This is a genomic window from Bradyrhizobium sp. HKCCYLRH3097, assembly GCF_051167875.1.
Classification (GTDB): Bacteria; Pseudomonadota; Alphaproteobacteria; order Rhizobiales; family Xanthobacteraceae; genus Bradyrhizobium.
Genome location: NZ_JBNPTX010000011.1, coordinates 168380 through 225296, shown reverse-complemented (window position 1 = coordinate 225296; position 56917 = coordinate 168380). Strand labels below are relative to the sequence as shown.

Sequence of the window (56917 nt, the reverse complement as noted above, 5' to 3'; positions counted from 1 at the left end):
CGCCTTTGCTGCGGAGAGCACCACCACCACAACCAACACCACGATCAAGAGCGACACCACCGTCGCGTCCTATCAGGGCGACTGGCGCAGCTCCAAGCTCGTCGGCGTGAAGGTCTACAACAACAACAACGAGAATGTCGGCTCGATCGACGATCTGCTGATCGACAAGAGCGGCGCAGTCAAGGGCGTCGTGATCGGCGTCGGCGGCTTCCTCGGCATGGGTGAGCACCTCGTCGCTGTCTCGTTCGATCAGGTCAAGTTCTCGGACCAGCCGGTTCAGGCCAACACCGCCTCCAACGCTCCGGCCTCGGGCAAGGCGACCACGCCGCCGGCCACGACGACCGGCGCCGCCACCGGCACTTCGTCATCCTCGTCGATGAGCTCCTCGAAGAATCGCTGGTATCCCGACCATGCGATGATCAACGCCACCAAGGACCAGCTGAAGTCGATGCCCGAGTTCAAGTACTCGGAGTAAACGGCGTCACTGACGTCTAGCTGACTGCCCAAGCGGCGCGCCCGGATCCGTCCGGGCGCGTTCGCGCGTCATGCTGCGGGGCGCAAGGTGGTCTGGCCGAGCGGCAGCTCGATGCGGGCGATCAGTCCGCTTGGCTTGCGATCGTGCAATGACAGCTCGCCGCCATGCGCCTGGACGATCGCCTTCGCGATCGAGAGGCCCAGGCCGAACCCGGTGGCCTCGTCCATGTTGCGGGCATCGTCGCCGCGCACGAAGGGCTCCAGCATGTCGGGCTTGCGCGCATCGGCGATCCCGGGTCCATCATCCTCCACGTCGATCGTCAGGCACTTCCCCGACGCCACCAGTCTGATGACGGTTTCCTTGCCGTACTTCACGGCGTTCTCGACCAGGTTGGTGACCGAACGCATCAGGTCGTCGGGACGCACCGTCGCCATCGCGTGCGCCGGGCCGATATAGGTGACGCTGTGGCCGACATCGGCGAATTGGTCGGCGACGAGCTGAAGGATGCTCGCGATATCGACCAGCGTCATCGGCTCGAGCTTGCGGCCGTTGCGCAGGAATGACAGCACCGAGCCCAGCATCGCATGCATCTGATCGAGATCGGCCAGCATGCGATTGCGCTGCAGCTCGTCCTCGACGAACTCACAGCGCAGCCGCATGCGGGTCAGCGGTGTCCGCAGATCGTGGCTGATGGCCGCCAGCATCTTGGTCCGGTCGTTCATCAGCGCCGTGATGCGTTGGCGCATACGGTTCAGGGCGCGCGCCAGCGACCGGATCTCTTCCGGTCCGCGCTCGGGCAGGGCAGTGGCATCGCCATCGAGGCTGAAGCTCTCGGCAGCCTTGGCGAAGCTCGACAGCGGTGAGGTCAGCGCGCGGGCCGCCCACAGGCCGAGCAGTGTCGTGCTGATCAGCGCGAACATGATCGTCGTCAGCCATGGGGCGCCCCAGAACGGTGGCCGGTGCGGCCGGTCGGCCATTCGAGCCGAAACCATGTTGCCATCGGGCAGAGCGAAGATGACGGTGCGCGTCTGGGAGCCGGGCGGCGGCATGAAGACGCGATAGCCTGGGCCAAGGCCACGAAAGCCGCCTGGACCGTGAGGCCGTCCGTCGGCGAGCTCCGGAGGGGCCGGCCGTCGCTCGTCGCCACCGGTCCCGGCCTCGACGTCGGGGCCGGCCGGCTCGCGCCGGCGGCCGGAAGCACCCGGCAGAGGCCCCACGTGAGGCTTGAGCTCGAACTCAGGATAGGCGCGGGCAATGTCGGAGATCAGTCGAGGCCGTTCGGCAGCGGGCGCGCGTCCAAGAATGCGGATGGCGGTCGCGAGCTGAAGTGGCCCGACTTCGTTTTCGGGGTCGGGCTGCTCGGCGCGATAGATCAGGAACGTCGCCGTGATGATGGCATGGAGCGCCACGATCGAAATGGCGACCAGCGCCGTGATCTGGCCGCGGATTCCCTTGAGGTTGAGAAAGCCGAACGACATCATGACATCGCCATTCGATCGGGCCGGTCAATGGCTTTGCGGGCCAGTCACCACCTCGACGACGGGTGTGAACATGTAGCCGCCGGAGCGCACGGTCTTGATCATGGTGGCCTCCTGCGGGTCCGGCTCGATCTTGCGGCGGATGCGGCTGACCAGCACGTCGATCGAGCGCTCGAACGAGCCGGCGCTGCGGCCCTGCGTCAGGTCGAGCAGGCTGTCGCGCGACAGCACGCGGCCCGGCCGCTCGCAGAAGGTGCGGAGCAGATCGAACTCGGCGCTCGTCATCGCGACGCGTGCGCCTTCGGGATTGCGTAGTTCGCGCAGCCGGAAGTCGATCGTCCAGCCGAGGAAGCTCAGCGCCGTCGCGCCTTCGGTTGCGCTCGCCGTCATCGCGGCCGCCTGCCGGCGCAGCACCGCGTTGATGCGGGCGAGCAGCTCGCGCGGATTGAACGGCTTTGGCAGATAGTCGTCGGCGCCCATCTCCAGTCCGAGGATGCGGTCGACGTCCTCGCCGCGCGCGGTGAGCATGATGATCGGCACCTGCGATTCCGCGCGCAGCTTGCGGCACAAGGTCAGGCCGTCCTCGCCGGGCAGCATGACGTCGAGGATCAGGAGATCGACACGGTGGTCGCCCATGATGCGGGTCATCTCGCGGCCGTCGGTCGCGGTGGTCACGTTGCAGGCATTGTTGCGCAGATATTTCGCGATCAGCGTCCGCGTCTCGCGGTCGTCCTCGACGACAAGAATGTGTGGTTGTGTCTGGGCCATACCGACAAGTGACCTAGAATCGCGGCGTTTTGCGAAGAATTTTGTTACGGAATATTTCCTGCGACGGGCGCGCGGAAAGGGCCCGACAACGTCTCTCTGCGCCGTGTTGCGGAATTCGTGAGGGCGCGTCAAGCCTCGCGAAACGTATGGCCTCGGGGCCGCCGCACGCTCGCGCGATACGGCTGCATCGGGTTACCGGAAACGGCGCGGACATTCGTAAGTGTCGCCAGACCAGGGCAGGTCCGATTGAATCATTGCCGGTCGTTGCACGGTCCGCAAACGCGTGCAGCGACGGGATGCGACGTTCCGAAACGGCCCGTCACAGTCCTGGCAATGTATTGACTCGAACCGACATCGTGCCCTCCGCCGAGGCGATCACGCGCAGCACGGTGGCGTCGAAGGCGATGTCGGTCAAAGCGAGGTTGTTGATGTCGGTGTCGACGCGGATGCCGTTCTCGTTCTTCTGCAACTCGGAAATCGCGGTCGCGATCTTGTCGCGGACATTGTCGGCGAACGGCTTGAGATCGACCACCGACCGCTCTAGCAGCGCGCGTTGCAGATGTGGCACCACGGCGCGCGCGGCGGCGCCGAGCAGGCCGAACGCCGCGTCGGATTCGACGGCGAGCTGCAGGTCGGACAGCCGCAGGATCTGCTGCGCCTGATCGACCATCGGCCGTCCCCAGATGTGCACCGTCGCGTCGGCGCCGAGGCCGAAGAAGCTCTCCTTCTCTTTTCCCTTCACCTGCAGCGAGATCAGCAGCCGGTTGCCCGAGGGCACGACGGTCGCATGCTTCACCGTGACCGTGACCGGGCCGGAGCCGTCCTCGGGGAACGTCCGCCCGGCGAGCTGCGAGTCGACGAGCTTGCTGAGCTCGGTGAATGGGACATCGATCGGAACCGCGACGTTGACGGTGCCCGCGGTGGGCGGAACGATCGTGATCTTGTCCGGGAACGGGCACTCCGGCTTGGTCTCGGCTGCCGTGACCCGGGTCTCCGCCTCGATCCCCATGGTGACGCTGACGACGTTCGCATCGATCGCGGGCTGCGCGGCCAGCGCCCGTGTCGGCTTGATCTCGAGCCAGACGGCGGGCAGTCCCGGCGTGGTGCCCTGAAGCGGCACCGAGCGGCAGGCGCGGGCCCACTGCGCCTGCGCCACGCGCCGCATGGTCGGGTCCTTGCGCAGCCTGTCGCTGAGCGCGCTGAGCTGGTCGTTGACGGTCTTGTCTATGACCGGCTTCATCTGCGCGGGCACGTTGACGCGGGCGCCGGCGACGGTCAGCGCGGTGTCGCCGAGATTGACCTGGGCGGTGAAGTTCGGCTCGACATACCAGGAGGCGGCCAGCCGTGGCCGCATCGCGATCAGGACGTTGCCCTTGATGTCGGCGGTGGCGTTCAGGTTCTTGATGTTGATGCCGCCAATCTGCTTGGCGGCATCCGCGCCGAGCAGGCCGCCGATGGCGTCGCCGAGCGCGCCGGTCGCTTTGGCGGACAGCGATCCGGTGACGTTCAGCCGGCCCGAGAGCGGCGTCGCCAGCGACAAAGTGTCCTGGGTGCCGGTGGCGGCGATGGCGCCGCGGGTGACCGTCCAGCCGATGTCGGCATTCTGCAGGATCTGGTTGACGGGGTTGTCGGCCTTGCCGGAGAAATTGCGCGGCGTGGCCTTTTCGGCGGCGTCACGAATCGCGCCGAGCGAGATCGATACCGGCGTCATGATGATCGAGTTGCGCGTGGCCGGCGGCAGCGGCGGCAGTTGGGTCAGCTGCGGCGCCGGCGTGCTGCCCGAGAACAGAAACACCTCCACGATGATGATGCCGATCAGCACGACGGCGGCAAGGCCGGCGGCGCCGATCAGGATCAGCCGCAGCCGAGGCGGCGAGCGCCGCGGCGGCCGCTGCGTTTTCGGGGCGAGCGGATGCGGCCTGCTCTGCCAATCCGGTCGCGGTGTCGGAAGGTTCATGTCGGATCCACGGACTCCAACTGCCGCGCCGGCCCATGCCGGAAGCGGCGAGATCGCGGTTAATACAAGATTGCCGAGCTTACAGGGCCGGACGGAGGCGCGCCAGGGCAGCCCGTGACGCGGACCATCATCAATCGGCCGTGATGGTGAACGGCGGCATGCGCGCAAAGAAATGACCGCCGCGGCTTTCGGGCCTCGGCGGTCCAGTCAGGGAGGATCCGGGAGAAGGAACGAGCGGTGCGGCCCGCGCAGGTCAGCGGGTCATGCGGCCGAGATCGGCGCGGCGCTCCATCGGCAGCACGATCACCTTGGCGCCGACGCTGACGCGGGCATAGAGGTCGATCACGTCCTGATTGGTCAGACGGATGCAGCCCGACGACACATGCGTGCCGATCGTCTCGGGCGCGTTGGTGCCGTGAATGCGGTAGACGGTGCCGCCGAGATACATCGCGCGGGCGCCGAGCGGATTGCCGGGACCGCCGGCCATGTGACGCGGCAGATAAGGCTGGCGCGCGATCATCTCCGGCGGCGGCGTCCAGTCCGGCCATTCCGCCTTCCTGGTCACCGACTGCACGCCGGACCAGGTAAAGCCGTCGCGGCCCACGCCGATGCCGTAGCGCATCGCCTGGCCGCTGCCGAGCACGTAGTACAAATACTTGTTTGGTGTGTCGATGATGATCGTGCCGGGTGCCTCGCGGGTGGCGTAGCTCACGACCTGGCGGCGCAGGCGCGCGGGCATCTCATAAGCGGTCGCCTCATCCTCGCGCGGCGTGATCAGTTGCGGCGTCGTTGCCGGCGGCTCGTAGGTCGCCATCGGCGGCGGCAGCAGGAAAGGGAACGGGAGCGGGGCCGGAGGCGCGGCTTGCGTCGGCGTTGCCGCAGCGAACGTACCGACGATCAGCGCAGCGAACAGGATGCGGGATCGCGAACCGACTGTGCCTGACGTGAACATGGACGTCCCCTCGTTTGATCGCTTGGTGCGCGCCGTGCTTGTCTCGACCGGCGTCGTCAAAATCAGTTGCCTGCCATCATTCTCTGCGGCGCATTGACCCGCGCCCGATGTTGCAACTCATAGGGGAGAAAAGTTTCGTTGCGTTTGCGCGCTGCGCGCAAAAAGGTTTCGTCGGCTTAACCGTTTGTTTCATGACGGTTTCACGACAGCAGCCGCGCGGGACAGCCACAGATCGCGGGGAAAACAGCAGTTGGCGGGCAAAAAGACCCTTCGACAGTTCGATGACGTCACACGCCTGAAATAACAATGTCGGAATTTGCGGCTGTTCAGAATCGCTGCAACTTTCCGGATCGCCTTATGCGGATCTTAATCGCAACCGACGCCTGGCACCCGCAGGTCAACGGCGTGGTGCGCACGCTCACCTCGCTGGCTCGCGCGGCCGCCGGCCTCGGCGCCGACATCACCTTCCTCACGCCGGAAGGCTTTCCGTCGTTCGGCGTGCCGACCTATCCGGGCCTGCGGCTCGCCGTGACCAACGGCCGCGAGATCGCCCGGCGCATCGAGGCGGCGGCGCCGGATGCGATCCACATCGCCACCGAAGGCACGATCGGCTGGGCGGTGCGCCGCTACTGCCTGCGCCATGGCCTGCCGTTCACGACGTCCTACACGACGCGCTTTCCGGAGTACGTCGCTGTGCGCACCGGCATTCCCGATGCCGTCGGCTATTGGGTGATGCGCCGCTTCCACGACGCCGCCGCGATGACCATGGTCGCGACCAATTCGCTGAAGCAGGACCTCGCGTCGCGCGGCTTCAAGCGGCTCGGCTTCTGGACCCGGGGCGTCGATACGAAGCTGTTCAATCCGGACGCGCCGGTCGCGCTGGATCTGCCGCGTCCGGTGTTCATGACCGTCGGCCGCGTCGCGGTCGAGAAGAACCTGGAAGCCTTCCTTGCGCTCGACCTGCCGGGCTCGAAGGTGGTGATCGGTAACGGCCCGCAAAAGGCGGAGCTGGAGCGTCGCTTCCCGGCGGCGCATTTCCTCGGCGAGAAGACCGGCAACGATCTGACCGCGCACATGGCGGCCGCCGACGTCTTCGTGTTTCCGAGCCTGACCGATACATTCGGCGTCGTGCAGCTGGAGTCGCTGGCCTGCGGCACGCCTGTCGCGGCCTTCCCCGTCACCGGTCCGCTCGACGTCATCGCCGATCATCCGATCGGGGCGATCGACAGGGACCTGCGCGCCGCCTGCCTGAAGGCGCTGACGATGTCGCGCGAGACCTGTCGGGCATTTGCGCTCGACCGCTCCTGGGAGAACAGCGCGCGCCAGTTCATCGGCAATCTCGCCGTGCTGCAGCCGTCCCGCGTCGTGCGTCCGACACCGGTGCTGGCCGGTCAGAGCGCCGTGCGCGGCTGACGGCGAACTTTGCGTCACTCCATCAATTCCAAACCCAAGTGAGATGTAACGATGGCAGAAACCATGAAGCTCGGCGGCGCGCGGGAGCTCGACTTCGATCGCGAACAGGTCGAGCAGGCCTATGACCGCTGGGCACCGATCTACGACCTCGTGTTCGGCGGCGTGTTCGAGAAGGGCCGCAAGGCCGCGATATCAGCCACGAACAAGCTCGGCGGGCGCGTGCTCGAGGTCGGCGTCGGCACCGGCATCTCGCTGCCGCTCTATGCGCCGCATGTCCGCGTCTTCGGCACCGACATCTCCGAGGCGATGCTCGGCAAGGCGATGCGGCGCGTCGCCGACCAGCGGCTGAAGAACGTCGAGGGTCTCGCGGTGATGGACGCCGAGCAGCTCGACTTTCCCGACGATTCGTTCGACGTCGTTATGGCGCAATATGTCGTCACCGCGGTGCCGAACCCGGAGGTCGCGCTGGACGAGTTCGCGCGCGTGCTGCGCCCGGGCGGCGAACTGATCATCCTGACCCGCGTCAGCGCCGATGACGGCCTGCGCCGGGTGATCGAGCAGGCGCTGCAGCCGGTGGTGCGCCGGCTCGGTTTCCGTACCGCCGAGTTCGGCTGGTCGCGCTACCTGCGCTGGCTCGCCGGCGCCGAGCGCATGGAGCTGGTCGAGCGCCGCCTGATCCCGCCGCTCGGCCATTTCTCGCTGGTCCGCTTCCGCAAGCTGGAGCGTGCCGCCGCGGCCTGAAGCCGCGGCCGCCCTCTATCGCCCTGCGACGTTCTACGTCGTCCGAAACGTTTCGCTGCGTCCGATCGCATGACATCTTGATGATGTCATGCGATCTACACCGAATCCCTGTAAACGACCTGCAACTCATTCTTCGGAGCAACCATGATCAAGCATTTCCTGGAGCAGCTGCGGATCCAGCGCTGGGACGACCATCGCTACTATCATCACAGCCGTATCAACCAGAGCCTCCACTTCGTCAGCGCGCTCAGCTTCATGATCGCCTACGTGATGATGGTGTTCGACCCGCTGGTCTCGGCGCTGATCGGCTGGCTGGTGTCGATGACCTCGCGCCAGGCGGGCCACTTCTTCTTCGAGCCGAAGGGCTACGACCACGTCAACCAGGCGACCCACGAGCACAAGGAAGAGATCAAGGTCGGCTACAACCTGCAGCGCAAGGTCGTGCTGATGTCGATCTGGGCCGCGGCCCCGGTGGTGCTCTATCTGCAGCCGACCCTGTTCGGCCTGCTGCCGCCCTGGACCTCGGCGATGGAATTCGTGCGCGAGACCGCCAAGCTGTGGCTCGTGATCGGCATCGGCGGCCTGCTGTTCCGCACCATTCATTTGTTCTTCATCCGTGACGTCGAGACCGGTCTCGTCTGGATGACCAAGATCATCACCGACCCGTTCAACGATTTCATGCAGTACCGTGCGGCTCCGCTGGCGCTGCTGCGTGGCGAGCTGATCGACCCCGGCCTGCACCTGATGAACGAAGGCCTCGAAGAGCAGCACGCCTGAGCCGGCCGCTGCGTCAGAGTTGCGCGATGCCCGGGCCGGTCCCGGGCATCGGTGTTTGTGGGGAGCTGTGAGGTGAAATCGAGCGAGCTTGCAGCCATGCGGCACGTGCCACCCTCCCCTGGAGGGGGAGGGTCGACGCGTGCGAAGCGCGCGTCGGGGTGGGGTGATCTCTCCACTTGCTCACCCGCACCTCATGTGCGGACAGGCCGTCACCCCACCCCGGCGCGCATTTCGCTTCGCTCATGCGCGCCGACCCTCCCCCTTCAGGGGAGGGTGGTTGCGCCGTCAGCGCCCGACCACGGCGCCGAGCATCTCTTTCAGAATCTGCCGCTTGATCGCCTTGTTGGTGAGCGTGCCGTCGTTCCACCACCAGCCGTCCTGCTTCATCTTCTCGGCCGCCGAGACGAAGCGCTTCGTCACCTCGGCAAAATCGGCGTCGGTGTAGTTCAGGCTGAAGATCAAGCGGCCGGTGCCGACCCAGCTCAGCGCCAGGCCCTCGGCACGCAGGTAGTATTGCAGCATCCAATTGTAGCGCGACGGCACGGTGTATTCGACCAGCCAGATCGAATGCATATTGGAGACGCGCACCGGCAGGTCGTGCTCGGCCAGCGCGGTGTTGAGCTGCGCGGCGCGGCCGTTCCAGGTTTCATCCAGGCCGTCGTAGATGGCGCGGAAGTTCGGGCTGTCGAGCCGGCTCAGGAATTCGTCCATCGCCGCCATCACATAAGGATGGGAGTTGAAGGTGCCACGGGCGAAGCAGATGTCGGCCGGGCGGTCGTCGCGGAAGCGGCGCATCAGCTCGCGCTTGCCGCAGACAACGCCGATCGGCAGGCCGCCGCCGAGGCTCTTGCCGTAGGTCACCATGTCGGCCTTGACGCCGAAATACTCCTGCGCGCCGCCCGGCGCGAGCCGGAAGCCGAGGAACACCTCGTCGAACAGCAGCACGATGCCGCGCTCGCTGCACACCTCGCGCAGCTGCTTCAGCCAGGCGGTGTAGGCTTCGCGGTCGTAGCGACCCTTGCGCGAGGAATCGACCAGCGCCGAGTCGCCGGGCGCATTGCCGTTCGGATGCAGCGCCTGCAGCGGATTGACCAGCACGCAGGCGATGTCGCGCCGCGTGCGCAGGACGTGCAGCGTGCGCTCGGACATCTCGGCCAAGGTGTAGGTCTCGTGCGGCGCGATCGGGTTGCCGACGCCGGGCTGTACGTCGCCCCACCAGCCGTGATAGGCGCCGGCGAACCGGACCAGATGCGTGCGGCCGGTGTGGTAGCGGGCGAGCCGCACCGCCTGCATCACCGCCTCGGTGCCGGACATGTGGAACGAGACCTCGTCCATGCCGGACAGCTCGGTCAGGCGCTTCACATTGTCGGCGACGACCGGGTGATAGAGCCCGAGCACCGGGCCGAGCGCGCTCGCGCGCCGCTCGGCGGCCGCGATGCACTCCTTGTAGAAGTCGTAGCCGAAGATGTTGACGCCGTAGGAGCCGGTGAGATCGTAGAACCGGTTGCCGTCGAGATCGGTCAGGGTCACGCCGGAGGAAGCCTGCATGAACGAGCCGGCGCCGAGCTGCTCCTTGACCAGACGGCTGTACTGGAACGGGACCCGGTAGCTCTGGGTGAACTGCAGGTCGGAGATGCGGCTTGCGGCTTCCGCCGTCAGCGCGCGGCTCTTGGTGAACTTCTCCTGGAACAGCGCGCCGAGTCGGAAGAAGCCGTCCTGGCGCTTCGTGGCGACCGCCCGCGGTGCGCCGTCGGAGCGGAAGAAGTCGTCGATCTCGAACTCATAGCGCGGGATCAGCCTGGAGATCCGGCGCGACATCTTGGAATGGCCGGCCAGCGAGCGGTGCTTGGCGCGCGACAGCTCGATGCGGGCCTTGACCTTCGGGACCATGGCGGCCGTCACGGCAGCGCCAACGGCGAGCGATACATAAGGAATCGAGTTTTCCATCATGTCCAAAAGCGCTAACCCCTCCTGCTGACAGATTCATGACAGTCAAAAGCCTGATCGCCTCCGTCACCCAACAGGAAGACCTCAACTTCCTGCTCACCAACCGCGTGCCGCGCGCCGCGCTGACCCGCTTCATGGGCTGGTTCTCCAAGATCGAGAACCCGCTCGTCCGGGACGCGTCGATCGCGCTGTGGAAGCTGTTCTCCGACCTCGATCTCTCCGAGGCCAAGGAGAGCCGCTTCAAGAGCCTGCACGCCTGCTTCACGCGCGAGCTGAAGCCCGGCCTGCGGCCGTTCGATCCCGATCCCGCCATCGTGACCAGCCCGTCCGACGGCATCATCGGCGCCCACGGCCTGATCCGCGACGGCGAGCTCTACCAGATCAAGGGCGCGCCTTATTCGCTGCGCGAACTCGTCGCCGGTCCCACCGTGGTCGAGACCCATCGCAACGGCTGCTTCGTCACCTTGCGTCTGACCTCGAGCATGTATCACCGCTTCCACGCTCCGGCCGACATGACGATCGAGCATGTCAGCCTGATCCATGGCGATGTCTGGAACGTCAATCCGATCGCGCTGAAGCGGGTCGAGCGGCTGTTCTGCAAGAACGAGCGCGCGGTGATCCGCACGCATCTTGCCTCCGGCGAGCCGTTCACGATCGTGCCGGTGGCGGCGATCCTGGTGGCGAGCATCCGCCTGCATGCGCTCGACCGCGTATTGAACGCGCAGACCGAGCGGCCGCTCGCCTACGCCTGTAACAACAATGTGCGCAAGGGCGACGAGCTCGGCTGGTTCGAGCACGGCTCGACCATCATCCTGCTCGCGCCCGGCAACTTCACGTTCTGTCCCAATGTCACGGAGGGTGCTCACATCCGCGCCGGCCAGCCACTGTGGCGCAGGCGCGTCGCCGCCGGATGAATGTCAGGTCCACGCTTGCGGAATCTCGATTTCGGCGTTGCGCAGTCCTATATCGGAGCGTTCAACTGGCGAATCGGACCGCGGGAGTTGCGGTCGTTGCGGCTCGGGAGAGGCGATGGCGAGAGCGCCGATCATGGCGGCAGGTGGCATCGTGCTGCGGCGGGAACAGCCGCCGCGCATCGCGGTCGTGCGCCTGCGCAAGCGCGACGAATGGGTGCTGCCGAAGGGCAAGCTCGACGACGGCGAGACGCCGCGCGACGCCGCCAGGCGCGAGGTGCTGGAGGAGACCGGCCACAAGGTCACCGTGCATGAATTCCTCGGCACCCTGGTTTACGATACCGGCACGCGTGCCAAGGTCGTGCACTATTGGCGCATGGAAGCGGCCGGCGAGCCGTCGCAGCCGCTGATGGACGATGTCCGCGCCGTCGACTGGCTGCCGCTCGATGCGGCGGTGGGGCGGCTGTCGCGCGATCATGAGAAGACGTTCCTGGAGACCGTCGGGCCGTACGCGCTCGCAGGTCTGATCCGCAAGACCAAGGCGAAGTCCGCGCCCGAGGTGGTGGCGAAGACCGCCGCTGACAAGAAGCCGGTCGAGAAGGTCGCAGCGGAGACGGCGGCGGTCGCGGCAAAGCCTGCAACCGCCAGGAAGCGCCGCAGCCGGGTCGTGGAGCAGCCCGCCCCAGCGCCGGCTCCGGAGATCGCCGACCTCGCGATCGCAGTGCCGGGCGAGCAGCCCGCCGAAGCCGTGCTTGCGGCTGCGGCGCCCGACCTCGGTCAATCCGAACCGACTGCTTCGGATCCGGCGGCAGTGCCGGTGGAGGCCCACCCGGTCCCGATGGCGGCCGAACCCGCTGCAAGCGCGCGTGAGCCGGCGGACCTCGAGCGTATCGAGGCCGTGGCCGCAGCGATCAAGTCGCTCGTGCCGAGCAAGGCCGCGCCGGATGCCGAAAGCAGCCCGAGTAAGGACAGGCCGTCGGACGTGCCGAATGCCGGCGCAGAAGCCGCTGCGCCGCGCGAAGACGTGGCCGCCGCGGATGCGGAGGCGCTGGATGGTGCGCCACGCCGCAGCCTGGCACAGAAGATGCGGGCGTGGCTCGGCCGCGCCGCCTGAGTCTGGTTGACGAAACGATTGATCGGCAAGCGGTTCTGCCGTGCACATTCTGCGCGTGCCGGCTGAGCAATTCCTGCTGTCCGCTGTTCGAAAATTGCCAAGAACCATTCGCGCCATCGCGGGTTGATGCGGGTCCGTCAACGGAGACCCCGCATGAGCCCGCCGCCACCGCGCCAGAGCGCCGCGTCCACCGCAAAGCCTGCCCCTCTGTCCGTCACGCTTCAGATCAATGGCCAGTCGCACACGCTGTCGGTGGCGCCCTGGACCACGCTGCTCGATCTCCTGCGCAATCATCTCGACCTCACCGGCACCAAGAAGGGCTGCGATCACGGCCAATGCGGCGCTTGCACCGTGCTGATCGACGGCCGCCGCGTGCTCTCCTGCCTGACGCTCGCGGTCATGAAAGACGGCGCCGAGATCACGACCATCGAGGGACTCGCCAAGGGTGATGAGCTGCACCCGCTGCAGCGGGCCTTCATCGATCACGACGCCTTCCAATGCGGCTATTGCACGCCGGGCCAGATCTGCTCGGCCGCCGGCCTGATCGCCGAGGGCAGGGCGAAGACGAAGGACGAGATCCGCGAGCTGATGAGCGGCAACATCTGCCGTTGCGGCGCCTATCCGAACATCGTCAGCGCCATCGAGCAGGCGATGGGAGGCAGCCGATGAACAATTTCGACTACGTGCGCGCCAGCGATGTCGCCGAGGCCGTCAGGCTGAAGGCGGCGACGCCGGAGGCCAAGTTCATCGCCGGCGGCACCAACCTGCTCGACCTGATGAAGTATCACGTCGAGCAGCCGCGTCAGCTGATCGACATCAGCCACCTGCCGCTGACGAATGTGGAGGAGACGAGCGCCGGCGGCGTCAGGATCGGCGCGCTGGTGCCAAACAGCACGCTCGCCTATCACCCCCTCATCGAGAGCCGCTATCCGCTGCTGGCGAGCGCGATCCTCGCCGGCGCCTCGGCGCAGCTGCGCAACATGGCCTCGACCGGCGGCAATCTGCTGCAGCGGACGCGCTGCGCCTACTTCTATGACGTCGCCACGCCCTGCAACAAGCGCACGCCCGGCGCCGGCTGCTCGGCGGTCGACGGTCTCAACCGCGGCCATGCCATCCTTGGCACCAGCGCCGATTGCATCGCGACCCACCCCTCCGACATGTGCGTGGCGCTCGCCGCGCTCGACGCCAAGGTGCAGGTCGCGGGCTCCTCGGGCGAGCGGGTCATCGCCCTTGCCGACTTCCATCGGCTGCCCGGCGACCGGCCGGATCTCGACAACACGCTGCGCGTCGACGAGATCATCACCGCGATCGAGCTGCCCCCGCAGGGCTTCGCCGCGAATCACAGCTATCTGAAGATCCGCGATCGCCTGTCCTACGCATTCGCGCTGGTCTCGGTCGCCGCTGCGCTCGAGCTCGACGGCGGCCGCATCGGCGAGGCGCGCCTGGCGCTCGGCGGCGTCGCCCACAAGCCGTGGCGCAATGAGGCCGCCGAAGCCGCGCTGCGCGGGCAGGCGCCGGATCCCCAGGCATTCGGCCGCGCTGCGAACATCCTGCTGAGCGATGCGAAAGCCGCCACGCACAATGCCTTCAAGATCCCGCTGGCGCGCCGCGCCGTCGTCCGCACCCTGACCCAGGCCGCGAACGCAACGCCCCAGATTCAAGCCATCAAGACCATCCGGTGATGTCATGACAGCTCGCATCGGCACAGCCACCTCCCGCATCGACGGCCGCGCCAAGGTCACCGGTGTCGCCAAATATGCCGCCGAGTTCACCGCGCCCGATCTCGCCTTCGGCGTCGTGGTCAATTCCACCATTCCGAAGGGGCGGATCGTGCGCATCGATACCGGCCGCGCCCTGGCCGTCGACGGCGTCCTCGACGTGCTGACCCACGCCAACCGGGTCAGGATGGCGGACAACGATGACGCATTTCGCGACGAGGTCGCGCCGGAGGACGGCTCGCCCTATCGTCCGCTCTATGACGACCGGGTGCATTTCAACTACCAGCCGGTGGCGCTGGTCGTCGCCGAGGACGAGGACACCGCGCGTTTCGCGGCGACGCTGGTCGCGGTAGAGTATCTGGCCGAGAGCTTCGCGACCGACCTCCATGCGCGGCGCGAGCAGGCTTTCAAGGTCGACAAGCCGCTCAAGCCGCGCGGCGACGCGACAAAGGCGCTTGCCGGCGCAGCCGTGCGTCACGATGCCGACTATGGCGTCCCGATCGAATATCACAACCCGATGGAGCTCTACGCGTCGACAGTGCTCTGGCGCGAGGGCGGCAAGCTCGTGGTCTACGACAAGACCCAGGGCGTGCAGAATGTGCAGCGCTACGTCTGCAGCGTGTTCCAGCTGAAGGAGGACGACGTCCAGGTGATGTCGCCGTTCGTCGGCGGCGCGTTCGGCTCCGGCCTGCGGCCGCAATACCAGGTGGTGCTCGCCGCCATGGCCGCGCTGAAGCTGAAGCGCGCGGTGCGCGTCGTGCTCAGCCGCGCCCAGATGTATGGCCTGTGCTATCGCCCTGCGACGATCGAGCGGCTGGCGCTCGGCGCCCGTGAGGACGGTACGCTGGCGGCGCTGACGCACGAGGCCGTTGCGATGACCTCGCAGCACGAGGCGTTCTCGCGCAACGACATCGGCTGGGGCGATGTGCTCTACACCTCCGCTACTTCGCGCGCGACGCACCGCCTCGCCAAGCTCGACGTGCCGACGCCCGGCGACATGCGCGCGCCCGGCGCCGCCAGTGGCGTCTACGGGCTGGAATGCGCGATGGACGAGCTCGCCGTCGCGCTGAAGATGGATCCTCTCGAATTGCGCCTGCGCTGCTATTCTGATCGGGATCAGGACAAGGATCTGCCGTTCTCCAGCAAGCGGCTGAAGGAGTGCTATCAGCAGGGCGCCGAGGCGTTCGGCTGGTCGAAGCGCAATCCCGAGCCGCGGTCGATGCGTGACGGCCGAGAACTCGTCGGCTGGGGCATGGCGAGTGGTGCCTGGGAGGCATTGCAGATGCCGTTCGCGACGCGGATCGTGATGACGGCGAATGGACATGTCGAGGTGGCGAGCGCGACCTCCGATATCGGCACCGGCACCTACACGATCATGGCGCAGGTCGCCGCCGACATGCTCGGCGTGCCGCTCGACAGCATCAATGTGAAGCTGGGCGACTCCACGCTGCCCAAGGCGCCGGTGGAGGGAGGTTCGTGGACCGCAGCCTCGATCTCGCATGCGATCGTCAACGCGGCCGATGATATCCGGGCGGAGCTGCTGAAGATCGCGCACACCATCCCGGGCTCGCCGTTGCAGGGGCTCACCGCCGACGAAGTGACGCTCGCCGATGGCGCCATCGTCGCCATTTCCGATCGCAGCCGGTCGTTGGCGATGTCGGACGTGATGCGTCACGGTGGCAAGGACCGCATCGAGAAGGAGCGCGGCTCGGATTTCGAGGACGACGACAAGCACGCCCACAACACCCACTCGGCGGTTTTCGCCGAAGCGAAGGTTGATGAGGAGCTCGGTGTGATCAGGGTGACGCGTATCGTCAATGCCGTCGCCGCCGGGCGCATCCTCAACACCAAGACGGCTTTGAGCCAGATCATGGGCGGGGTCGTCATGGGCATCGGCATGGCGTTGCACGAAGAAGCCCAAATCGACCAGCGGTTCGGGCGCATCATGAACGCCAACATCGCCGAGTATCACATGCCGGTGAATGCCGACGTTCACGATATCAAGGTGATCTTCGTCGACGAGGAGGATCGCATCATCAACAAGATGGGCATCAAGGGCGTCGGCGAGATCGGCATCGTCGGCGTCGCCGCGGCGATCGCCAACGCGGTCTATCACGCCACCGGAAGGCGCATACGGGATTTGCCGATCACGTTGGACAAGCTGGTGGGGTGAACCGTCTTCTCTCGGCCATAATGGCCCCGGAGCGAGCGGCGCTCGCCACACCGTCTCCCTTGTTGGTGCCGTTTCGAAACATCTCTCCATGCTTCCGCCCCACGCCGTCCGAAATCTCGGAGAAGGATGCGCCGCCCGCGAGAGGGCGATCATCGTGGGCGTGAGGCGGGAGAAGCATGGTCGAGATCGACGTCGCGGCTTTCGTGAGATCCTGTACCCCCACCACCATCCGCCTGATGATGCTGTGCGCGGCGCTCGGCCTGTCGGGCTGCGCCACGGCGCAGATGACGCAGAGCGGCGCGCTCGCATCCTACCAGTCGCTGGCGGAATCGAACGGCCTGCTCGCCAAGTCGCAGCTCAACGTCGACAAGGACAATGTGCTCGCGGCCCAGACCGTGCGTATCATGCCGACATCCTTCTCGGGCCAGGCCGGCGCGGTGCTGACGGACCAGCAGCGGCAGCTCGTCGCCAATGCCGTCGACCGCGCGCTGTGTCTCAACCTGAGCGAACGCTTCACAGTCGTGGCGCCCAATCAGAGGGCCGATCTGACGACGCGCACCTTCATCACCCAGGCGACGCCGACCGATCCGGTCGCCGCCGGTGCGTCGAAGGTCGTGTCGGCGGTGCCGGGCGCGCTCGGCGTTCCCGTTCCGGTGCCGCGGCTGCCGATCGGGCTCGGCAGTCTCACGATCGAGGCTGAGGCGCTCGACCGCAAGGGCCGGCAGCAGGCCGCAATGGTATGGGCGCGCGGCGCCAATTCGTTCACCAACTCGCCGGTGCTGTCGCAGGCCGGCGATGCCTATGATTTGGCAGGTTCGTTCAGCGCCGATTTCGGCCAGATGCTGGTGACCGGCGAGACCCCGTTCGGCAAGGTGCCGAAGCTGCCGTCGATCGAACGGATCGGCGCGGCCCTTGGCGGCAAGCCGAAGAACGCGGCGTGCGAGGCGTTCGGCAGGGATCCCGGGGTCATCGGCATGGTCGCCAACCGTCTGGGCGCACCGCCGGAATGGGTCGACAAGGGCGCTGTGCCAAGAGACGCACAGGCGAGCACGCAGATCGCGAAACAGTAGCGGCCGTATGCATCCACATGCCGCCATGGGAATGCGAGACGTGGCCGCGTCGGAAAGCATAAACGCGCTGCTGGTGCTGGCACACCTCGGATCAGGGCGGCGGCCGGTGTGCGCTACTCCGCCGCCTCGCTCTTGCCCTCGATCAGCAGCACGTCGAGGCTCTCGATCTCCTGCATCGCGCGGCCAGCGATGCCCTGCAGGTCGCCATACAGGCCCGCCGTCGAATCCAGCACGCTGCGCAGTTGCTCCTCGCGCTTGGCCCACAGCCGCATCATGGTCTTGCGCTCGCGGTCGAGATCCGACTGCATCTCGGTGAAGCGCTCGACGATGGCGTCGATGCGGTGGCGGAAGCGGGGCCCCGTGAGATAGGCGTAGACCATCTCCATCTTGGTCTGCTGGCCCTCCTGCGCGAGCTTGCTGCAGGCGACGTCGATCAGCGACTGCCGCAGTGCCAGCGACAGTGGCAGCGCGAAGCGCGGCTCGGCGACCCAGACGCCGTCGATCAGGTCGAAGCCGTCGACCCCCTTGGGCAGCGCGCTCGAGACGATCAGCGCGATGTCGGCCTTGGCGGCGCGTAGGTCGTCGCGCAGTTTCACCAGCCAGCCATCGCTCCAGTTCTTGGTGCGCTTGGATTCCCACAGGATCGCGCCGCAGGCCTGGCCACCGGGGCCGACCACGCGATGGATCACGTCGCCGCCGAACTCGCCCTTCGGAACCGGCTCGACCAGGTCGCGGGGAAAGCGCGCGCGCAGTTGTGACTCCAGCTCGATCTCCAGTGCCTCGCCCTGCAGCTGCTGCGAGCCCTGCTCGGCCTTGCGGCGAAGCTCCTCGATCTGGCGCTGCATGCCTGCGATCTGGGTCTCCTTCTCGGCGACCTTGGCCTTCAGAGACTCCTCCGCCTCGAGCCGCGCCTTGTCGCGCACCGCGACGAGATTTTCCTGCACCTTGGTCTCGATGGTGAGATCGAGCTCGCGGCGGGCCTCGTCGAGCTCACGCTGCTTGCGCATCATCTCCGCCTGCGCCTTCTGCGCATCCGCCAGCTTGGCGTCCTTGCTGACGATGGCCTCGTGCAGCTCCGCGAGCTGGCGATCGCGGTTGCCCATCTCGTCGGCCACCGCCTGTCGTGCCTTCTCGGCCTCGGCCTGCGCGATCGCAGCGCGTTCGGCCTTCAGCTTGGTGGCGATCTGCTGGTCGATCGCAGCCTTGGCCTGCGCGATCTGCTCCTGCGCGGCCTTGAGCTGCGCCTCGCGGCGGCCGAAATCGGCTTCTTTCGCCTGGAGCTGCCTCTCGAACTGCCGGCGCGTCTCCGCGATCAGGGGCGCTGCGAGCTGCTCGGTCAGCTTGATCTCGGTGCGGCAGGAGGGGCAGACGATCTGAGGATCGGTCATGATTCGCTTCCTTCCATGAAAGCCGAATCTAACCGGCCGCCGCGTGGCGTTTAACCCACGCGAACGGCTTATCCCACGCAATTATCCGCGATTCACGCCCCGTGCGGCGTGGCCGCGGACGCCGCCGTCGCGTCCGGCGCCTTGATGCGGAACCAGGCGACGTACAGCGCCGGCAGGAACAGCAAGGTCAGCACGGTGCCGACGATGATGCCGCCCATCATCGCATAGGCCATCGGACCCCAGAACACTTCGCGCGCGATCGGGATCAGCGCCAGCGAGGCCGCGGCCGCCGTCAGCATGATCGGCCGCATGCGGTGCTCGGTCGCCTCCATCACGGCCTCCCACGGCGGCCGTCCTTCTTCGCGCAGATGCTCGATCTGCACGATCAGGATCACCGAGTTTCTGATCAGGATGCCGATCAGCGCGAGCACGCCGAGGATGGCGACGAAGCCGAGCGGCGCGCCGCTCGGCAGCAGTGCTGCGACGACGCCGATCAAGGCCAGCGGGGCCACCGCGAACACCAGGAACAGCCGCTGGAAGCTCTGCAGTTGCAGCATCAGGATGGTGGCCATGGTGAACAGCATGATCGGGACGACCGCGATGATCGGCGCCTGGCTCTTGGCGCTCTCCTCGACGCTGCCGCCGGTGACGACCTTGTAGCCGGCCGGAAGTCTGGCGTCGAAGGCCGTGATCGCCGGCTTGAGCTGATCGACCACCGTGTTCGGCTGCACCTGATCGATCACGCTGGCCTTCAAGGTCAGCGTCGGCTGGCGCGAGCGGCGCCAGATCTCCGGCTGCTCGATCTGGTAGCGCAAGGTCGCGAGCGCCGCGAGCGGGATCGACTGGCCGTTGGATCCGGAGAGCTGCAGGTCGCGCAAGGTCTCCAGCGACTGCCGTTCCTTGGCCTGGGCGCGGCCGCGTACGTCGATCAGATAGATGTCGTCGCGCACCTGGGTGATCGAGGTGCCGTCGAGCACGCTGTTCAGCGCATTCGCGATGTCCTCCGAGGTGACGCCGAGCTGGCGCGCCTTGTCCTGCAGCACGTCGACCTTCACGACGCGCGCCGGCTCCATCCAGTCGAAGATGACCGCCCCGAGATGGCTGTTGCCGCGCAGGACGCCGGCCAATTCCTGCGCGATCTCGCGCACTTTGGCGACATCGGGCCCGCTGACGCGATACTGCACCGGGCGGCCGACCGGCGGGCCGATGTCGAGCAGATGCACATAGGCGTCGGTGCCGGGGAACGTCTTGGTCAGATAGGCCTGCAGCTTGGCGCGGGCACGGTCGCGCGCCTCGAGGCTCTTGGTCACGATGATGATCTGGCCGAACGACACGTCGGCCGGCTGCACGTCGAACGACAGCACGAAGCGCTGGGCGCCGGAGCCGACATAGGTCGACCAATGGTCGATGTCGGGATCGCCCTTCAGCGCCTCCTTCTCGAACTGCGCCATCTGCGTGTTGGTCTCGGCGATCGAGGAGTTCTGCGGCAGGTTGAAGTCGATGACGAGCTCATTGCGGTCAGAGGAGGGGAAGAACTGCTGTTGCACGAAGCGCATGCCGAACACCGACAGCCCGAAGATCAGGACCGTGGCGACGATCGTGGTCCAGCGGTTCCGCATGCAGGCATTGAGCATGGCGCGGAAGATCCGGGTCAGCCGGCCGCCCTCGGCATGGTGACTCGGCAAGGTCGCGGGCAGGATGGTGACGCCGAGCAGCGGCGCGAACAGCACGGCCACGATCCAGGACACGACCAGCGACACCGCGATCACGACGAACAGCGTGAAGGTGAACTCGCCGGCGGCGCTGTTGTTGAGGCCGATCGGGATGAAGCCGGCGACCGTGACCAGCGTGCCCGTCAGCATGGGGAAGGCGGTCGAGGTGTAGACGTAGGTTGCGGCCTTGCGCAAGGAGTCGCCGACCTCGAGCCGCGCCACCATCATCTCGACCGCGATCATGGCGTCGTCGACCAAGAGGCCGAGCGCGATGATCAGCGCGCCCAGCGAGATGCGCTGCAGCGAGATGCCGGTGTAGGCCATGAACAGGAAGGTGATGGCGAGCACCAGCGGGATCGAGATCGCGACCACGAGGCCGGCGCGGACGCCGAGGCTGACGAAGCTGATCGCGAGCACGATGATCACGGCCTCATACAGCGCCTTGGTGAAGCCGCCGACGGCTTCCTCGACGATCTTGGGCTGGTCCGAGACGAGATGCACGCCGACGCCGACCGGCAGGTCGGCGATGACCTTGGTCATCTCCTCCTTCAGCGCCTCGCCGAAGTCGAGCAGATTGGCGCCGGCCTTCATGCCGATGGCAAGTCCGATCGCCGGCTGGCCGTTGAAGCGGAACAGCGACGTCGGCGGGTCCTCATAGCCGCGGGTGATGGTGGCGACGTCGGTGAGCGGGAAGAAGCGGTCGTTGATGCGCAGGTTGATCGCCTTGAGGCTCTCCTCGGAGGTGAACTGGCCGGAGACGCGTACGGCGACGCGCTCGGGGCCGGCCTGCAGCACGCCGGACGGCGACACCGCATTCTGCGCCTGGAGCGCCGTCAGAATGGTGCGCTGGTCGATGCCGAGCGCGGCCACCTTGCGCGGCGAGAATTCGAGATAGATCACCTCGTTCTGCGCGCCGACGATGTCGACGCGGCCGACATTGGGCACGGTCAGCACGTTGGCGCGAACCTCCTCGACGCGGTCGCGCAGCTGACGCTGGCTGAGGCCGTCGCTGGTGAAGGCGTAGATGTTGCCGAACACGTCACCGAAGCGGTCGTTGAATCCCGGCCCGACGACGCCGGACGGGAAGTCGCCCCTGATGTCGTTGATCAGGTTGCGCACCTGCAGCCAGGTCGGGACGACGTCGCGTGCCTTGGTGGTGTCGCGCAGATTGACGAATACGGTGGTCTGGCCGGGCACCGTCAGGCTCTTGGTGTAGTCGAGCGCCGGCAGCTCCTCCAGCTTCTTCTCGATGCGGTCGGTGACCTGGCGCGTCATCTCCTCGGCGGAGGCGCCGGGCCATTTGGCCTGGATCAGCATCGTCTTGATCGTGAAGGACGGATCCTCCTCGCGTCCCAGATGCACGTAGGAGAAGAGGCCCGCAGCCATGAAGGCGATCATGAAATACCAGACGAGCGAGCGGTGCTCGAGCGCCCAGTCGGAGAGGTTGAAGGACTTCACGGCTGAGATTCCTGATCGATGCGGACGGACTGGCCATCCTTGAGACTGTGCACGCCGGCGGTGACGACGCGCTGCCCGGCTTCGAGGCCGCCGGTGACGCGGACGCTGCCGTCCTCGTTGCGGGCGATCGTGATTTCCTGTCGCTTCACCGTCTTGCTGGTAGCGTCGACCAGCCAGACGAAGCTCTTGTCGTTCTGCTCGAGCACAGCCGAGCGCGGCAGCCGGATGACGGTCTTCTGCTCGATATCGAGCGAGGCGGTCACCGTGGTGCCGAGCCGCATGATCTCGGGCGGATTGTCGAGCGTGATGCGGATGCGGCGCGTGCGCGTGGTGGCGTCGGCGCGCGGCGCGATCTCGCGCACCTTGCCGGCGGCGCTGACGCTGGGATCGACCTGTAGCCGCACGGTGAACGGCGTGCCGGCCTGCAAGGCCCCGGCGATGTCGTCGCCGACATCGATGACGGCTTCGCGGATGTCGGGCCGCGCGACGGTGACGACGCTCACGCCCGGCGAGACGACCTGTCCGACTTCCGCGCCGACCGCGGTGACGATGCCGGCGAAATCCGCCTTGAGCTGGGCGTAGCCGAGCTGCTCACGCGCCTTGGCGAGATTGGACTGCGCCTTGACGACGGAGGCCTGAGCGGCTGCGCGCGACTGCTCGGCGCTCTCCAAGGTCGCCTTGGTGGTGGCGTCGGTTTCCAGCAAGGTCCGCTGCCGGCCCTCGGTGCCGGTCGCATTGGTCAGTTGTGCCTGGCTGCGCGAGACCTCGGCGGCCGAGGCACGCACGGCGAGCTCGAGCGCGGCGGGATCGATCGCCGCGACGACCTGGTCCTGCTTGACCATGTCGCCGATATAGACGGGCCGTGCGATCAGCCGTCCGAGCACGCGGAAACTGAGATCGGCCTTGTAGCGCGGCTCGATCGTGCCGGTGACGGCCGCCCCGTTGCCCGCCTGCGGCTCGATCTTCATCGACAGCACCGGCCGGACCGGCTCGGGAGCGGCGGCCTTTTCGTTGCAGCCGGCGAGCAGAGCGAGCGCGCCGAGCGGAAGAACACAACGCATGGGCGTCATCACGACCGCTTCTCCTCGTTGAATACGATCTGTTGGCCGACGCTGAGCAGCTTGCCGCCATCGGTCACGACGCGGTCACCCGGTTGCAGCCCGGCCGACACCACGATCGCGCCGGTCTCGTAGTCCTCGATCGTGATCGGCTTCAGCGACACGGTCTTGTCGGCGGCATCGACCAGCCACACCGCCGGTTTCTTGCCGGCCGCGGTGAGCGCGCTCCAGGGCAGCACAATGCGTTGCTCCGGCTTGATGAAGCCGGTGACGCTGACGGCGCTGCCGAGGATCATCTCGGGCGGCGGATTTTCGATTGCCATCTTGACACGGACGGTCCCGGATTTGGGATCGATGGTCGGCGAGACTTCGCGCACTTGACCCTTGGCCGTCACCGAGGGATCCGAGAGCAGCGCAATCGCGGCCTTGGTGCCGTCGAACTTCAACGACAGCGCCGCCTCGTAGACGTCGACCACGGCATCGCGATCGCCGTCACGCGCGAGCGTGAACACGGACTGCGCCGCCTGTGCCACCTGGCCGACCTCGATATTGCGCGCGGTGATCGTGCCGTCGGCGTCGGCGCGCAACTCGGTGAAGGTCAGCGCGTCCTTGGCGGTGTCGCGCTGGGCCTTGGCGGATTCCAGCGAGCCTTCCGCCGTCCGCAGCGTCTCCTGGGCCTGGTCGAAGGTCGCGCGCGTCGTGAAGCCGCTGGAGAGCAGCGTCTGCTGCCGATTGAAGTTGGAGGTCGCGACCTTCACCTGCGACTCCGCGGCGGTCACGGCGGCCTCGGCGGAATCCAGGTCGGCCTGCTGCTCGGCCGGATCGATCCTGGCGAGCAACTGTCCGGCCTTGACGTGCGCGCCGACCTCGACGAGCCGCTCCGTGACGCGGCCGCTGACCCTGAACGACAGGTCGGCGAGCACGCGCGCCTGGACGTCGCCGGTCAGCGTGATCGATTGCCGGCGCTCCGACAGCTTGACGACCTCGGTTCGCACCAGCCGGGACGGCGGTGCGGTTGCGGCCGTTTTCTGCTCGCAGCCGGCCAGCAGCAGGCCGACGGCAGCACAGCCGGCCGCGGCCAGCAGGCGTGAGCCCGGCGCCCGAAGGAAGGGGAATCCTGTGATTGGAGACATGGTCGTATCTTCGGCCCGGTTGGGTGGTGGCGATCATTCCCGTCCTGCCGCGCAAGCACGCAAGGACAGGAAAGCGCCTGTTGGTCGTCAGCAGCGCCGCAGAATCCGCGCAGCCGCCCGCCGTTGCAGGCAAGGTTCACGCGAAAGTTGAACACCATCCTCTTGACAGTACGTGAATTAGACAATCAAATCTAGAATATTTCGTCTAGTAACATTCTCGTGGCGGTTTCGAATTCCCCCCGTGTGGGTTGCCGGGCGCTCCCGTTGGGACATCGGCCATCGCTGCCGCCGCGGTGAGCCAAGGCATGACGCGAACGTGCGACGCAAAGCTGCGACTGACCTGAATGACCCCGCGCGCACGACATCACGTGCGCCGCGCCAGGCGCGGGGCCGTGAGCGGCGCGAGCAGCTGCTCGACGCCGCAGCCGCCATCATCGCCGAGTCCGGGATTGGTGCCGTCAGCATGCATGCCGCGGCCCAGCGCGCCGGCGCCTCGATCGGCTCGGTCTATCATTTCTTCCGTGACAAGGATCAGATGCTGGATGCGCTCGCCGAACGTCACGATGCCGAGCTGCAGCCGGCATTCGATCGCGTGCTGCAGCGGAGCGATGCGGAATGGGCAGCGTTGGCGCCCGCCGAGGTCATCGAGCAACTGATCGGCTGGGCGATCCGCTACTTCGTCCGCAATCCCGATGCGCTGGCGACGCTCGATCTGCACGACCAGACCGTGCATGCCGAGTTCAGGGCCGTCATCGACCGCGTCATGCGCGCCAGGCTTGGCGACGAACTGGGCAAACAGGCGGCCACTACGCTCGATGCCGTCGTGCTCGGCACCCTGCTGTTCACGCGCGAGCAGGATCCGCGCAGTCGCGACATCGTGGTCGCCGCGTTGCCGGAGATGATGGCTACCTATCTGAACGCTCTCGAGGCGAAGCGGAAGCGGACGAAGGCATGAGGTACAGGCGGCGTATCGATGCGATCAGGGCAGCTATTTGAACGGCCACGCGCTGCTCTTCCGATGCATCGCCACTGTGCGCGGCGTCGCCGTGTCCGCGATCGGCTGGGCCGGAAGGACGATCTGGTCGTCGACGTTCCAACGGTCGAGCTCGTAGCGCCATTTGCCATTCTCCGATGTGCGATAATCGCAGTCCTTCAGCGCGCGATCGCGAGACGGTGGATCGATGACCGTAGACGTCGTTCGGCGCTGGCGACGATGCTGACGATCAGGCGGAACGACGAGGCCGGCGCGGACGTACGCATCCCGCTCATCGCACGGGGCCCGCCGGCGACGGCGTGTCGACATGATCCATCGTCGTCATCGACACCGGCTGCGGCTCGTCGATGAGAGCGGAGCGATCGCGACGACGTGCCAGACGCCGCTCGCTGCTCCGGTCGCGCCTGATGGCGATCCCTTCGACCAGCCGGGCCACGACGCCGACCACGGCAAAGCTCAAGAGCAGCGAGATGCACAGCAGCCCCAGATAGAGCTTCAGCACCGAGCTTGCGAAGCAGGCAAGCGCGATGAGCGCGACAATGGCCAGCCGGCCTTTGACGGAGATCGACATGATGGGGCGTTTCGCTGGTAGCTGATTGTGGGCGCCACTCTAACGCCATGTTTTCTGCCGCCAAGCCGCGTCCCAATGGGTGGTAAATTTTGCCGCAAGGTCATGACGACAATCGGATGTGCTCCAGCTCAATCGTCGTCGCACGCGTCGCAGTTCAACTCCGCGTTGCGAAGATCCGGTTGTCCTTGTGCCGGCTTCTCGCATTCGTCGTGGGGAACCGAAGCGAGCATCCATCGTCGCCGGGGTCCGGTCTTCCCTGCGCCCTCTCGTTACGATGAGGGCCGAGATATCGCACGATCCGGGCGCATCGCGTCGCGGCAACGCGAAGCCGCGTCATCTCTCCGAGTAACGGATCAAATGCGTTTCTGCGCATCAGTACCCGACGAGACCGGCTGTTTGAGATGGCCAGCAAGACGATCGGCAGACGTGCTGCTACTGCGCGCTGGCCCACGCCGCAAGCACGGCGCGCTCCTCGCCGGTGATCTCGGTGATGTTGCCGGGCGGCATCGCGTTGGACCAGGCGGCGTTGCGCGCGATCAGCCGCGCATTGCGCTGGATGTGCTCGGCGGTGTCGAGCCGCACGCCCCGGGGCGCGCTGACGATGCCGTCCCACACCGGCTCGGCGGCATGGCACATGCTGCAGCGGGAGGTCACGATCTCCTCGACCTGCGCGAAACTCGGCGGGGCGCTCAGGGCCGTCTTGGCGTCGCGGGGACCCGCTGCGGACAGCAGCAGGATGCCGATCATGCCCGCGGCTGCGACGCCCCACACCCACCATGGCGATGGATTGCCCTTGTGACGCTCGTTGAAGAAGTGGCGGATGACCGGCCCGAGCGCGAGCACGATGGCGACGATCACCCAATTGTAGCGGGTGCCGAACAAGAGCGGATAGTGATTGCTGATCATCAGCACCACCACCGGCAGGGTCAGATAGTTGTTGTGGACCGAGCGCTCCTTGCCGGCCTTGCCAAGCTTGGGATCCGGCGCCTCGCCGGCGAGCAGCGCGGCGACGATCTTCTTCTGGTTGGGGATGATCACCGCGAACACGTTGGCGACCATGATGGTGCCGATGATGGCGCCGATCTGGTTGAAGGCGCCGCGGCCGCTCAGCACGTGGGTGAAGGCGTAGGTGAGCGCGACGAGGAAGATGTAGCCGCCGATCGCGAATGGCAGCTCGTGCCGGGCAAGGCCGCTGCGGCAGGCGGCCTCGTAGAGCAGCCACGCCAGCGCCAGCGAGCCGAAGCTGAACAGGCCGGCCTGAAGGGGCGTGAGATCGAGGATCGACTTGTCCACCAGGAACAGGTCGGCGTTGAGATAGTACACCACGATCATCAGCACGAAGCCGGACAGCCAAGTGGTGTAGGCCTCCCATTTGAACCAGGTCAGCTCGCTCGGCATCTGCGCCGGGGCCACCAGATATTTAACGATGTGGTAGAAGCCGCCGCCATGCACCTGCCAGGCCTCGCCCATCACGCCGGTCGGCAGGCCCTCGCGCGGCCTCAGGCCGAGGTCGAGCGCAATGAAGTAGAACGAGCTGCCGATCCAGGCGACGGCGGCGATCACGTGCAGCCAGCGGAAGATCAGGCTCAGCCATTCCGATATGATCGAAGCCCACATCGTGCGCTCATCTCCTTCGACAGGGCAAGTCCAGAGCCGAGTGCCGGCGTCTCATCTGTGGCATCGATCGCATCTGATTTCCAGCGCGTCGCTGTGGCAGTCAGTGCACAACAGATTAGCTGTCATGCGCGCGTGATGCGGTGGACTCCGGCGGCGCGATTGCGTTCAATGTGGCGGTCTGACAAGCGGGACGGGCGGAATGACGAGACTGGTTCTGATCATGCTGGTGCTGGGACAGTTCGCTAGTGTGCCTCTGGCGGCGGCGCAGACCGCACCCAAGCAGAGCACGGCCAAGCGCGCCGATGCCTGCGCGCCGATCGGACGAACCGAGGACGGCAAGCTGGTCTATGCGATGAAATGCGAGAGCATCCCCAAGCCGGTCGCTCCCGCCGCCCCGCCACAGGCGGCCGCCCAGCGGTCGGAGCCGGCTGCGGAAGCGGAGCCCGAGACCCAGCGGAGCGGCGTGTTCGGTTGGTCGTACGATCGCCGGCCCAAGCCATAGCGCAGCCGTTTCCCCAGACCGGCTCATTCGCCGAATTTCTCCTGCAACTGCGGAAGCAGCCGGTCCGGCTTGAACGGCACGGCCGCGAAGCGGATGCCGGTCGCAGCGCGCAGCGCGTTGCCGAGCGCGGCGGCGACCGGATTATAGGGGCTCTCGCTCATCGACTTCGCCCCCAATGGGCCGATCGTGTCGTGGGTGTCGGCAAACAGCACCTCGGTGCGCGGCACGTCGGCATAGGACGGCAGGTGATAGTCGCGGAAGCGCGGATTGATCACGCGGCCCATGTCGTCGATCACGATCTCCTCGTACAGCGCGGCACCGAGCGCTTGGGCCACGCCGCCCTCGACCTGGCCCCGGCACTGCATCGGATTGGCGACCCGGCCGGCATCCGCGGCCTGCACGCTCTTGAGGATCCTGATCTCGCCGGTCCCCTTGTTCACAGCGACGCGAAAGCCCTGGACGTTGAACGCGACCGAGCGCGGCGTGCCCTGCGAACTGCCGCTCGCGGTGAGCGGCGATCCGCTGGCGTTCGCGAGCTCGGCGAAAGCGAGACGGTGTGCGCCGCAGGTGATTGCATCATCGGCGATCACGCAGGCGCCGGGAGCGACGTTCCACCTGTCGGCAGCGAACCGCTTGATCGTCTCGGCCAGCGCCTCGGCCGCAGCCTGGGTCGCGCGTCCCGCGACGAAGGTGCCTGTCGAGCCATAGGCGCCGGTGTCGTGGCCGCCATGCGCCGTGTCGGACTGCTTCAGCGTGATGCGATCGACGGTGGTGCCGAGCACGGTCGCGGCGATCTGGCGATGGACGGTGCTGGTGCCGTTGCCGAATTCGGCGGTGCCGACGGTGAGCACGAAGCCGCCGTCGTCGCGCAGGCTGACGGTGGCATCGGCGATATGTCCATCGGGCGGCACGGTGTCGATCATCGTCAGCGCGATGCCATCGCCCTTCAGCCACTCGGCCGCCAGCTCCGGCGTCGGCGTGGCCTCGGCCATCGCGCGCTCGACCAGATCGAGGCACTGGTCGAGCCCGTAGGAGCCGTACAGCACGTCGCTGTGCCCGGATGCCGGCGGCGCCAGCATGGCATCGCCCGGCCTGACGATGTTGCGGCGTCGCATCTCGAAAGCGTCGATGCCGAGCTGCCGCGCGAGCTCGTCGATCGCGGCTTCGACCGCGAACGTGGTTTGCGGCAGGCCGTAGCCCCGATAGGCGCCGGCCGGCACCGTGTTGGTGTAGACGGCGAGGCCGTCGACCTTCTTGTTGGGACAATTGTAGACCGAGATCGACTCGGCGCAGGCATGGAACAGCACGGGCCCGGCATGATTGCCGTAGGCGCCGGTGTTGGAAAGAACATCGAGCTGCAGCGCGGTCAGCTTGCCATCCTTGTCGGCGCCGGCCTTGACCGTGACGCGCATCGGATGCCGCGTCGAGGTCGCGATGAACTGCTCCTCTCTGGTGAATTCGAGCTTCACGGGGCGCTTTGTCTTCAGCGCGGCGAGCGCGAGGATGTCCTCGACGAACATCTCCTGCTTGCCGCCGAAGCCGCCGCCGACGCGCTCGCAGAACACGCGGACATTATCGGGCGCGAGGTCGAAGATCTCGCACAGCGCCCGTTTCGTCAGGAACGGCACCTGCGTGCTGGAACGGACGGTGAGTACGCCCTTCTCGTCAAGCCAAGCGAGACCGCCGTGCGTTTCCAGCGCCGCATGCTGCACGCGCTGGGTGGTGAAGGTGCCTTCATAGGTCGCGGCGGCGGACGCGAGCGCGGCGGCGACGTCGCCGAACTCGCCATGGGTCTCGGCGACGATGTTGCGGGCGACGTCCGCGATGCGATGCGCGCTGCCACGGCCGGCGTGAATGACCGGCGCGCCGGGCTCGATCGCGTCAGCGGGATCGACCACGGCAGGCAGGATCTCGTAGTCGACGACGAGACGCCGACAGGCCTCTTCGGCCGCTGCTTCGGTCTCGGCGACGACGGCCGCGACCTTCTGGCCGATGAAGCGCACGACGTCGTCGAGCACGCGGGTGTCCGCCGGATCCATCCAGGCCTGCTCATGGCGCGCGGTGGAGAACAGCGTCGCCGGCGCATCCTCATGCGTCAGCACGGCGTGCACGCCCGGCACCGCCAGCGCAGCCCTCTTGTCGATGCCGGCGATGCGCGCATGCGCGTGCGGCGAGCGCGCGAGCTTGACGTGCAGCAGGCCTTCGACCGTCGTGTCGAAGGTGTAGCGCGCCCGGCCGCGTACGACGTCGGGGCCGGCGGGGGCGGGCAGGCTGCGTCCGAAGGCTTCGCCGGCTGTGACCTGCTCGACATGAACGTGGCCGAGCAGCGCGTCCTCGATGGCGCGATAGCCGGTGCAGCGGCACAGATTGCCCTTCAGCGCCGCGCCGAGATCCTTCTTCTGCGCCTGGTTCAACGAGGCGCAGGTGACGATCATGCCGGCGGTGCAGAAGCCGCATTGGAACGCCTGCGCATCGAGGAAGGCCTGCTGCATCGGATGCAGGCCGTCATCGGTCGCGAGGCCTTCGACAGTCGTGACCGCCTTGCCATCGGCACGAAAGGCAGGGATCAGGCAGCTATGCACCGGTTCGCCGTCGAGCAGCACAGTGCAGGCACCGCAATCGCCGGCGTCGCAGCCCTTCTTGACGCCGAAATGGCCGGTGTCGCGCAGAAAGGTCCGCAGGCATTGCCCGGGGCGCGGGGCAGCATCGACCTCCTTGCCATCCACGATCACGCTCATGGCCTGAAGCCCGCGAACTCGGCGCGGATCTCCTCGGCGAGGCGCAGAGTCATCGCCTTGCGCCAGGCGGGCTTGCCATGAACATCATCATGATACGACGCGTCTGGGATGCTGCCGAGAATGCCGGCGCGCAATTCGGTTGGGTCGGGCATCGTGGCGAAGCGCAGCTGCTGCGGCTTGATCGTCGATCCGGTTACCGTGAGCAGCAGGTCGCCGCTGCGGCCCGAGGTGCCGATCAGCAGCGCGCCGGAGCGTCCGACCGGTGTGAGGGCGATCTGGCGGAAGGCAGCGCGGCGCTTGAGCGCGGCCAGCGGAACGTCGATCTGGCGCAGCAGATCTCCAGGCGCGAGCACGTTGCTGTTGTTTCCGGTGACGAAGTCGGTGACCTGGATGCGCTGCTCGCTGCCGTCGTTCTTCCAGATCGTGCAGACGCCCTCGAGCGCGGCGAGCAGCGAGATCATCGGCCCGGCCGGCAGCGACATGCAGAGATTGCCGCCCACGGTCGCCGTCTTCCAGATCTTGAACGAAGCGAGGAACGCGCGGCAGCATCGATCGATCAGCGGCGCCGCGATCCACTCGGCCGGGCAGGGCAGCGCGTCCAGATCGGCGACGCTGCAGGTCGCGGCGATGCACAGGCCCTGATCGCTGATGCTGAGAGACGGCCAGGCGAGATCGCTGAGATCGATCAGCCGCGACAGGCGCGGCTGCGGTTCCGAGAAAAGCCACGTGCCGCCGGCCAGCCAGGCATCGCCTGCCTGCCAGCTGGGCAGCTCGGCCCGCGTCCTCGGGCGCACGACCGCCGTGATGGTGTTCAGATCCATGGTGAAGCCAGCTCGTGGGCGCAGCCTATCGCGGGTGGAATCCTTGCAAGACCAGCGCCAACTGGCAATAGGATGACGCTGGCCTTCCGCTTGCAAGTTACCGGCACATGCAAACGCCCAATCACCGAGACGAGACAGCCATGAGCACGACGCCGATCTGGATCAAGGACCCGCTCGCCATTCTCGCCGAGGGTGCTGCGCGCGGTGTCGTCGTGAAGGACGGCCGCATCGCCGAGCTGGTGCCTGCCGGGGCCGAGCCGGCCACCGCTGATGCGGCGATCTATGATGCCAGCGGGCATGTCGTGATCCCCGGGCTGATCAACACCCATCATCACTTCTACCAGACGCTGACGCGCGCGCTGCCGGCCGCGATGGACCGCGAGCTGTTCCCCTGGCTGAAGGCGCTCTATCCGATCTGGGCGAAGCTGACGCCGGAGGCACTGGATGCGGCGGTCACGGTTGCGATGGCCGAGCTGATGCTGTCCGGCTGCACGACGACGACCGATCATCACTACGTGTTTCCGGCCGGCCTCGAGGACGCGGTCGGCATCGAGGTGGCGGCGGCGAAGCGGCTGGGCATTCGAGTGCTATTGACCCGCGGCTCGATGAACCTGTCCGAGCGCGACGGCGGATTGCCGCCGGACAGTGTGGTGCAGGACGAGGATACGATCCTCGCCGACAGCGAGCGCGTGGTCGCGACCTATCACGAGCGCGGGCCGGATGCGATGGTGCAGATCGCGCTGGCGCCGTGCTCGCCGTTTTCGGTCACGGGATCGCTGATGCAGAAGACGGCCGATCTCGCCGACAAGCTCGACGTGCGGCTGCATACCCATCTCGCGGAGACCGAGGACGAGAACCGCTTCTGCGAGGCGATGTTCGGCTGCCGTCCGCTCGACTATCTGGAGAAGCATGGCTGGCTCGGACCGCGAACCTGGCTGGCGCACGGCATCTTCTTCAATGCCGAGGAGATGAAACGGCTCGGCAAGGCCAAGACCGCGATCACTCACTGCGCCTGCTCGAACCAGTTGCTCGCATCCGGCTGCTGCCCGGTGTGCGAGATGGAGGAGGCGGGCGTCGGGATCGGCCTCGGCGTCGACGGCTCGGCGTCGAACGACGGCTCAAACCTGATGCAGGAGGTGCGTGCCGCGTTCCTGCTGCAGCGGGCGCGCTACGGCGTTGGCCGGATCAGCCACAAGGATGCGCTGCGCTGGGCAACCAAGGGCTCGGCCGCCTGCGTCGGCCGGCCGGAGCTCGGCGAGATCGCGGTGGGCAAGGCCGCCGACCTCGCACTGTTCAAACTCGACGAGCTGCGCTTCTCGGGTTCAGGGGATCCGATCGCCGCGCTGGTGCTGTGCGGCGCGCATCGCGCCGACCGCGTGATGGTCGGCGGCCGCTGGACCGTGATCGACGGCGCCATTCCGGGACTGGACGTCGGCGGGCTGATCGATCGGCACAGCGCGGCCGCCAAGGCCATGCGGGGAGGGTGAAGCGCGCAGCGTTGGAAAATATCCGCTCGAGAACTCCCCCCGACGTGTGGGGGGAGTTCTTGCCGGGTGCTGCGTCTACTTGCCCGGCACCTTGTCGTCGACGCCCTTGACGTAGAAGTTCATGCCGAGGATCTGGCCGTCGGCGAGATGGTCGCCGCCCTTGCACTCGATCTCCTTGCCGTCCTGGCCGAGCACCGGGCACTTGAACGGGTGCAGCTTGCCGGCGGTGATCGCGGCCTGGGTCTCCTCGGCCAGCTTCTTCACGTCATCGGGCATGTTGGTATAGGGCGCCATCTCGAACATCTTGGAATCGAGGCCGCCCCAGGTGTCCTCCGACTTCCAGGTGCCGTCGAGCTCGGCCTTGACGCGCGCGATGTAGTAGGGGCCCCAGGTGTCGAGGATCGAGGTGAGCTGCGCCTTGGGGCCGAACTTGATCATTTCGGAGTCCTGGCCGAAGGCGAGCTTGCCGCGCTCGGCTGCGATCTGCATGGCAGCCGGGCTGTCGGTGTGCTGCATGATGATGTCGGCGCCCTGGTCGATCAGTGCCTTGGCGGCGTCGGCTTCCTTGCCCGGGTCGAACCAGGTGTTGGCCCAGATGATCTTGACCTTGATGTTCGGATTGACCGTCTGCGCGCCGATGATGGTGGCGTTGATGCCCGAAATGACCTCCGGGATCGGGAACGAGCCGATATAGCCGAGCACGCCGGCCTTCGACATCGTGCCGGCGATGATGCCCTGGATGTAGCGGCCCTGATACCAGCGCGCCGAATAGGTCGACATGTTCTTGTCGCGCTTGTAGCCCGTGGCGTGCTCGAAATGCACGTTGGGATACTTCTTGGCGACCTTCAGGGTCGGATCCATGTAGCCGAACGAGGTCGTGAAGATCAGCTTGTTGCCGGCGCGGACCAACTGCTCGATGGCGCGCTCGGCGTCCGGGCCTTCCGGTACGTTCTCCAGATAGGTCGTCTCGATCTTGTCACCGAGCTCCTTCACCAACGCCTGGCGCGCGAGCTCATGCTGATAGGTCCAGCCGAGGTCACCGATCGGCCCGAGATAGATGAAGCCGACCTTCAGCTTGTCGGCGGCGTGCGCCACGCCGGCGACGCTTCCCGCCAGCACCAGCGCGGCGGCAGCCCCCAGAAGCCTTTTCATCATCGTCCATGCCTCCAAACAATCCGGGGAAAACCTCGTGAGCCAGAGCGCAGCGCCCCATCGCTGGCGCTCCGGATGATTGGTTCAGCGATCCGGCACGAACACCGTCCCCAGCGCTGCCGGCGCGGTGGAGCCGCCGGTGCGGGCGCGCGACAGCAGCACCAGGACGATCACGGTGGCGAGGTACGGCAGCGCCGACATGAACTGCGAGGGGATGCCGACGCCGGCGCCCTGCGCATGCAGCTGCAGGATCGTCACCGCACCGAACAGGTAGGCGCCGATGACAAGGCGGCCCGGTCGCCAGGATGCGAACACGACCAGCGCCAGCGCGATCCAGCCGCGCCCCGCGGTCATGCCGGGGATGAAGAACGGCGTATAAGCCAGCGGCAGATAGGCGCCGGCGAGCCCGGCGCAGCCGCCGCCGAATAGCACCGCGAGCAAACGGATGCGCAGCACGGGATAGCCGAGCGCGTGGGCGGAGACATGGTTGTCGCCGCAGGCGCGCAGCACCAGGCCGGCACGGGTGCGGTACAGGAACCACCAGACGGCGATGATCAAGACGAGCGACAGATAGACGAACGCATCCTCGCCGAACGCGATACGGCCGACCAGCGGGATGTCGCTGAGGCCGGGAATGGAAAGGTGCGGCGCGGTGCTGATGCGTTCGCCGACAAAGCGCGCGCCGATCAGGCCGGACAGACCGGTGCCGAGAATGGTCAGCGCGAGGCCCGTCGCCACCTGGTTCACGGCGAGGCCGAGGGTCATGAACGCGAAGATCAGCGACATCAGCATGCCGGCGACGATGCCGCACAGCGCGCCGACGATGATCGAGCCGGACAGCCAGGCCCCGCCGAAGCCGCAGGCCGCGCCGACGATCATCATGCCCTCGACGCCGAGGTTGAGGACGCCCGAGCGCTCGGTGACCAGCTCGCCGGTGGCCGCCAGCAGCAGCGGCGTCGATGCGGCGAGCACCGACAGGATGATTGCTTCAACCAGCACCACTTTGCACCTGCCGCGCGGCGAAGACGAGCTTGAAACGGTAGAGGATGAGCGAGTCGCAGGCGAGCACGTAGAACAGCAGGATGCCCTGGAACACCTTGGTCACATCGAGCGGAATCTTCATCGTGATCTGGGCCTGCTCGCCGCCAATGAACGTCAATGCGAGAAAAAGCCCTGCAATGAATATTCCAACCGGATTGAGCCGTCCGAGGAAGGCCACGATGATCGCGGTGAAGCCATAGCCCGGCGAGATGCCAGGCTGCAGATGTCCGATGGGTCCCGCCACCTCGATGATCCCTGCGAGACCGGCCAATGCGCCCGACACGGCGAACGTCAGAAGGATGAGCTGGTTCGCATTGAAGCCGCCGAACCGTGCCGCACGCGGCGCCACGCCCACGACTCGGATCTCGAACCCCTTGATGGTGCGCTCGAGCAGCACGAAGGCGCCGGCAACGACAATCAGTGCGATGATGCTGCCGAGATGCAGGCGTCCGCCCTCGATCAGCACCGGCACGGTGGCGACCGGATCGAACTCCGCCGTGGTGGGGAAGTTGAAGCCGGCGGGATCGCGCCAGGGGCCGCGAACGAGATAGTCGAGCAGGAGATCGGCGACATAGACCAGCATCAGGCTGATGAGGATCTCGCTGGCGCCGAACTTGACGCGGCACAGCGCCGGGATCAGCGCATAGAGCGCGCCGGCTGCGGCGCCTGCGACCAGCATCGCCGGCAGCACCCAGTGTCCCGCTTCGGTGCCTTGCGTCTTCACCGCGATCCAGCTGCCGGCAACGGCCCCGATCAGGAACTGGCCCTCGGCACCGATGTTCCAGGCGTTGGCGAGGTAGCACAGCGACAAGCCGATCGCGATCATGACCAGCGGCGTGGCCTTCACCGCGATCTCCTGCAGAGAATAGCCGTCGGTGAGCGGCGCGATGAAGTAGACGCCGAGCGCGGTGATCGGGTTCTTGCCGAGCACGGCGAACAGCACGCTCATGGTCACCAGCGTCAGTCCGATCGCGATCAGCGGCGAAACCAGCGCGATGGTGCGCGAACGCTCGGCGCGCTTCTCAAGCACGAGCTGCATGCGCCGCCTCCTTCTCGAGGCTGGCGCCACCCATCAACAGGCCGAGCCTTTCCCGCGTCGCCTCCGCGCGTGGCAGCGCCTCCGACAAGTGTCCGTGAAACATCACCGCGATGCGGTCGGCGATCTCGATCAGTTCGTCGAGGTCCTGGCTGGTGACGAGGACGGCAGCGCCCGCGCTGGCGAGATCGATCAGCGCCTGGCGGATGATCGCGGCGGCACCTGCGTCGACGCCCCAGGTCGGCTGGTTGACGACCAGCACAGCCGGCGTGCGCAGGATCTCGCGGCCGACGACGAACTTCTGCAGATTGCCGCCGGACAGGCTCGCCGCTTCCGGATCGCGCTTGGCCTTGCGGACATCGAACGTCTCGGTCGTCAGATCGACCGTCCGCAATGTCGCTGCGGCGTTGATGAAGCCGTGCCGGACCATGTCGCCCGCGGCGTGTCCGGTCAGTAGCGCATTCTCGGACAACCTCATCCGCGGCGCGGTGCCATGCCCCAGCCGCTCCTCCGGCACGAACGCCGCGCCCATCTTGCGGCGCTCGGTGATCGAGAGATTGCCGCAGGCGAGGCCGTCGATGATGATCGCGCTGGGCTCTTTGACGAGGCGTTCGCCGGACAACGCAGCAAACAGCTCGTCCTGGCCGTTGCCGGCGACACCGGCGATGCCGAGGATCTCGCCGCCCTTCAGCTCGAAGGAAACGTTCTTGAGGCCCACGCCATGCAGCTCGCTGGGGGCGAGGGTGAGATCATTGACGACCAGACGCGGCACGGTGGTGCGCCGCTCGGCCGGCGGCTTCACGTCCTTGATCTCGGTCCCCACCATCATGCGCGCCAGCGAGGCAGCCGTCTCCAGCTTCGGATTGCAGGTCGCGACCTTCCTGCCGCCGCGCAGGATGGTGGCAGTGTCGCACAGCCGCTTCACCTCTTCGAGCTTGTGGCTGATGTAGAGGATGGCGCGGCCTTCTGCTTTCAGTCGCTCGAGCACGACGAACAACTGGTCGGCCTCCTGCGGCGTCAACACGGCGGTGGGCTCGTCCAGGATGAGGAATTTCGGATTCTGCATGAGCGCGCGCACGATCTCGATGCGCTGCCGCTCGCCCACCGACAATTGCCAGACTTCGCGCTTCGGATCGAGCGGCAGTCCGTAGTCGCGCGCGACGTCCGCGAGCCGCGCCGACATGGCCTTGAGTGGCTCCTTGCCATCGAGCCCGAGCGCCACGTTCTCAGCCACCGTGAGGTTGTCGAACAGGGAGAAATGCTGAAATACCATGCCGATGCCGAGGGATCGCGCTTCCGCGGGACCGGACAGCGTGATGGGCACACCCTGCCAGCGCAGCTCACCGGCGCTCGGCTGCACCAGTCCGTAGATAGTCTTCACCAGCGTCGACTTCCCGGCGCCGTTCTCGCCGAGCAAGGCGTGAATCTCGCGTGGCCGGATCTCGATGTCGATCTTGTCGTTGGCAACGAAGTCGCCATAGCGCTTGGTCAATCCGATCGTCTGCAGGAGCGGAGGCGTAGGGTTCGGATCGGCCGGCGCGGGGTCAGGCATTTGCTGCGTCATGGGGCAGGGGAATGAAGCTGCCTCAATTGTGATCTAATTTGCCGCGGCGCGTAAGAGGCGAAAAGCGCCATCGTCTGCCCAACTCTTGTCCAAGCGTCCATCGCGCCGCGTTCGGCGAATGCAGTGCGCCAGCGGTTGCAGGCATCACGTCCCGCAATCGGTCGAGCGGAGCGAACGATAAAGTTCTGTGGCAGTTTTGAGACACCGGCCGGAAATCGATCCGCCCGCAGCACGTTGCCCGTTGGATGAGCAGCGTCATCCCATGCGCGTCCAGGGGCGCGCTTGCGCTCGCGCGTTGCCGCGAACGCGCGCGGAAGGCCAGGCGGGGCTTTTCGGAAAAACTTCAGCAATGTGAAGCCGCAAGATCGGGGTCTGGGAGCATCGTGGCCGCGGCCAATCGTCCCATGCCCAAGCTCGCGACCGATGTCGTCGCCGCTGCAATACGGCGGAACCTTGATCAAACTGCGGGCAAGTCCTGGAGAAAGTTGAGGCTTCTCCCACCCGTGGAACGGCGCAACTGTGCATGCAAGTCGGGAATCGGCGCTTGTCAACTGGGGGTGTTCTGAATGTCGTTACGTCAAACAATCGCGGCGGTCGTCGCAATGGGCGCGGCAGCGCTGACGTCGGTCGGTGCAGCGGGGGCCGCTGACCTGTCCGCCAAGGCGATCGCGAAGAAGGCGCCGGCCGAGGTGCCGTTCTTCCTCGTCGTCGACAATCGCGTCAGCTACTCCTATATCTTCGATGCCAGCCAGCCTGGTGCATGGAGTGTCAACGGCAACGGCACATTCAACGCCAAGACCGCCAAGCAGGTCTACTCGTTCACCCATTTCGACGTCTGGGGTTACGGCACCAACTTCTTCACGATCTCGCTGTTCAAGTCGGACCACAACGACCCCGCTGGGCCGTGCACGCAGACCGGCGGGATCGTGTCGCCCAACGCAGGTTTCGCCTTCACGCCGGCGAGCTGTGCCGGTGCGACCGAAATCTACGGACTGTTCCGCTCGACCTTCGGCTGGAACCAGATCTTCAACACCAAGGCCTTCACGATGGGCCCGCTGCAGAACATTTCGTTCGAGGTGGGCATGGATGCCAATACCGAGAACCGCTATTTCGGCGCCGCCAAACGCGACGTGGTTGCCGGCCTGCAGTTCGCGTTCAACCTGCCCTACAAGGGCTATTTCAACGTCGCTCCCCTGATGTATTGGGAGTTCGCCAACCACAATTCGTTCTCGCAGTGCGGGGCCGGCTGGTCGAACCCCTGCATCAATGACGGCAATACCTCGTTCAAGCCGACCTGGGCCGTCGAGACCAACTACTACATGGATCTCGGCTTCCTGCCGGAGAGCATGCAGTTCTTCTCGATCTCGGGCCGCGCCGGCTGGTACGGCAAGAAGGGCACCGACACCGAGCCGCTCCCGGCCAGCGTCGCGAACGGCGTCTATCCGACCAAGATCGAGTTCAATTCCGAGCCGATCCGCCTGACCTTCGATGCGTCGAAGGCGATGTGGGGTGAGAAGCAGAGCCACCTGATCGACGTCTGGGTGGCCTATCGCTACTGGCAGAACAAGTTCGGCCTCGACCACAACAACGCGGTCGGCTGTTCCGTCGCCGGTGTCGGCGGCACCCGCGTCGCCACGGGCGCCTGCACCGAGTCGTCGCTGTATTCGGGCGTGACCGTGAAGTTCTGATATCGATCGAGCCACGCAAGCAGGCGCCGCGCCTCCGGTCGCGGCGCCTGCTTCATTTGTCCCAGGCTCCCTCATGCAGCGTCGCGGCTTCCTCCTCCAACAGGGGGCCGACGACTTCGGTCGCACGCTGGCCGCTCGCGAACACGTCGCGGCACGGCAGGTCGAGGGTCGGGTTCTCCGGATGATTGCCGGTAATGCCGCGCAGCCGCCGCTCACTGAGGCCATAGACCACGCGTCCGATGCCGGCCCAGTAGATGGCGCCCGCGCACATCGCGCACGGCTCTGCCGACGAATACAGCGTGGCCGCCGCCCTGATCTCGGGCGCTAGCGAAACGCAGGCCTGGGTCGCGACCAGCCGCTCGGCATGGGCCGTGGCGTCATGAGCTGGCATGTAGCCGTTCTCGGCCTCGATGAGAACGCGGCCGTCGGCAGCGATCAGCACCGCTCCGAATGGATGATTGCCGTTGGATGTCGCGCGGCGGGCGATGGCGAAGCTGTGGCGCAGGAAATCTGCGTCCCGGTCTTGGGCGCCGGCTTGCCTCTGTCCGTCTCTCGCCTCATCTCTCGGCGCCATCGTCACTCTGCTCCGTTGCGGATCGGGCGATCCTGCTCCGGCGCGGCGACGTCCGCAAGCGCGCCACGGGAACCGATGCCCCGCAGCTCGCGTTGCCCGGCGCACGAGCGCAGGGAACAGGCAGGCGACATGGCGGCAAACGCGGATTCCAAGGTTGCCGTCTATGCCGCGCTTGCCGGCAATCTGCTCGTGGCCTGCACCAAGACCGCCGCGGCGGTGTGGACCGGCAGCTCGGCCATGATGAGCGAGGCGATCCACTCCGCCGTCGACACCTCGAACGAACTGCTGCTGCTCTACGGCTTTCATCGCGCAAGCCGTCCGCCCGACCAGCGGCATCCGCTCGGCCATGGCCGTGAGCTCTATTTCTGGAGCTTCATCGTCGCGCTGCTCTTGTTCGCGCTGGGCGCCGGCGTCTCGCTGTATGAAGGCGTGACGCACCTGATGCATCCGCGGCCGATCGAAGACCCGACGGTGAACTACGTCGTGCTCGGGCTCTCCTTCGTGTTCGAGGCAGGCTCCTGGTGGGTGGCGGTGCGGCGGTTTCGCGCGGCTGCGCCGGGTCTCTCCTATCTCGAGGCGTTCAGGCGCAGCAAGGACCCGCCGGCCTTCATGGTCGTGTTCGAGGACAGCGCGGCACTGATCGGCATCGTGATTGCTGCTGCCGCGATGGCTGCGGCCGTCGCCTTCGATGAGCCGGCATGGGACGGCATCGGATCGATCCTGATCGGTGTGCTGCTTGCGGCGACCTCGATGGTGCTCGCGCGGGAGAGCAAGAGTCTCCTGATCGGCGAGCCGGCGGACCCGGAGCTGGCGCGTTCGATCCTCGACATCGCGCGCAAGAGGAAGGGCGTCAAGTCAGCCAATGGCCTGCTCACGGTGCAGCTGTCACCGCAGCATGTCGTTGTCGCGCTGAGCATCGAGTTTGCGGACGATCAGCGCGCCGACGACATTGAGCGCGCCGTGGTTGCGATCGAGAGCGAGCTGAGGGCGCGGCATCCGATCGTCGCGGCGCTGTTCGTCAAGCCGCAGACCGGTGCGCGCTATCAGGAAATGCGCGAGAGCGTGCTCCAAGATGGTTCGGCGCCGGCGTGAGACCGGCAGCTCAGCGATAGACGACGTCGCTTCGTGCAGACGAATGGCCGAGGCATGAGATGCCGGGTCAAACCGGAGCGGCGCGCCTCGTTCCTAAGGCTGCGTGCTCGCGGCCAACGGCGCACTCAGCAGCACGATGACGAGCAGTGCGGCCAACATCCAGAATGCGGCCGGCAGGCTGGTGGCTGCGGCGATGAAGCCGATGCCTGCGGGGCCCAGCAGCACGCCTGAGTAGCCTGCGGTGGTGACGGCCGCGACGGCCAGCCCGACCGGCATGGCGGTCTGCGCCCCGGCTCGGCGGAACAGCACTGGGACCAGGTTCGACGCGCCGAGGCCGATCAGCGCAAAGCCCGCCATGGCAGCAGCAACCCACGGAGCCGCGAGCAGCAGGACGAAGCCCGCGATGGCGATGGCGCTGCCCCCGAGCAACGTTGCGCGATCACCGATCCGTGCAACCACGGCGTCACCGACGAGGCGCCCTGCGGTCATTGCGATCGAGAACATGATGTAGCCCAATCCGGCCTGCGCGGCCGGCAGGCGGCCGGAACTGGCGAGCAGCAGCGCGCTCCAGTCGAGCATCGCGCCTTCGACCAGGAACATGATCGCGGCGAGCGCCGCCAGCAGCAGCACCGCGCCGTGCGGAAGCACGAGCAGCGGCCCCGATTGCGCGGGTTTGCTCGCCATCAGTCGCGGGGCGGCCACGATCATCGCGGCCAGGGCGAGCGCACAACAAGCGAGTGTGCCGAGCAGCGGCGCGACGTCGAACGCGAGCAGCGCCGTCATGACGCCGGAGCCCGCGAAGCCGCCGATGCTGAACTGGGCATGGAAACCTGACATCAGCGGACGTTCGCTCAGCCGCTCGACGTCGATCGCCTGGATGTTCACCGCGACGTCGAGCGAGCCCAGCGCCGCACCGAAGGCGAACAATGCGAGTGCGAGTGTCGCTGGCGTTGCTGCGATCGCCAGCAGCGGCAGGAACAGCGCGAGAGCGATACCGCTGACGATGACGACCGGCTTGCTGCCATAATGGGCGCTCAGCAGTCCGGCGGCCAGCATCGATGCGACCGAGCCCACGCCGAGCGAGAGCAGTAGCAGCCCGAGCGTCGCATCATCGACGCCGAGCCGCTGTTTGGCAAACGGCACCAACGGTGCCCAGCAGGCGATGCCGAAGCCGGCGACGAAGAAGGCCAGGCGGGTCGCGAGCCGCGCCGCGCTGTGATCAGAACTCATTTGGAAGATTCCCGACTTTCTGAAGGGCGCTGTCACACCGGCGGGGCGGCCGTCATGATGGTGGCTCCCGTCCGTTTGAGCAGGGCGAGCCGGGCCGCCGGCGCATCATGCTCGACGGTGAGCTGGCTGATGGTCTTGGCGCCGGCGATACGGTGGGGGGCTCGGGTCTCGAGCTTCTCGTTGGTGACCATTGCGACGCTTACGCGGCTCAGCGACAGCAGCGTCCGCTTGAATGCTGCGTCAGTCGGATCAACCGCGCTGATGCCGCCTTGCGCCGATACAGCGCAGGCGCCGATGAAGCAGCGGTCGATGTTCAAGCGCTGCACCTGCATGAGCGCATCGGCGTCGACACAGCCGCCGACTGCGGGATGAACGGAGCCGCCGATCATGATCAACTGCAGGTCCTGCCGGTGCAGCACGGTTGCGGCAATGTCGATGGCGTTGGTTGCGACGGTGAGATCGAAATCATCGGGCAGGACTTCAGCGAGGGCGAGATTGGTGCTGCCACTATCGAGGAAGAGAAATTCGCCACGCGCGATGCCGCGGGCGGCCGTCCGGGCGAGCGCCAGCTTGCGTTCGCGATCTTGCCCGATCCGCGCCGCCATCGGTGTCATGCCGCCGGCGATCGGCAATGCGCCGCCATACACCCGGCGGCAGCGTCCTTCGGCGGCAAGCGCACGAAGATCGCGCCGGATGGCATCCTCGGAGACGCCGAATTCGTGGGCCAGGGCGGCCGCGACGACCGCGTGCCCCGCCGAGAGGCGGCCGGCGATCTGGTCGCGGCGCGCCAGTGGAAGGTCTGACATGCCGTCCTCATATCAGGCATAAACAAGAATAACAACGTGCATAATCGTGCATTGCGCAATTTGTTGTTTGCGCGGCCCGCGCGGCATGGCATTGCCAGAGGTCGAAGTGATCGGGAGCAAGGTGTGACCGCCGTCTATTCGTCAGCAACGCCGGCCCTTGTCGCCGTCGACTGGGGGACATCCAGCTTCCGCGCCTGGCTGATGGCCGGAGACGGGACGGAGCTGGCCGGGAGCCGCGGTAGCGAGGGCATGCTGCATTGCGCGACATCTGGCTTCGCGCCGGTGCTGCGCGACCATCTGGCGAAGCTCGGCGCGCCGGCCGATGTTCCGGTGCTGATCTGCGGCATGGCCGGCGCGCGGCAAGGCTGGGTCGAGGCGCCTTATCTGCACACGCCCACCCGGCTGGAGGCGCTGCATGCCGGCGCGATTGGCGTCGACACGGATGGCGACGTCAGGATTCTGCCGGGACTGGCGCAGGCGCGGGCGGATCAGCCGGACGTGATGCGCGGCGAGGAAACCCAGCTGCTCGGCGTCACCGAGCCGGACTTCACCGGGATCGTCTGCATTCCGGGCACCCACAGCAAATGGATCCGGATCGATGCCGGCGCTGTGATCGACTTTGCCACCTACATGACCGGCGAGCTGTTCGCGGTCGTCTCTCAACATAGCATTTTGATGCACGCCGTCGAACCGGAGGCCTCGGCCGTCGAGCACGACGCGGCGTTCCGCGAGAGCTTCGCAGCGTCGCTTGCCGCGCCGACGGCACTGACCAATGCGCTGTTCCGGCTGCGCGCAGCCCAGCTCCTCGGTTTTGAGCAGCGGTCCGATGGGGCTGCGAGGCTCTCCGGGCTTCTGATCGGCAGTGAGATCGCCGACGCTCGGGCGCGGTTTGGCGCCGAGCTTCCACTCCGGTTGATCGGAGCGGGCCGGCTCGGCCGGCTCTATCGCGCGGCGCTGGCCGCTGCTGGTTTCGACGTGAACGAATGTGATGCCGAGCAGGCGTCCCGGCGCGGCCTGGTCAAGGCCGCGCGGCAGATCTGGGGAGCGCGTTTCCGACCATGACAAAGTCCGTTGCCTGGCCGCATGTCAAGCGGTCGCTGGTTGCGATCCTGCGCGGTATCAAACCCGACGAGTCCGAGGCCATCGTCGATGTCCTGATCGAAGCCGGTTTCGAGCTGATCGAGGTTCCTCTCAACTCGCCGGAACCGTTCGTCTCGATCGAGCGTCTCGCCGCCCGGTTCGGCAAGGACTGCCTGATCGGTGCAGGGACGGTCGTCAATGCCGCAGATTGCGTGCGTGTCGCGGAGGCCGGCGGGCGTCTGATGGTCAGCCCCAACGTCGATGTCGAAGTGCTGGCGACGGCGCAGGCCTACGACATGGTCACCATGCCCGGGGTCTTCACGCCGACGGAGGCCTTTCTTGCTTTGCGTTGCGGCGCCTCGGCCCTGAAATACTTTCCGGCGTCGGTGCTCGGTCCGTCGGGGATTGCAGCGCAACTTGCCGTCCTGCCGAAAGGCGTCGTGGTCGGTGCCGTCGGCGGTGTGTCGGACAAGAATCTCGCCTCCTATGCCGTAGCCGGTGTGCGAGCCTTCGGACTCGGCTCCAGCCTGTACAAGCCGGGGATGAGCGCGAGCGATGTGCGAGACACCGCGGTCGCTTCCGTGCGTGCCTATGACGATGCCATCGCAGCCACGGGCTGAGCAGATCACGCTCCATGACGGCTTCGTGACGCTGTCTTGAAACTGTCGTCAGAGCTCGGCGTTGGAAGGGAACCAATTGTTCGTGCTCGCAAGAGTCTTGGTCCGCGCCTCCGGAACGGGCGGCCCTTGAACGCAGCTTGCGCGCATGGACCGGCTACGAACAACCGGGAGCAAGCCGGACATGACCGAATCCGTCATCCGCTTCCTGATCGGCGGCGTCATCGTTTCGACATTCGCGATCATTGGCGATGTGTTGCGTCCGAAGAGCTTTGCCGGCCTGTTCGGAGCCGCGCCCTCGGTCGCGCTGGCGACGTTGGGCGTTGCGGTTGTCACGCATGATGCCGCTTATGCGGCGGTCCAGAGCCATTCGATGATGTTCGGCGCAGCCGCGCTCTGTCTCTATAGCATGACCGTGTGCCGGCTGCTGATGCGGCAGCATATGCGCGCATTGAGCGCGAGCCTGCTCGCAACGGCCGTGTGGCTGGTCGCAGCGCTGGGACTGCAGGCGGTCCTCTCCGGAGGGGCGTGATGCTGATCCGCATCTCGCCCTCTGCGCTGAAGGACGGCAAGTGGCATGAATACGTCATCCGCTTTGCGCTGGGCGGCGCCGCCACAGTCGCGACCGGGCTCATTGCCAAAGCCTTCGGTCCTGCGATCGGCGGCCTCTTCCTGGCATTGCCGGCGATCTTCTGTGCCAGCGTCACCCTGATCGAGGCGCACGAGATCAGGCGCAAGCGCCGTCAGGGACTCTCCGGCGAGCGGCGCGGACGTGCATCGGCCGCACTCGACACCGCAGGTGCAGTGCTCGGCAGCCTCGGCATGCTGGCGTTCGCGGCCGTATTCTCTACGCTGGTTCAGTCAAGCGTCGCGGCCGCCTTCGTCGCCGCAACGACGGCATGGCTCGTTGTCTCGGTGACAGCGTGGGCGATCCGGCGCAAGCTGCGTGTTGCGGCAACGACCCGCAAAGTTGCGGGCCGTTGCGATACGTCTCGGCCGCAGCCTCCGCTGGTCAGCTGGCGGCGGCGTTGATCTCCTGCGATTCGCCTTCTTCCGCAGACTGGGTGAATGCCTGCAGCGCCTCCGCCATCTGCATGCGGCCGCCGACGCCGGTGATGACGACGTCGACCATCGTGAACGACGAGTGGAAGTGGCCGTGGGCCTTGAGCTGCCCGACCGGCACGCCGTTGGCGGCGAGCGCCTCCGCATAGGCGACGCCCTCGTCGCGCAGCGGATCGAACTCGCAGGTGACGATGTAGGCCGGCGGCAGGCCCTGCAGCTTGCCCCGCAACGGCGACGCGCGCGGATCGGTGCGATCCGCCGGCGAGCAGTAGATGTCCCAGAACCAGTACATCAGGCCGCGCGTCAGGAAATAGCCGGCCGCGTTGTCGGTGTAGGACGGCCGATCGAAGCTGCAATCGGTCACCGGGCAGACCAGCAACTGTCCGCCGATGAGAGGCCCGCCGCGATCCCGCGCGAGTTGGCAAGTGACCGCAGCGATGTTTGCGCCGGCGCTCCAGCCGGCCACCAGCACCGGTCCGTCGCGTCCGCCGAGCTCGGCGGCGTGCTCGGCCACCCAGCGCGTCGCCGCATAGCCGTCCTCGGCCGCCGCCGGGAAGCGGTGCTCGGGCGCATGGCGATAGCCGACGCTGACGAAGATCATGTTGGAGCGGCGGCACATGTCGCGGCAGAATGGATCGTCCGACTGCTCGTCGCCGAGCACCCAGCCGCCGCCATGGAAGTAGACGACGATCGGATGCGGCCCGGGCGTCGCCGGCCGATACAGCCGATAGGGCAGGGGACCGTCGGCGCCCTGCAATGTGCCATCCTTGACTTCGCCAACGGGACGTCCAGGCGGCCTCGTCGCGTTGAACTGCGCAACAAATTCGCGGGCGCCAGCCGCGCCCATTGATTCGATCGGCGGCAAGTTCATCTCGGCCAGCATGTTCAGCACCAGCCTGACATCCGGCTGCAGCCGCACGATCTCGCCGTCATTGCATTGGGACGCGCCGTTCGGACCTGACAGCTTGAAGCCGAGCATGCCGCGGCTGACGATTTCGTTGCAGATGCCGCGATAGGGGCCGACGCCGCCAGTATAGGGCATCAGGGTCTGCGGCTTGCCCGGCACGTTGGCACCAGTGTACCAGGTGTTGGCGAGCCGATGCAGCGTCACGGTCGCGCAGTCCGCCATGTGGCGTGCCCAGCCGGCCTGCGCAGTCTCCGTGGCCTCGATGGTCGTGAACCCGGCTTCGCGCAGGGCGACGAGACGATCGACGACCCAGTCGACATGCTGCTCGATCGAGACCGCCATGTTCGACAGCACCGATGGGCTGCCGGGACCCGTGATCAGGAACAGATTGGGAAAGTCTGCGACCGTGAGCCCGAGATAGGTTTGCGGTCCGTTGGCCCAGACATCCTCCAGCGATTTGCCGCCGCGCCCGGTGATCGGATGCACGGCGCGGATCGCACCGGTCATGGCATCGAAGCCGGTCGCGAACACGATGACGTCGATGTCGAAGCTGCGCCTGTCGGTCTTGATGCCATCAGCGGTGATGGATGTGATCGGCTCCTGGCGCAGATTGACCAGCGTGACATTGGGGCGGTTGAACGTCTGATAGTAGTTGGTGTCCAAGCACGGGCGCTTGGCGCCGAACGGATGGTCGTGAGGCGTGAGCGCGGCGGCGGTCTCGGGATCCTTGACGATCTCGTGAATCTTCTCGCGGATGAGGTCGGCGAGCAGCGCATTGCCGTCGGGGTCGACACCCTGGTCGGCCCAAAGCTGCGTCAGCATGCCGACGAGGTCGCCCGACGCCCACAGCTTCTCGAAGCGTTCGCGGCGCTCGGCCTCGCTCAACGCCCAGCTGAAGTCGGTGGCCGGCGGGATCGGCACGCCAGCCATCGACCAGCGCGCCTGCTCGCGCAGCCCGTTGCGATCTTCTGCGAGCTGCGCGGCGCGATCGGCCGGGAGCGGGCCGTTATGCGCCGGCAGTGCGAAGTTCGGCGTGCGCTGGAAAACCGTGAGCTGTGCTGCCTGCTCGGCGATGATCGGGATCGACTGGATGCCGGACGAGCCGGTGCCGATCACCGCGACGCGCTTGCCGCGGAGGTCGACACCGTCATGCGGCCAGCGGCTGGTGAAGTAGATCTCGCCCTTGAAGTCGTGCACGCCGTCGATCTCCGGCGGCTTCGGCTGCGACAGGCAGCCGGTCGCCATGATGTAGTGGCGGCAGGAGACGGCGGGGCCCTTGTCGGTCGTCAGCAGCCAGCGCTCCTTGGCGTCATCCCAGGAGGCGCCGAGCACGCGGGTGCTGAAGCGGATGTCGCGGCGCAGATCGTAGCGATCGGCGACAAAGCCGAGATAGCGCAGGATCTCCGGCTGGGTGGCGTATTTCTCCGACCATTGCCAGGCCTTCTCGAGCTCGGGATCGAAGGTGTAGCTGTAGTCGACGGTCTGGATGTCGCAGCGCGCGCCGGGATAGCGGTTCCAGTACCAGGTGCCGCCGACATCGTTGGCCGTATCCAGAGCCACGGTCGAGAAGCCCGCCTTGCGCAGGCGGTGCAGCAGGTAAAGTCCCGCAAATCCGGCACCCACGACGGCGACATCGACCGTCTGCGTTTCACCGCCCGACACCTCCGACGCGCGTGTCTCGACAACCCCGTCTGACATGCTGACCTCCCGATGATTTTGTGATTGGAAGAAAGGCTAGCTCTGCTCGCATGGTTTGTCAGCAGCCAAAACAGCGATCTGCGGTTGTTGCAGTGCGGGCCGTGCGGTGCGGCCGGTATGCCAGGCGCTGATTTTGCATCGCCGGTCAAAAGGCCGCGACGGAGTGGACAAGACCCTGAGAAAGCGACAGAAAGCGACCCTGCCGCGTCGCATTCACCAAGTTTCAACGCATCGCGACTGTAACAACCGCTACACTACGCCACATCCACGACTGAACCAGGCCAGGCCCATGCCGTTATCGCTTCCCAAGCAAAAGATCCGCGTTCTGCTCCTCGAGGGCGTGAACGACTCGGCTGTCCGCATGTTCGAGGCCAACGGCTATACGGAAATCGAGCGGTTGCCGAAGGCGCTCGGTTCGGCGGAGTTGAAGCGTATGCTGTCGGGCGTGCACATGCTTGGCATTCGCTCGCGGACGCATCTCACCGCCGATGTGCTGCAGGCGGCCGACCGGCTGATGGTGGTCGGCTGCTTCTCCGTCGGCACCAACCAGGTCGATCTCGATGCCGCGAAGCGGCTCGGCATCCCCGTGTTCAATGCGCCCTATTCGAACACCCGCAGCGTCGCCGAGCTGACGATCGCCGAGGTCGTGATGCTGATGCGCCGCATCTTCCCGCGCTCGGTGTCGGCGCATGCCGGCGGCTGGGACAAGTCGGCCAATGGCAGCCGAGAGGTGCGCGGCAAGACGCTCGGCATCATCGGCTATGGCAACATCGGCTCGCAGCTGTCGAACCTCGCCGAGGCCATGGGCATGCGGGTGATCTTCTTCGATCTCACCGACAAGCTCCGTCACGGCAACACCGAGCCGGTCGAGAGCCTCGACGAGCTCCTGGCGATGAGCGACGTCGTGTCGCTGCACGTGCCGGAGACGCCGGCGACCGCCAACATGATCGGCGAGCGCCAGATCCGTCACATGAAGGACGGGGCCTATCTGATCAACAATTCGCGCGGCACGGTGGTCGACATCGAGGCGCTGGCCAGCGCATTGCGCGAGGGCAAGCTCTCAGGTGCTGCCGTCGACGTGTTTCCGGTCGAACCGGCATCGAACGCCGATCCGTTCGTCTCGCCGCTGCAGGGCCTGCCCAACGTGATCCTGACCCCGCATGTCGGCGGCTCCACCGAGGAGGCGCAGGATCGCATCGGTGGCGAGGTTGCGCGCAAGCTGATCGACTATTCCGATGTCGGCTCGACCTTCGGCGCCGTGAACTTCCCGCAGGTGCAACTGCCGGCGCGCCCGACGGGCACGCGCTTCATCCACGTTCATCGCAACGTGCCCGGCGTGCTGCGCCAGGTCAACGAGGCGGTCTCGCGGCACAACATCAACATCCTCGCGCAATATCTGCAGACCGATCCCGAGGTCGGCTATGTCGTGCTCGAGACCGACGTGGTCGGCGGTGAGGGCGAGGCGCTGCTGTCGGAGCTGCGCGCGGTGGAGGGCACGATCCGCGTTCGCGTCCTGTACGATCACGACCGGCCCTGAGGCTGTGGAGGCTGCCGCGCGATGACCGGCTCGTCTGCATCGTCTTCAGCGTCGTCCGTCGTTCTCAGCACGACGGTGCCTGCGCGCGTGCTGCGCCATGATCAGCAATATGGCATGTCGACGTTGTTCTTCGCCGACGGCGAGTTGCGCGTGCCGATGGTCGACGCCGCGATCGACGCCGGCGTCTCCGTGACCATCGAGGCCCGCGACGTGTCGATCGCGCTGTCGCGGCCGATGGATGTTTCGATCACCAACCGGCTGCCCGGCCGGATCGAGGAGATCCTGCCGCTCGATCCGCCCTATGTGCGCGTGACGTTCGATCTCGGTGCGACGAAGCTGCACGCCTTGGTCACGCTGGAGTCCGTCGAGCGGCTGGCGTTGGAGCCGGATCTGTCGGCCTGGGCGATGATCAAGAGCGTCGCGATCGGACCCGGCGCGGTTCGGCCTTCGGAGCTGCCTCGGCCGCGCCGCTGGCCCGCTTCTGATAGCGGGGATCGGTAGCCTTCTGCAGCTCAGCGAGCGCCGCGGCGGTGGCCGTGCGGGTGCGCCGCTCCATCGAGCGATACAGCGCGATCAGCCGCTCGCCGAACGGCGTGATCTCGGCGCCGCCGCCCCGTCGCCCCGGATGAGTCTCGAACACCGGCGTCTCGAAGGTGCGGTTGAGCGCATCGACCATCAGCCAGCATTTGCGGTAGGAGATGCCGCTCGCGCGCGCGGCGCCGAGGATCGAGCGCTCCCGGCGGATGAAGTCGATCAGCAGCAGATCTTCGGGCGACAGACTTCCGCCGTTGCCGAAAGTGATGGTCAATGCGATCTGAGCTTCGCGCTTCATCCTATTCCGATCCGCTCGCGTTGTGAGCCGATCATGTCACGCGGGCTTCGCGCTGTCACCATGCGGCCGGACCACGCCTCGATCCAGCCGGGACGGCGCGCGACATCGACCGGGACGCATTCGGCGAACACGCCGGCGAAGCGCTTCCACGCCTCCATCATCGCGGGCGATACCGCCGTGATGATCGGAAGCCCGGCTGACATCGCCGAGCCGAAGGCGTCGGCGAGGCCTCCTCCCGTCGCCTCCTGCTTGCCGAACTTGCTGAGGATTACGACATCCGTGCCGCGCGCGATCGACTGCTGCACGGCGGCGCAGGCCAGCACCAATCCTTCGGGATCGAGATTGCAGCCCTGCGATCCCGGGCCGAGATCCTGCGAGATCGAGAACACGCGGTCGTCGTCGAGGCTGCGCAGCATCATGGCCTTGCACGGCCTGGTCTTGTCGGCGCTGCTCTCGATCACGCCGGAGACGCGCAGCCCGATGCCTGCGAGCCGCGTGGCGAGCTCATCGAGCAGCTCCTGGATGACGGTGGACGCAGCGCCCTGCAGCGCCACGATCTGACACGTCCCGACCTCAGCGACACCCATGGCAGTCCTCCTCACACGTTGGCGGAGACGCGGCCCGCCTTCCGACCGGTTTGCACGATCGCGTGGACCGCCGAGACGACGCTCGCGGCGATCGATCGCCCGCGGTCGTCCATGCCGGTCCATGCCGCGTGGCGGCCGCGCGGATCGATCTCCAGCAGCTTGACGTTGGCCGGCACGCGCAATCCGTCGCGGGCGATGCCGCGCAGTGCGCCATCGAGCGGCGCCAGCACCGGTGTGCCGCCGAGCGAGCCGAGCTGCAGTCCCTTGTAGACGCGGGTGCCGATGTCGAGCGGCGTATGCCAGACGGCGTCCTGATTGGAATAGACGAAGCGCTCGCGGCCGGCGCCGCCGAGCGCACGCGCCTTGCCGTCCGCGTCGCGCGTGGTGCCGTGCGCCACGATCGCGCCGGTGTCGCAAGGATGCGTCTCGATCGCGATGTCGCAATTGTGCCCGACCGCAAAGCGCGGTCCGATGCCGACGGCGATGCCGGCAACGCCGCGCAGATCCGGCGTGGCCAGATGCTTCTGCATCCGTGCGTCGACGATGACCGCGGGATAGCGGAACGCGATGATGTCGGTGAGATGCATCCCGGTGACGGCGACCTGGCTGGGCTCGCGATGAATGCGCACGACGTCCGCGATGCCCTCGGCCCGGCAGCCGACCACGCCGTCGATGTCGCAGGCCTCGCCATACAGGACGTCGTGGAAGGCCATGCCGCGTCGGATCACCGGCGGAAAGGCGTCGTGACAGAGGACGAGCGCGAAGCGCTCATGGTTGAGCTTGGCCGCGATCGCGGAGGCGATCTCGTTGGTGCCCAGCACCAGCGCGAGCGGCTTGGGCGCGTTCGGATGCCAAGTGACGGCGGCGGCTTTCATGCTGATGACCTCGTGTTGCGAGATCGAATGAGCAAGCCGCGGGCCAGATCGTTGCGCGCCGATCAACATGTTCATTGCATTGAGGAAAAGCAGGCAGGCCTCGGTTTTTCTGATCCAAAGATGTATTGTTTAGGATATAACATCGGATGCTATATTGTCGCTTATACAACATGTTGTGATGGTGCGGGGGAGGTCGGCGCGTGCCGATCAGGCGATGGGCTCTTCGCGGCGCACCAGCGCGACGCCCTTGACCTGGGCGTAGACGGCAAGCCCTGCCTGCAGGCCGAGCTCGTTCCACGAGCGTTGGGTGACCCGCGACAGCAATCGTGCACCCTGGCCGTCCTCGCCGAGGCCGAGCAGGGCGGTGACGCGGTGGTCCGATTGGCTGCGGATTTCCAGGATCTTCGCGCGTAGCACGTTGACGATGGTGCTGCGGCTCGGCGTTTCCAAGGCGAGGCTGACATCATCGGCCAGCACGCGCAGGCGGCGGCGTGTTCCCGACGCAAGCGGCTCGGCCGGCAGCACGAAATGCCCGCCCGGCACCGCAAGCGTCAACATGCCGTCGATGGCGTCGTGCTTCAGAACGGTGGCGTCGAGACTGACCGCTGCATCGCGGGAGAGCGCGAGCGGCAGTGTCAGGTCGGCTTGGAGCACGGACAGCGGACCTGAAGCCAGGACGCTGCCATTGCGCATCAGCACCAGCTGATCGGCGAGCCGCTCGACCTCCGCGATATCGTGGCTGATGTAGAGGATCGGCAGGTCGAGCGCGGCATGCAGCCGCTCCAGATAGGGCAGGATCTCGTCCTTGGTGATCTGGTCGAGCGCCGACAGCGGCTCGTCCATCAGCAGCAGCTTCGGCTGGCTGAGCAGCGCGCGGCCGATCGCCACGCGCTGCCGCTCGCCGCCGGACAGATGGCGCGGCGAGCGCTCCAGCAGCTTGGCAATGCCGAGCAGCGACACCACCTCATCGAAGCCGATGGCGGTGGGGCCGGACGGGCCGGGATGCCCGTACATCAGGTTGCGGCGGACGGAGAGGTGCGGGAACAGATTGGCTTCCTGAAAGACGTAGCCGATCGGGCGCCGGTGCACCGGGCGGAAGGTCTTCTCGTCCTGCCAGACGTCCCCGGCGACAGAGCATCGTCCGTCCAGGCGGTTGAGGCCGGCGATGCTGCGCATGACGGCGGTCTTGCCGCAGCCGGACGGGCCGAAGATCGCGGTGACGCCGCGCGCCGGCACCTCGAACCGCGCGTTCAGCTCGAAGCGCCCGAGCGTACCGCGGAAATCGACCTTGACGGTGCTCATGACGCGCGTCGCGTCATGTTCCTCTCGATCAGCATCATCGTCAGAATGACGCCGAACGAGAACACGACCATGCCGAGCGCCAGCACGGAGGCTTCGGTCCATTGCGAGGTCTCGACGTAGTCGTAGATCGCGACCGACAGCACCTTTGTCCTGCCGGGAATGTTGCCGCCGATCATCAGCACGACGCCGAACTCGCCGACGGTGTGGGCAAAGCCGAGGATCGCGCCGGTGAGGAAGCCGGGGCTCGCCAGCGGCACGGCGATCGTCCAGAACGCGCGCCAGGGCGTGGCCCGCAGCGTGGCGGCTGCTTCCAGGGGCTTCTCGCCCATGGCCTCGAAGGCGTCGCGGATCGGCTGCACCACGAACGGCATCGAGAACAGCACCGAGCCGATCACGAGGCCTGGGAAAGTGAAGGCGAGGGTGCGTGCGCCCCACAAGGACGCCAGCGCCCCGCCCGGACCGCTCGGGCCGAGCGCGACCAGCAGATAGAAGCCGAGCACGGTCGGCGGCAGCACCAGCGGAATCGCCACCAGGGCTGCGACCGCCTCCTTCCACCACGCCTGCGACCGCGCCAGCCACCATGCGATCGGTGTTCCCACGATCATCAGAATGATGGTCGTGATCGCTGCCAATTCGAGGGTCAGACTGACCGGTTGCCAGATATCGGCCGAGACGTGCAAGTTCATCCTTGGAAGTTCATCGACGTGAGTGCTCAACTGCCGGACTTCGGGTCCAGAGCATAGCCGAACTTCTCGATGACCGCACGGGCTTCCGGAGTCCTGAGGAAGGTCAGGAACGCGGTCGCCGCCTCGTTGCCGGCAGATGCCTTCAGCAGCACGGCGTCCTGACGGATCTCGCTGTAGAGGTTCTGCGGCACCAGCCAGCGCGAGCCGCCCGCATTCGGCATCAGCTGCGACAGTGCGACGAAGCCGACCTCGGCATTGCCGGTATCGACGAACTGGAACGCCTGCGAGATCGTGTTGCCCTGCACGATCTTGGGCTTGATTGTCTCATAGAGATTGAGCGCCTTCAGCGTCTCCACTGCAGCCGCGCCATAGGGCGCGGCGGCGGGATTGGCGATCGACAGCTTGTTGAACGCGTTCGCCTTCAGCGTTTCCTCGCCTTTCACCGCGTTCGGGTCCTTGCTCCACAGCACGAGCTTGCCGATCGCGTAGGTGAAACGGCTCCCGGCGACGCCGAGGCCCTCGTCGACCAGCTTCTTCGGCCGTTCGTCGTCGGCGGAGAGCAGGATCGCGAACGGCGCGTTCTCCTTGATCTGGGTGTAGAACTGTCCGGACGCGCCGAAGCTCAGCACCAATTCGTGTCCCGTCTTGGCCTTGAACAGACCGGCGATCTCCTTGGCCGGCTCGGTGAAGTTGGCGGCCACGGCGATGTTGGCGCTCCCGGCGAACGCATTTGCGCCAGTCAGGAGAGCGGCAGCCGCGCACAGGGCAGCGGCGACGAAGCGCATCGATCTCATCACAATTGTCCTCGTTCATATCGCAGAGACGGGTTCGCTTCGGTGAATTGCAAGTCCCGTTCCGGCGCAGCGCCTGTACCGATGCCGTGCTATATTCATTCGTATACATCAAAATAGACAGGTCGGCGACGTCCCGTCAACCCGAGGGGCCCCTCGGGCAAACGCGATGGGCGTCAGTGTACGACTTTCGACAATCGAGGCTGAAGCGATGTTGGAAACATGACGGCCCGAGAGCCGGGGTTCTCGGGCCGGCGCGAGACTAAGCCATCCGCTCCCAGAGCTGCCGCACCAGCATGCCCGCACGCTTCTCGATCGCCGCGGCGGCATCGAGCGCGAGATCCTCGCGATAGCGGCCGGCGATCAGCTGCACGCCGATCGGCTGGCCATTGTGAACCGCCACCGGCACCACCGCGCCGGGCAGCCCGAGCACGTTGATGGCCGAGATGAAGCGGATCTCGTTGAAGAAGATTTCGCGCACGCGCTCCGGGCTTACCGTGTCCTCGCGCGGGCCCGGCGTCGGCTTGACCGTCGTCGGCGCCAGCACCACCGGATAATCCTCGAAGAACAGCTGCCAGGCGCGGATATGGGTGGAGCGCTGCGCCGTCGCGTTCATCCAGCCCGCGAGGTCGAGGATCTCGGCCTTGGCCCGCATCCCGCCCCACGCCTTGTGGAAGTCTTCCGAGGTGACGGCCAGCATCTTGGCCTCCTGCATCACGACCACCTCGGTGGTGATGACGTCGCACCAGGTCTGCCAGACGCCGGAGATGTCGGGGACCTCGACCTCGCTGACCCGGTAGCCGGAGCGTTCCAGATGATCGGCGGCCTGCCGCAGCGCGGCCTGCACCGAAGGATCGACGTCCATGTCATCGGGGATCTTGGCGAGCGCGACCTTGATCGGCCGCTTGGGCTTCTCGCCCTCGAGCGGGGCCGGCACCCACCAGGGATCGCGCGGATCGCGCCGGCTCATCACCTCCAGCGCCAGCCTGACGTCGGCGACGCTACGCGCCAGCGGGCCCTGCGACGACATCAGATGCGCCAGCATCGGCCGCTCGGCCGCGGCGCTTTCGTTGTAGGCCGGGATGCGCCCCTGCGTCGGCTTGATCGTGACAACGCCGTTGCAATGCGCCGGCCAGCGCAGCGAGCCGCCGATGTCGTTGCCATGCGCGATGGTGCCGATACCGGCGGCGACCGCAGCTCCAGCGCCGCCCGACGAGCCGCCGCAGGTGATCTCGGGATCCCACGGGTTCAAGGTCAGTCCGTGCAGCGGGTTGTCGGTGAAGCCGCGGAATGAGAATTCCGGCGTGTTGGTGAGGCCGAGCACGATCGCGCCCGCGTTCTTGAGGTTGCGCACGACGGGCGCGTCCGACGGCGCGATGATCCCCATCTGCGCCGGAACGCCGTTGGGGTTTGGCCGTCCCTGGTAGTCGACGTTCTCCTTGATGGTGACGGGCACGCCATGCAGCAGGCCGTCCTTGTTGCGCGCCTTGTCCGCGGTGCGCGCAGCTTTCAATGCTTCTTCGGACAGATCGACGACGACCGCATTCAGCTTCGGATTGACCTCATGCATGCGCGCGATGTGCGCCTCGGTCACCTCGACCGAGGAGACCGCGCCCGAGCGGATCGCAGCGGCGGTGTCGAGCGCCGACCACTGCCAAACCGGTCCTCTCGGCAGCCGCGGCTTCGGCGCGGTGGCCCTCGCCTGTGGTCTGGCCTGCGGCTTCGCCTTTGCGGGCTTCCGGTTGGCCGTGGCGCGCGCGGCCACGCGCTTCTGAGCCGGCTTGGCG

At 66.6% G+C, this 56917-nt stretch carries 49 protein-coding genes (2 of these 49 cut by a window edge); 21 read left to right on the top strand and 28 right to left on the bottom strand.

Annotated elements, in window-relative coordinates:
* Positions 1–475 carry the 3' portion of a PRC-barrel domain-containing protein gene (locus ACQR0U_RS24890; protein WP_315750256.1) on the top strand. It extends 56 nt beyond the left edge of the window, so 475 of the gene's 531 nt are visible here — the last part of the coding sequence; the start codon falls outside the window, past its left edge; its stop codon occupies positions 473–475.
* A 68-nt stretch (positions 476–543) separates the two neighbouring features.
* Here the strand turns inward: ACQR0U_RS24890 and ACQR0U_RS24885 are convergent, their stop codons facing one another.
* The 4 genes from ACQR0U_RS24885 to ACQR0U_RS24870 all read right to left on the bottom strand — a co-directional run bounded on the left by ACQR0U_RS24885 (position 544) and on the right by ACQR0U_RS24870 (position 5630).
* Positions 544–1956 (bottom strand): ATP-binding protein, encoded by a 1413-nt coding sequence (locus ACQR0U_RS24885; protein WP_315750257.1) that lies wholly within the window; start codon positions 1954–1956, stop codon positions 544–546.
* A 24-nt stretch (positions 1957–1980) separates the two neighbouring features.
* The gene (locus ACQR0U_RS24880) at positions 1981–2721 is read right to left on the bottom strand and encodes a response regulator (protein ID WP_315717811.1); all 741 of its coding nucleotides are present in this window, start codon (positions 2719–2721) and stop codon (positions 1981–1983) included.
* A gap of 319 nt (positions 2722–3040) precedes the next feature.
* Positions 3041–4678: a DUF4403 family protein gene (locus tag ACQR0U_RS24875; protein ID WP_315717810.1), complete on the bottom strand. Its 1638-nt coding sequence runs from the start codon at positions 4676–4678 to the stop codon at positions 3041–3043.
* Positions 4679–4931: 253 nt separating this feature from the next.
* Positions 4932–5630: a L,D-transpeptidase gene (locus tag ACQR0U_RS24870; RefSeq protein WP_315717809.1), complete on the bottom strand. Its 699-nt coding sequence runs from the start codon at positions 5628–5630 to the stop codon at positions 4932–4934.
* Between the two features lie 357 nt (positions 5631–5987).
* Here ACQR0U_RS24870 and ACQR0U_RS24865 point away from each other — a divergent pair, with 357 nt between their 5' ends.
* The 3 genes from ACQR0U_RS24865 (at position 5988) to ACQR0U_RS24855 (ending at position 8561) form a co-directional block, all read left to right on the top strand.
* Positions 5988–7043, top strand: coding sequence for a glycosyltransferase family 4 protein (locus ACQR0U_RS24865; protein WP_315750258.1), 1056 nt, complete (start codon positions 5988–5990; stop codon positions 7041–7043).
* A gap of 51 nt (positions 7044–7094) precedes the next feature.
* On the top strand, positions 7095–7784 hold the full coding sequence (locus ACQR0U_RS24860; RefSeq protein WP_315717807.1) for a class I SAM-dependent methyltransferase: 690 nt from the start codon (positions 7095–7097) through the stop codon (positions 7782–7784).
* Positions 7785–7928: 144 nt separating this feature from the next.
* The gene (locus ACQR0U_RS24855; RefSeq protein ID WP_315717806.1) at positions 7929–8561 is read left to right on the top strand and encodes a hypothetical protein; all 633 of its coding nucleotides are present in this window, start codon (positions 7929–7931) and stop codon (positions 8559–8561) included.
* Between the two features lie 285 nt (positions 8562–8846).
* Here ACQR0U_RS24855 and ACQR0U_RS24850 read toward each other — a convergent pair whose 3' ends face one another.
* Complete coding sequence (locus ACQR0U_RS24850) at positions 8847–10511, bottom strand: aminotransferase class III-fold pyridoxal phosphate-dependent enzyme (protein ID WP_434842860.1); 1665 nt, start codon at positions 10509–10511, stop codon at positions 8847–8849.
* Positions 10512–10546: 35 nt separating this feature from the next.
* Here ACQR0U_RS24850 and asd point away from each other — a divergent pair, with 35 nt between their 5' ends.
* The 6 genes from asd (at position 10547) to ACQR0U_RS24820 (ending at position 17494) form a co-directional block, all read left to right on the top strand.
* Positions 10547–11422: an archaetidylserine decarboxylase gene (gene asd, locus ACQR0U_RS24845; RefSeq protein ID WP_434842861.1), complete on the top strand. Its 876-nt coding sequence runs from the start codon at positions 10547–10549 to the stop codon at positions 11420–11422.
* Between the two features lie 115 nt (positions 11423–11537).
* On the top strand, positions 11538–12533 hold the full coding sequence (locus tag ACQR0U_RS24840) for an NUDIX domain-containing protein (RefSeq protein ID WP_315717804.1): 996 nt from the start codon (positions 11538–11540) through the stop codon (positions 12531–12533).
* Positions 12534–12686: 153 nt separating this feature from the next.
* The gene (locus tag ACQR0U_RS24835) at positions 12687–13202 is read left to right on the top strand and encodes a (2Fe-2S)-binding protein (RefSeq protein ID WP_434842862.1); all 516 of its coding nucleotides are present in this window, start codon (positions 12687–12689) and stop codon (positions 13200–13202) included.
* Positions 13199–14215, top strand: coding sequence for an FAD binding domain-containing protein (locus ACQR0U_RS24830; protein ID WP_434842863.1), 1017 nt, complete (start codon positions 13199–13201; stop codon positions 14213–14215). The genes ACQR0U_RS24835 and ACQR0U_RS24830 overlap by 4 nt, the downstream gene beginning before the upstream one ends.
* A 4-nt stretch (positions 14216–14219) precedes the next feature.
* Positions 14220–16424 (top strand): xanthine dehydrogenase family protein molybdopterin-binding subunit, encoded by a 2205-nt coding sequence (locus ACQR0U_RS24825; RefSeq protein ID WP_434842864.1) that lies wholly within the window; start codon positions 14220–14222, stop codon positions 16422–16424.
* Between the two features lie 176 nt (positions 16425–16600).
* Positions 16601–17494 (top strand): DUF3313 domain-containing protein, encoded by an 894-nt coding sequence (locus ACQR0U_RS24820; RefSeq protein ID WP_410052383.1) that lies wholly within the window; start codon positions 16601–16603, stop codon positions 17492–17494.
* A 113-nt stretch (positions 17495–17607) separates the two neighbouring features.
* Here the strand turns inward: ACQR0U_RS24820 and ACQR0U_RS24815 are convergent, their stop codons facing one another.
* The 4 genes from ACQR0U_RS24815 to ACQR0U_RS24800 all read right to left on the bottom strand — a co-directional run bounded on the left by ACQR0U_RS24815 (position 17608) and on the right by ACQR0U_RS24800 (position 24243).
* Positions 17608–18882, bottom strand: a complete 1275-nt coding sequence (locus tag ACQR0U_RS24815) for a DUF2130 domain-containing protein (RefSeq protein ID WP_434842865.1) — start codon at positions 18880–18882, stop codon at positions 17608–17610.
* A 92-nt stretch (positions 18883–18974) separates the two neighbouring features.
* Positions 18975–22052, bottom strand: a complete 3078-nt coding sequence (locus ACQR0U_RS24810; RefSeq protein ID WP_434842866.1) for an efflux RND transporter permease subunit — start codon at positions 22050–22052, stop codon at positions 18975–18977.
* Positions 22049–23122, bottom strand: coding sequence for an efflux RND transporter periplasmic adaptor subunit (locus ACQR0U_RS24805; protein WP_434872301.1), 1074 nt, complete (start codon positions 23120–23122; stop codon positions 22049–22051). Before ACQR0U_RS24805 ends, ACQR0U_RS24810 begins: the two co-directional genes overlap by 4 nt.
* The gene (locus tag ACQR0U_RS24800) at positions 23122–24243 is read right to left on the bottom strand and encodes an efflux RND transporter periplasmic adaptor subunit (protein ID WP_315717798.1); all 1122 of its coding nucleotides are present in this window, start codon (positions 24241–24243) and stop codon (positions 23122–23124) included. Before ACQR0U_RS24800 ends, ACQR0U_RS24805 begins: the two co-directional genes overlap by 1 nt.
* A 316-nt stretch (positions 24244–24559) precedes the next feature.
* Between ACQR0U_RS24800 and ACQR0U_RS24795 the strand changes: the two genes are divergently transcribed.
* The gene (locus ACQR0U_RS24795) at positions 24560–25198 is read left to right on the top strand and encodes a TetR/AcrR family transcriptional regulator (RefSeq protein ID WP_316174820.1); all 639 of its coding nucleotides are present in this window, start codon (positions 24560–24562) and stop codon (positions 25196–25198) included.
* A 310-nt stretch (positions 25199–25508) separates the two neighbouring features.
* Here the strand turns inward: ACQR0U_RS24795 and ACQR0U_RS24790 are convergent, their stop codons facing one another.
* The gene (locus tag ACQR0U_RS24790; RefSeq protein ID WP_315717796.1) at positions 25509–25808 is read right to left on the bottom strand and encodes a hypothetical protein; all 300 of its coding nucleotides are present in this window, start codon (positions 25806–25808) and stop codon (positions 25509–25511) included.
* A gap of 432 nt (positions 25809–26240) precedes the next feature.
* Positions 26241–27425: a urate hydroxylase PuuD gene (locus ACQR0U_RS24785; RefSeq protein ID WP_315827091.1), complete on the bottom strand. Its 1185-nt coding sequence runs from the start codon at positions 27423–27425 to the stop codon at positions 26241–26243.
* A 199-nt stretch (positions 27426–27624) separates the two neighbouring features.
* Here ACQR0U_RS24785 and ACQR0U_RS24780 point away from each other — a divergent pair, with 199 nt between their 5' ends.
* On the top strand, positions 27625–27927 hold the full coding sequence (locus ACQR0U_RS24780) for a hypothetical protein (protein ID WP_315827090.1): 303 nt from the start codon (positions 27625–27627) through the stop codon (positions 27925–27927).
* A 23-nt stretch (positions 27928–27950) separates the two neighbouring features.
* On the opposite strand, the gene ACQR0U_RS24775 is transcribed toward ACQR0U_RS24780, so the two are convergent.
* On the bottom strand, positions 27951–30665 hold the full coding sequence (locus ACQR0U_RS24775) for a molybdopterin-dependent oxidoreductase (RefSeq protein ID WP_316203225.1): 2715 nt from the start codon (positions 30663–30665) through the stop codon (positions 27951–27953).
* Positions 30662–31486, bottom strand: a complete 825-nt coding sequence (locus tag ACQR0U_RS24770) for an FAD binding domain-containing protein (RefSeq protein ID WP_315827088.1) — start codon at positions 31484–31486, stop codon at positions 30662–30664. Before ACQR0U_RS24770 ends, ACQR0U_RS24775 begins: the two co-directional genes overlap by 4 nt.
* A 140-nt stretch (positions 31487–31626) precedes the next feature.
* Here ACQR0U_RS24770 and ACQR0U_RS24765 point away from each other — a divergent pair, with 140 nt between their 5' ends.
* Positions 31627–32973: an 8-oxoguanine deaminase gene (locus tag ACQR0U_RS24765; RefSeq protein ID WP_315717791.1), complete on the top strand. Its 1347-nt coding sequence runs from the start codon at positions 31627–31629 to the stop codon at positions 32971–32973.
* A 75-nt stretch (positions 32974–33048) separates the two neighbouring features.
* On the opposite strand, the gene ACQR0U_RS24760 is transcribed toward ACQR0U_RS24765, so the two are convergent.
* From ACQR0U_RS24760 to ACQR0U_RS24745, 4 genes are all read right to left on the bottom strand, one after another.
* Entirely contained in the window at positions 33049–34128 is a 1080-nt protein-coding gene (locus ACQR0U_RS24760; protein WP_315827087.1) for a BMP family ABC transporter substrate-binding protein, read from the bottom strand.
* Positions 34129–34209: 81 nt separating this feature from the next.
* Positions 34210–35127: an ABC transporter permease gene (locus ACQR0U_RS24755; protein WP_315717789.1), complete on the bottom strand. Its 918-nt coding sequence runs from the start codon at positions 35125–35127 to the stop codon at positions 34210–34212.
* Positions 35114–36205 carry an ABC transporter permease gene (locus ACQR0U_RS24750; protein ID WP_315750273.1) on the bottom strand — a complete coding sequence of 364 codons (1092 nt, stop codon included), beginning with the start codon at positions 36203–36205 and terminating at the stop codon, positions 35114–35116. Before ACQR0U_RS24750 ends, ACQR0U_RS24755 begins: the two co-directional genes overlap by 14 nt.
* Positions 36189–37754 (bottom strand): ABC transporter ATP-binding protein, encoded by a 1566-nt coding sequence (locus ACQR0U_RS24745; RefSeq protein WP_315827086.1) that lies wholly within the window; start codon positions 37752–37754, stop codon positions 36189–36191. The genes ACQR0U_RS24750 and ACQR0U_RS24745 overlap by 17 nt, the downstream gene beginning before the upstream one ends.
* A gap of 578 nt (positions 37755–38332) precedes the next feature.
* Here ACQR0U_RS24745 and ACQR0U_RS24740 point away from each other — a divergent pair.
* Positions 38333–39454, top strand: a complete 1122-nt coding sequence (locus ACQR0U_RS24740; protein WP_315827085.1) for a hypothetical protein — start codon at positions 38333–38335, stop codon at positions 39452–39454.
* 52 nt (positions 39455–39506) lie between these two features.
* On the opposite strand, the gene ACQR0U_RS24735 is transcribed toward ACQR0U_RS24740, so the two are convergent.
* The gene (locus ACQR0U_RS24735; RefSeq protein WP_315750276.1) at positions 39507–40028 is read right to left on the bottom strand and encodes a nucleoside deaminase; all 522 of its coding nucleotides are present in this window, start codon (positions 40026–40028) and stop codon (positions 39507–39509) included.
* Positions 40029–40157: 129 nt separating this feature from the next.
* Between ACQR0U_RS24735 and ACQR0U_RS24730 the strand changes: the two genes are divergently transcribed.
* Positions 40158–41120 carry a cation diffusion facilitator family transporter gene (locus ACQR0U_RS24730; protein WP_315750277.1) on the top strand — a complete coding sequence of 321 codons (963 nt, stop codon included), beginning with the start codon at positions 40158–40160 and terminating at the stop codon, positions 41118–41120.
* A 93-nt stretch (positions 41121–41213) separates the two neighbouring features.
* On the opposite strand, the gene ACQR0U_RS24725 is transcribed toward ACQR0U_RS24730, so the two are convergent.
* Complete coding sequence (locus ACQR0U_RS24725; protein WP_434842868.1) at positions 41214–42350, bottom strand: MFS transporter; 1137 nt, start codon at positions 42348–42350, stop codon at positions 41214–41216.
* A 32-nt stretch (positions 42351–42382) separates the two neighbouring features.
* Entirely contained in the window at positions 42383–43156 is a 774-nt protein-coding gene (locus ACQR0U_RS24720) for a DeoR/GlpR family DNA-binding transcription regulator (RefSeq protein ID WP_316167616.1), read from the bottom strand.
* Between the two features lie 123 nt (positions 43157–43279).
* On the opposite strand from ACQR0U_RS24720, the gene ACQR0U_RS24715 reads away from it, so the two are divergent.
* The 4 genes from ACQR0U_RS24715 (at position 43280) to ACQR0U_RS24700 (ending at position 45885) form a co-directional block, all read left to right on the top strand.
* Complete coding sequence (locus tag ACQR0U_RS24715) at positions 43280–44218, top strand: 2-dehydro-3-deoxygalactonokinase (protein WP_315827080.1); 939 nt, start codon at positions 43280–43282, stop codon at positions 44216–44218.
* The gene (locus ACQR0U_RS24710) at positions 44215–44856 is read left to right on the top strand and encodes a 2-dehydro-3-deoxy-6-phosphogalactonate aldolase (RefSeq protein ID WP_316167618.1); all 642 of its coding nucleotides are present in this window, start codon (positions 44215–44217) and stop codon (positions 44854–44856) included. Before ACQR0U_RS24715 ends, ACQR0U_RS24710 begins: the two co-directional genes overlap by 4 nt.
* A gap of 181 nt (positions 44857–45037) precedes the next feature.
* Positions 45038–45385, top strand: coding sequence for a DUF3147 family protein (locus tag ACQR0U_RS24705; protein WP_434842869.1), 348 nt, complete (start codon positions 45038–45040; stop codon positions 45383–45385).
* Positions 45385–45885: a DUF3147 family protein gene (locus tag ACQR0U_RS24700; RefSeq protein WP_434842870.1), complete on the top strand. Its 501-nt coding sequence runs from the start codon at positions 45385–45387 to the stop codon at positions 45883–45885. Before ACQR0U_RS24705 ends, ACQR0U_RS24700 begins: the two co-directional genes overlap by 1 nt.
* On the opposite strand, the gene ACQR0U_RS24695 is transcribed toward ACQR0U_RS24700, so the two are convergent.
* A complete protein-coding gene (locus tag ACQR0U_RS24695) occupies positions 45866–48520 on the bottom strand; it encodes a flavin-containing monooxygenase (RefSeq protein WP_434842871.1) in 2655 nt (884 codons plus the stop codon). The genes ACQR0U_RS24700 and ACQR0U_RS24695 overlap by 20 nt on opposite strands.
* A 289-nt stretch (positions 48521–48809) precedes the next feature.
* Between ACQR0U_RS24695 and serA the strand changes: the two genes are divergently transcribed.
* Positions 48810–50057 carry a phosphoglycerate dehydrogenase gene (serA, locus tag ACQR0U_RS24690; protein WP_315750287.1) on the top strand — a complete coding sequence of 416 codons (1248 nt, stop codon included), beginning with the start codon at positions 48810–48812 and terminating at the stop codon, positions 50055–50057.
* A gap of 21 nt (positions 50058–50078) precedes the next feature.
* Positions 50079–50558 (top strand): TOBE domain-containing protein, encoded by a 480-nt coding sequence (locus ACQR0U_RS24685; protein ID WP_434842872.1) that lies wholly within the window; start codon positions 50079–50081, stop codon positions 50556–50558.
* On the opposite strand, the gene ACQR0U_RS24680 is transcribed toward ACQR0U_RS24685, so the two are convergent.
* The 7 genes from ACQR0U_RS24680 to ACQR0U_RS24650 all read right to left on the bottom strand — a co-directional run.
* Positions 50467–50889, bottom strand: coding sequence for a winged helix-turn-helix domain-containing protein (locus tag ACQR0U_RS24680; protein WP_316171716.1), 423 nt, complete (start codon positions 50887–50889; stop codon positions 50467–50469). The two genes, ACQR0U_RS24685 and ACQR0U_RS24680, sit on opposite strands and share 92 nt — an antisense overlap.
* Entirely contained in the window at positions 50886–51476 is a 591-nt protein-coding gene (locus tag ACQR0U_RS24675; RefSeq protein WP_315827077.1) for a DUF2478 domain-containing protein, read from the bottom strand. The genes ACQR0U_RS24680 and ACQR0U_RS24675 overlap by 4 nt, the downstream gene beginning before the upstream one ends.
* Before the next feature lie 11 nt (positions 51477–51487).
* The gene (locus ACQR0U_RS24670) at positions 51488–52351 is read right to left on the bottom strand and encodes a xanthine dehydrogenase (protein WP_315827076.1); all 864 of its coding nucleotides are present in this window, start codon (positions 52349–52351) and stop codon (positions 51488–51490) included.
* A 207-nt stretch (positions 52352–52558) separates the two neighbouring features.
* The gene (gene modC / locus ACQR0U_RS24665) at positions 52559–53653 is read right to left on the bottom strand and encodes a molybdenum ABC transporter ATP-binding protein (RefSeq protein ID WP_434842873.1); all 1095 of its coding nucleotides are present in this window, start codon (positions 53651–53653) and stop codon (positions 52559–52561) included.
* Entirely contained in the window at positions 53650–54339 is a 690-nt protein-coding gene (gene modB / locus ACQR0U_RS24660) for a molybdate ABC transporter permease subunit (protein WP_434842874.1), read from the bottom strand. Before modB ends, modC begins: the two co-directional genes overlap by 4 nt.
* 26 nt (positions 54340–54365) lie before the next feature.
* Entirely contained in the window at positions 54366–55133 is a 768-nt protein-coding gene (modA, locus tag ACQR0U_RS24655) for a molybdate ABC transporter substrate-binding protein (RefSeq protein WP_434842875.1), read from the bottom strand.
* 259 nt (positions 55134–55392) lie between these two features.
* Positions 55393–56917, bottom strand: partial view of an amidase family protein gene (locus ACQR0U_RS24650; protein WP_434842876.1) — the 3' portion only. Its footprint extends 41 nt past the window's final position; 1525 of the gene's 1566 nt are visible here — the last part of the coding sequence; its start codon lies off the right edge, out of view; it ends in the stop codon at positions 55393–55395.

Coding starts and splice junctions, on each gene's coding strand:
- ACQR0U_RS24765 (WP_315717791.1), top strand. CDS start 31,627: ATGAGCACGACGCCGATCTGGATCAAGGACCCGCTCGCCATTCTCGCC.
- ACQR0U_RS24750 (WP_315750273.1), bottom strand. CDS start 36,205: ATGCAGCTCGTGCTTGAGAAGCGCGCCGAGCGTTCGCGCACCATCGCG.
- ACQR0U_RS24815 (WP_434842865.1), bottom strand. CDS start 18,882: ATGACCGATCCTCAGATCGTCTGCCCCTCCTGCCGCACCGAGATCAAG.
- ACQR0U_RS24855 (WP_315717806.1), top strand. CDS start 7,929: ATGATCAAGCATTTCCTGGAGCAGCTGCGGATCCAGCGCTGGGACGAC.
- ACQR0U_RS24880 (WP_315717811.1), bottom strand. CDS start 2,721: ATGGCCCAGACACAACCACACATTCTTGTCGTCGAGGACGACCGCGAG.
- modB (WP_434842874.1), bottom strand. CDS start 54,339: ATGAACTTGCACGTCTCGGCCGATATCTGGCAACCGGTCAGTCTGACC.
- ACQR0U_RS24735 (WP_315750276.1), bottom strand. CDS start 40,028: ATGGCGCCGAGAGATGAGGCGAGAGACGGACAGAGGCAAGCCGGCGCC.
- modA (WP_434842875.1), bottom strand. CDS start 55,133: ATGAGATCGATGCGCTTCGTCGCCGCTGCCCTGTGCGCGGCTGCCGCT.
- ACQR0U_RS24685 (WP_434842872.1), top strand. CDS start 50,079: ATGACCGGCTCGTCTGCATCGTCTTCAGCGTCGTCCGTCGTTCTCAGC.
- ACQR0U_RS24700 (WP_434842870.1), top strand. CDS start 45,385: ATGCTGATCCGCATCTCGCCCTCTGCGCTGAAGGACGGCAAGTGGCAT.
- ACQR0U_RS24675 (WP_315827077.1), bottom strand. CDS start 51,476: ATGGGTGTCGCTGAGGTCGGGACGTGTCAGATCGTGGCGCTGCAGGGC.
- ACQR0U_RS24730 (WP_315750277.1), top strand. CDS start 40,158: ATGGCGGCAAACGCGGATTCCAAGGTTGCCGTCTATGCCGCGCTTGCC.
- asd (WP_434842861.1), top strand. CDS start 10,547: ATGACAGTCAAAAGCCTGATCGCCTCCGTCACCCAACAGGAAGACCTC.
- ACQR0U_RS24740 (WP_315827085.1), top strand. CDS start 38,333: ATGTCGTTACGTCAAACAATCGCGGCGGTCGTCGCAATGGGCGCGGCA.
- ACQR0U_RS24775 (WP_316203225.1), bottom strand. CDS start 30,665: ATGAGCGTGATCGTGGATGGCAAGGAGGTCGATGCTGCCCCGCGCCCC.
- ACQR0U_RS24820 (WP_410052383.1), top strand. CDS start 16,601: ATGGTCGAGATCGACGTCGCGGCTTTCGTGAGATCCTGTACCCCCACC.
- ACQR0U_RS24720 (WP_316167616.1), bottom strand. CDS start 43,156: ATGTCAGACCTTCCACTGGCGCGCCGCGACCAGATCGCCGGCCGCCTC.
- serA (WP_315750287.1), top strand. CDS start 48,810: ATGCCGTTATCGCTTCCCAAGCAAAAGATCCGCGTTCTGCTCCTCGAG.
- ACQR0U_RS24865 (WP_315750258.1), top strand. CDS start 5,988: ATGCGGATCTTAATCGCAACCGACGCCTGGCACCCGCAGGTCAACGGC.
- ACQR0U_RS24830 (WP_434842863.1), top strand. CDS start 13,199: ATGAACAATTTCGACTACGTGCGCGCCAGCGATGTCGCCGAGGCCGTC.
- ACQR0U_RS24825 (WP_434842864.1), top strand. CDS start 14,220: ATGACAGCTCGCATCGGCACAGCCACCTCCCGCATCGACGGCCGCGCC.
- ACQR0U_RS24800 (WP_315717798.1), bottom strand. CDS start 24,243: ATGTCTCCAATCACAGGATTCCCCTTCCTTCGGGCGCCGGGCTCACGC.
- ACQR0U_RS24680 (WP_316171716.1), bottom strand. CDS start 50,889: ATGAAGCGCGAAGCTCAGATCGCATTGACCATCACTTTCGGCAACGGC.
- ACQR0U_RS24785 (WP_315827091.1), bottom strand. CDS start 27,425: ATGTGGGCTTCGATCATATCGGAATGGCTGAGCCTGATCTTCCGCTGG.
- ACQR0U_RS24870 (WP_315717809.1), bottom strand. CDS start 5,630: ATGTTCACGTCAGGCACAGTCGGTTCGCGATCCCGCATCCTGTTCGCT.
- ACQR0U_RS24835 (WP_434842862.1), top strand. CDS start 12,687: ATGAGCCCGCCGCCACCGCGCCAGAGCGCCGCGTCCACCGCAAAGCCT.
- ACQR0U_RS24790 (WP_315717796.1), bottom strand. CDS start 25,808: ATGTCGATCTCCGTCAAAGGCCGGCTGGCCATTGTCGCGCTCATCGCG.
- ACQR0U_RS24695 (WP_434842871.1), bottom strand. CDS start 48,520: ATGTCAGACGGGGTTGTCGAGACACGCGCGTCGGAGGTGTCGGGCGGT.
- ACQR0U_RS24745 (WP_315827086.1), bottom strand. CDS start 37,754: ATGCCTGACCCCGCGCCGGCCGATCCGAACCCTACGCCTCCGCTCCTG.
- ACQR0U_RS24670 (WP_315827076.1), bottom strand. CDS start 52,351: ATGAAAGCCGCCGCCGTCACTTGGCATCCGAACGCGCCCAAGCCGCTC.
- ACQR0U_RS24710 (WP_316167618.1), top strand. CDS start 44,215: ATGACAAAGTCCGTTGCCTGGCCGCATGTCAAGCGGTCGCTGGTTGCG.
- ACQR0U_RS24780 (WP_315827090.1), top strand. CDS start 27,625: ATGACGAGACTGGTTCTGATCATGCTGGTGCTGGGACAGTTCGCTAGT.
- modC (WP_434842873.1), bottom strand. CDS start 53,653: ATGAGCACCGTCAAGGTCGATTTCCGCGGTACGCTCGGGCGCTTCGAG.
- ACQR0U_RS24770 (WP_315827088.1), bottom strand. CDS start 31,486: ATGGATCTGAACACCATCACGGCGGTCGTGCGCCCGAGGACGCGGGCC.
- ACQR0U_RS24840 (WP_315717804.1), top strand. CDS start 11,538: ATGGCGAGAGCGCCGATCATGGCGGCAGGTGGCATCGTGCTGCGGCGG.
- ACQR0U_RS24850 (WP_434842860.1), bottom strand. CDS start 10,511: ATGATGGAAAACTCGATTCCTTATGTATCGCTCGCCGTTGGCGCTGCC.
- ACQR0U_RS24725 (WP_434842868.1), bottom strand. CDS start 42,350: ATGAGTTCTGATCACAGCGCGGCGCGGCTCGCGACCCGCCTGGCCTTC.
- ACQR0U_RS24805 (WP_434872301.1), bottom strand. CDS start 23,122: ATGACGCCCATGCGTTGTGTTCTTCCGCTCGGCGCGCTCGCTCTGCTC.
- ACQR0U_RS24885 (WP_315750257.1), bottom strand. CDS start 1,956: ATGATGTCGTTCGGCTTTCTCAACCTCAAGGGAATCCGCGGCCAGATC.
- ACQR0U_RS24860 (WP_315717807.1), top strand. CDS start 7,095: ATGGCAGAAACCATGAAGCTCGGCGGCGCGCGGGAGCTCGACTTCGAT.
- ACQR0U_RS24875 (WP_315717810.1), bottom strand. CDS start 4,678: ATGAACCTTCCGACACCGCGACCGGATTGGCAGAGCAGGCCGCATCCG.
- ACQR0U_RS24760 (WP_315827087.1), bottom strand. CDS start 34,128: ATGATGAAAAGGCTTCTGGGGGCTGCCGCCGCGCTGGTGCTGGCGGGA.
- ACQR0U_RS24705 (WP_434842869.1), top strand. CDS start 45,038: ATGACCGAATCCGTCATCCGCTTCCTGATCGGCGGCGTCATCGTTTCG.